We start from the raw sequence: 56,898 nt of genomic DNA on the forward strand, positions 1-56,898 counted from the left end.
GATGCCGTCGAAGACGTCCTGGGGTACGCCGGTGGGGTTGTCGTCGGTCTGCAGCAGGAACGGCTGCAGTGAGGCCAGGAACGCGGCCTTGGCGATGCGGGNGGAGCCGTAGCGGCCGAGGTAGCGGGCGACCTCNCCGCTGCCCATGGAGAAGCCGACCAGGACCACGTCGGTGAGGTCCAGGGTCTCCAGGACCGCGTTCAGGTCGCCGGCGAAGGTGTCGTAGTCGTAGCCGACGGTGGGTTGGCTGGACTGNCCGAAGCCCCGCCGGTCGTAGGTGATCACCCGGTAGCCGGCCTTGAGTAGGGCCGCGGACTGCTTCTCCCACGAGTGCCCGTCCAGGGGGTAGCCGTGGATGAGTACCACCGGCTGTCCCTGACCGTGGTCCTCGTAGTACACGTCGATGTTGGTGCTGTTCTCGGTTCCGACGGTGATGTACGGCATGACGACCTCCCAAGGTTGGAGAACGTTCGTTCTCTCGCGCTGGAAAGAACTTTAGAGAACGAACGTTCTCGGTGCAACTCCTCGGTCGGAATACCCGCCGTGATCAGCGCCACACGAGCTAGGAGGCAGGAGGTGCGCTATCGGCTGGGTCGGATTCCACCGCTGATCGAGCCCGAGACCGCAGCTACGACCCCGCCCGGGTGGCTGCGACCGCCTGCTGGATCTCCTCCGCGATGAGGTCGGCGTTGATCCCCGCCCCCGTGTGGGCGCCACTTGCCGCAGCGCCGACGGGGTGGGCCAGGTCGATGATGTTGCCGGCGGCCCACACCCCCGGGACCTCGGTGCGTCCCGTCGGATCCGCCGGGATCTGCTCGCCGGTGATGATCGGATGGTCGACTGGTCGCAGTCCGAACCCTGCGAGTAGCTCGGCCCGTGGGACCACCCGCGGCGCGATCGCCAAGGCGTCCAGACCGACCACGGTGCCATCGGTCAACCGCACCCCGACGAGTCGGTCGTCGGCGACCTCCAGCGCCGCCACGGTGCCGACCACGAGCCGCACACCCCCGGCGGTGAGCTGCTCAGCCTGCTCCGAATCCGGGCCATCCGACAGGTGAGTGAAGTACGTGACGTCCTTGCTCAGTCGTCGAAACATCAGCGCCAGGTGCGCCGCCATCGGGCCCGTGCCGAGCACGCCGATGGCCTGGTCCCGAACCTCCCAGCCGTGGTGGTACGGACAGTGGAACACGTCGCGTCCCCACCGTTCCCGCAGTCCTGGGATCTCCGGCAGCAGGTCGGTCACCCCGCTGGCCACGAGCAACCGACGGGCCCGCACCGACCGGCCGTCGGCCAGCGTGACGGTGAATCGCTCACCGTCACGTGTCGCAGCTGTGACCTCGCCGTCAACCACGTGGCCCCCGTACCCACGCACCTCGGCCCGACCGCGCGCCAGCAACTCGGCCGGCGACATCCCGTCGCGGGCCAACAGCCCGTGCATCCGCTGGACCGGGGCGCTGCGAGGGGTACCTGAGTCGATCACCGCCACCGAACGGCGGACCCGTGCGAGCGTCAGCGCCCCGCTGAGGCCGGCGACGCCGCCGCCGACGACCACCACGTCGTAGCTGTTCTCCAGCTGATCGATCATTCTGATCCCCCTTCCCGGACAACCCTGCGGATGCAGGGTGAGGGAGTCAAGATCCTTCGCTATTTCAGCAAAGTTACTTATGTCAAATGACGCATGATTAATGAACTTCATCCGCTCCGGGGTAGATGTCGTGGATAGGCAAGGCGGGGAGGCTCGAGGAGCGAGTTGCCGCGGCCCGTATCCGACCCCGCCAGATCGGCGAATCCGGGCCGCCGTTTCGGGAACACGTGCCACGGCGGTCGGTCGGACACGGACCAGGCTTGCTGGTCTGTCGGGTCGCGCGGCGCACGCGGGCCGGCCTACGAAGCGGCGTGAGCGTTGTCGGAACGTCGGTCGGAGCGGGCGGTTCATTTGCCGAAACAGCAACTCAGTTTGCTAGATGGTCGTGGCCCGCGCATGGTTGCCCCTGGGAGGTGGTCAGGATGACCGATCAACTGGAGAACAGCTACGACGTGGTGGTCGTCGGCGGCGGCGCCGCTGGCCTGAACGGGGCATTGATGCTTGCTCGGTCCCGCCGTTCGGTGGCGGTGATCGACTCAGGCGCCCCCCGTAACGCCCCGAACGCTCTGGGCGTGCATGGGTTGCTGGCGCGTGAGGGGGTGTCGCCGACCGAGTTGTTGGAGCGCGGTCGGGCCGAGGTGCGTGGGTACGGGGGCCACGTGGTCAACGGCGAGGTTGCCGACGCGGCACGCGAGGGTGACGGGTTCACGGTCACCCTGGTCGACGGCAAGTCCGTGCGGGCCCGCCGGCTACTAGTGACGACCGGATTGGTCGATCTGCTGCCGGAGATCCCAGGACTGCGGGAACGGTGGGGACGCGACGTACTCCACTGTCCGTACTGCCATGGCTGGGAGGTTCGGGACCAGGCCATCGGCGTACTGGCCACCGGGCCGATGTCGGTACACCAGGCGCTGCTCTTCCGGCAGCTGAGCGGAGACGTCACGTACTTCACTCATCACAGCGCTGGCCCGGACGCGGAGCAGGCCGAGCAACTCGCCGCCCGGGGCATTCGGGTGGTGACCGGCACTGTGGCGGCGGTGGAGGTCGCCGACGATCGGCTAGTCGGGGTGCGTCTGGACGACGGCACGGTGGTGCGCCGGGACGCTCTGTCGGTCGCACCGCGGCTGGTGGCGCGGGCCGGGTTCCTGGCGGGGCTCGGGCTGCAGTCGGTCGACCATCCCAGCGGGGTGGGTGAGTACGTTCCGGCGGACCCGTTCGGGCGCACCGAGGCCGCCGGCGTGTGGGTCGCCGGCAACGTCTCAGACCTGGCCGCCCAGGTGGGTGCTGCCGCGGCTGGCGGTGCCGTCGCAGCAGCGGCGATCAACATGGATCTGATTGCGGAGGAGACCCGACAGGCGGTCGCGGCTTTCCGGTCGGCGGAGTCCAGGTAGCGCGCTGTCGTCCGGGCCAGGCGAGGCTTGGCTCCACCCTTCCGACGAGGACCGAGGCGCCTTCCGGTGACCCGATACCGCATCATCGTCGGTCCGCTGTGTTTGACGCCGAGTGCCCGGACGACAGTTGCCAGCGCTCCAACGGCCCTGCCGGGAGTAGCGCTCGAAGACGAGTTGTTCCTGGCAGGTCACCGGCGTCTCCGACCGCAACGGCAGTCGGAGACGCCGTGCGGTCAGACCGGCGAGGCTGACCGCCAGGTAGGGCGCGGACCGTTCCGGAGCGTGTGCCCCGGTGACTGTTCTCCCGGATCAACTCGTCGCAGGCCGTGCCGAAGACCTCGATGCGGTGAGCCGTGATATCCGTGACCGGGTGATCGCCCGGCTCCCGTCTGGCCTGACACCGATCGTGCCAGCCGCCCTGATGTGGTCGGGAGGTACCGCCACGAAGTTCGACGCCGGCTGAAGATCGACAGCAGGCGGGAGCACAGGGACTGCATCGTCCCGAAGGAACTCCCGGATCGGCTGGACCAGCGCCAGTATGCAGCAGGGGCACATCCATCAATTGGATGTGCCCCTGAACTGGTCGGGGTGGCCGGATTCGAACCGACGACCTCTTCGTCCCGAACGAAGCGCGCTACCAAGCTGCGCCACACCCCGAGGCGTGCCGACAAATACTAGCCCACCCGATCCGAGGGTCAAATTCGGTATCCCCGTGGCTTCGCCGGCTCAGCGGGGGATCAGGGTCAGGATGCTCGCCTCGGGCGGGCAGGCGAAGCGGACCGGCGCGGTCGGATGGGTGCCAAGGCCGGCCGAGACGTGTAGCCAGGCGTCCGAGCCGGGCCAGCGGTGCAGGCCCTTGGCCATCGAGCGGTGCAGCCCGCAGTTCGTCACCAGGGCTCCGACCCCCGGTATGCAGACCTGACCGCCATGGGTGTGGCCGGCGAGTAGCAGGCTGAACCCGTCGGCGGCCATCTGGTCCAGCACGGCCGGCTCCGGGGAGTGGCTGAGGGCGATCGAGAGGTCGGCCGAGGGCGAGACCGGGCCGGCAACGGACGCGTAGTCGTCCTGCTCGATGTGTGGGTCGTCCACCCCGACCAGCTCCACCAGCCGCCCGCCGGCCTTGAGCGTGGTGCGGGCGTTGCTCAGGTCGGCCCAGCCGGCACCGGTGAAGATGTCTCGCAGTTCGTCGTAGGGCAGGGTCACGCCCTCGGTGTAGTCGCGGTCGGGCAGGAAGTAGGTGAACGGGTTCTTCCAGACCGGGCCGGTGTAGTCGTTGGAGCCGAAGACGAAGGCGCCCGGGTGGTCGAGGAGCGGCTGCAGCGCGCACAGGACCCCGGGCACCGCGTCGGGGCTGGCCATGTTGTCGCCGGTCACCAGGACCAGGTCCGGGTCCAGCCCGGCCAGCGACGCCACCCACTCCTGCTTGCGCCGCTGGCCGGGCATCATGTGCAGGTCGGACAGGTGCAGGATGCGCAGCGGCTCCGCGTCGGCCGGCAACACCGGCACCTCGTACCTCCGGAGGGTGAACATGTTGCGCTCGATCAGCGATGCGTACGCCAGGGTGGCCGCACCCACGACGGCGGTGCCGGCGGCGAAGCGGAATAGTGTGCGCTTTCCCATGGCTGACAGAGTAGTTTGACCGTCCATGGGTACCTTGAAGGACCGCCTGACCACGGACATGCGGGCCGCGCTGAAGGCGCGTGACGAGATGACCACCTCCACGCTCAGGATGGCGCTGGCAGCCGTCGGCGCGGCCGAGGTCGCCGGTCAGGCCAAGCGGGAGCTCGGTGATGACGAGGTGCTGGCCCTCCTGGCCAAGGAGGCGAAGAAGCGCCGGGAGGCGGCTGCCGCCTTCGCCGAGGCGGGCCGCGACGAGCAGGCCGCGAAGGAGGCCGCTGAGGGCGTGGTGCTGGAGCGCTACCTGCCGAGTCAGCTCTCCGACGACGAGCTGGCGGAGGTGGTCCGGACCGCCCTGACCACGGGTGGTTTCACCGGCATGGGGCAGATGGGCCCGGCGATGAAGGCCGCCCAGGCCGCGGTGGCCGGCCAGGCCGCCGGTGGCCGGGTCGCCGCTGAGGTACGCCGGCAGCTCGCCAGCTGAAGCTGGCTCCGGGTACGCGAAGGGGCGGCCACCCCGACCGGGGTGGCCGCCCCTTCGACGTCTCAGCGACCCACTAGTCGGCGGGGCGTTCCGTTGGTCTGCCGCCGGTCGGCTCGGGCTGCGCGGTGGGCTTGGTGGGCTTGGGGGCCGGGCCGGAGCTGACCTTGATGGTGACGACGCTGCCCTTGGCGGTACGGCCGGTTGGGCTGGTCCCGGCAGCGGTGCCGGCCGGGCAGCTCGACTCGACCCGGTTCGTCGAGACGACCACCGCGAATCCGGCCCCGGTGATGCGGGACTTCGCCTTCTCCACGCTGACGCACTTGACATTCGGGATCGACCGCTGGTCTCCGTAGCGGAGCTTGTTCTCCGGTGGGGTGAAGTCGACCCTGGGCTTGCCCTTCATCGCGTCGCGCAGCGTCTCGTACACCGGCGGGTTGATGCCCGTGGCCACGTTGTGACCCATTCGCTGGGTGGTCTGTGGCCAGTCCGGGTCGGCCATGATGCCAGCGACCGAGTACTGCTTGGTCATCGCGACCAGGGAGGCGGTCTTGTCCTTGTCGGTGGTGCCGGACTTGCCGGCGACCGGGGCGTTGACGATGCCCCGCACGTTGGGGGCGGTCGCGCCGGCGCACTTCGTCGTGGACGAGCGGTCTCCGACGGGGCAGCGGGCGGCGTCCACGGCGGCGCGGGCCACCTCGGTGCTGATCCGCTGTTCGCAGCGGGGGTTGGCGATGTCGAGCTTGTTGCCGGCCGGGTCGCGGATCTCCTGTACCGGGATCGGCTCGCAGTAAAGACCGTCGGCACCGAGGGTGGCGTACGCGTTGGCCAGCTCCAGCGGCGTGGTCTGGGAGACGCCGAGGGTGAAGGCGCCCCACTGGTGGGCGCCCTTCTCCTGATTGAGGTCCTCCTGGGTGCGGAAGGTGATGCCGAGCTTCTTGGCGGCCTCGACCACCTTCTCCGCGCCCACCTGCTGCTGGAGGGGGACGAAGTAGGTGTTCACCGACCTTCCGAACGCGCTCCACATGTTGTGCACGCCGACCATGCTGGGGTTTGCGTTCTTCGGGCAGTAGAAGTGGGTGCCGTCGCAGGCGGCGGGGCTGTTCCTCTCGATGATGTATTCGGACCGGAACTGGTATTCGGCGTTGATGGTGTGGCTGAGCGGGATGCCCTTCTCCAGCGCGGCCACCAAGGTGAAGATCTTGAAGGTGGAGCCGGCCTGGTAGCCGGTGATGCCGTCACCGCCGGTGAGGAGCGGGTTGACGGTGTTGGGATAGTTGCCGAGCGCCCCGGTTTCGCGTTTCGTCGGGTTGCTGTGGGGCTTGTTCTCCGGGTTGTCCGGATCGTCAAGCTGGTAGTCGCGGTTGGCGGAGAGGGCGCGCACCCGGCCGGTGCCGGGCTCGACCACGGCGAGCATCCGCGCGGCCTTACTGGTGGCGGGGAGGTTCTTCCGTGCCGCCTCATCGGCGGCCTTCTGGACCTGGGGCTCCAGTGTGGTGATGATTTCGAAGCCGCCGCTCTTGAGCAGCCGTTCCCGGTCGTACGAGGTGGAGCCGAACGCCTCCTGCTTCATCCACCAGCGGTAGAAGTAGTCGCAGAAGAATCCCCACTCCTGCGTGTTGGTGTCAACGCAGCCGTTCGGCGCCCGCTTGCCGACGATCTTCGGCTTGCTGGCCTTGGCCTCCTCGGCCTCCTCCGCGCTGATGGCGTTGATCTTCACCATGTTGTCGAGGACGTAGTCGCGCCGAGCCACCGCGCTCGGGTAGCCGCTGGGAGTGGTCGGGTCCAACGTGCTGGGGGCCTTGACCAGGCCGGCGAGGAGCGCCGCCTCGGCGGTGGTGAGCTTGCTCGGCGGCTTGGCGAAGTAGACCTGACTGGCGGCGTGGATGCCGTAGGCGCCGTTGCCGAACGAGGCGATGTTGAGGTAGCGCCGCAGGATCTCGTCCTTGGAGAACTCCTTCTCGATCTGCACGGCGTAGCGCATCTCGCGCAGCTTGCGGGCGGTGGTGTCCTCGGTGGCCGCGACCACGTCGGCGGGGTGGCTCGCCGAGTACGCGATGGCGAGCCGGACGTACTGCATCGTCAGCGTGGAGGCGCCCTGCTGGTGGGCGCCTTCCTGGCTGTTGTTGATGAAGGCTCGGGCGACGCCGTTGAGGTCGACTCCGTTGTGTTCGTAGAAGTCGTGGTCCTCAGCGGCGAGGATCGCCTTCTGCATGGCCGGCGCGATGTCATCGATTTTGGCGATGTCGCGGCGGTTCTCGTCGTACATCGTGGCCACCGGTGTCTTGCCGTCGGCGGCGAGCAGGTGGCTTATCTGGGGCCCGGTGCCGATGGCCAACTCGGTGGGGAGGGCGTCGAAGGTTTCGGCGCCGGCCTTCGCGGCCAGCCCGGACAGTGCCACCGCGGGGAAGGCCGCCGCGGCGACCACCACTCCGGCGAGTAGGCCACAGACGAGCAGCGATGCGGCGTTGGTCAGCACATTATGATCACGTTTCCGCATCCAGGTCACCTCGACAGGGTAGCGAACCGGTGGCGAGCGGCGCGGGGCGGCTTTTCCCCATTTCCTGCGCACGCCCTCCTCGTTGTGCTAAACGCACGACCCCCGGTAGGCGGTTGCGGACCAGGCGTCGCCGAGTCTCCTCAGGGCGCGGGATGGGCGTCCAGCGTTTTCGTGGACCCCGGTGGGGTATGCGGGCGGCAGCAGGCCCGGTAAGCCGGGAGTGTCCGGAATAATGGATTTTGCCGACAACGTTGCGTAATCAGGCAGCTACAGAGCATGATGGGAGCGGCGACAGCGCCACAGGTCGTCCGTGCCGCCTTGGGGGAGGTCGGCGGGCGATCGGGGGAAACAGCCGGCTGGTCCGCGATGGGGTCGGTAGTACTGCAAGGGGGGACGTGTACAGATGGGCATGATCACTGACTGGCCGTCGCTGGCGGCATGTCAGAACGGGGACCCGGACGCGTTGTTCGTACAGGGCGCCGAACAGAACGTGGCGAAGCGGATCTGCCGAAGCTGCCCAGTCCGGTACGAGTGCCTGGCCGACGCGCTGGACAACCGGATCGAGTTCGGCGTGTGGGGCGGCATGACCGAACGGGAACGGCGGGCGTTGCTGCGCCGCCATCCGCAGGTCGCCAGCTGGCGCAAGACGTTCGAGGCCGCGATGAAGAAGAACGCCAAGGAGAAGGCCGACCGGGACAAGGTCCTGGCCGCCACGGTCGGCTGACGAGTCTTTCTTGGCCGCCCGCGGCCGGGCTGACGAGACCCCTGGCGCCCCGGCCGGCTACGGATCACCCCTGGCCGGCCAGCGAACCGATCGTCCGTAGCCCGTCGATGTCGTGGACATCGGCGGGCTGCGCGGTTACCGAGGCCACCGGCACGGTCGGGAACGCCGCGGTGAACCGGGCAGCCACCCGCTGTTCGCGTACCGCCTGGTGGGCAAGGGCGGCATGGGCCCGCAGCACGTGCACCGTGCCGTCGTGGCCGCCCAGCCTGACCAGCCGATCAGCGGCGGCCAAGCTCTCGTCGGGGTCGAGCTCCGGGGCCGCCGGGCGGTGCACCCGGTTGAGCACCAACCCGGCGAGCGGCATCCGGTCGGCCCGCAGCCGGCCCGCGAAGTACGCGGCCTCCCGGACCGCGTCCGGCTCCGGCGCGGCGACCAGGAGGAACGCCGTCTCCTGGGCCTGCAGGATGCGGTAGGTCTGCTCCGCTCGTTGGCGGAAGCCGCCGAACATCGAATCGAGGGCGGCCACAAAGCCGGACAGGTCACTCAACAACTGGGCGCCCAACAACTTCTGGACAACCTTCGAGAACATGCCGAACCCGGCGGTGACGAAGCTGAACATGCTCCGTCCGCCCGAGCGGGCCGGGGCGAGCAGCAGCCGCAGCATCCGGCCGTCCAGGAAGCGGGCGAGGCGAGCCGGTGCGTCGAGGAAGTCCAACGCCGAGCGGGAGGGCGGAGTGTCCACCACGATCAGGTCCCACTCGCCCCGGGCGTGCAACTGCCCGAGCTTCTCCATCGCCATGTACTCCTGGGTGCCGGCGAAGGTGGAGCTCATGGCCGCGTAGAACGGGTTCGCGAAGATCTCCGCGGCCCTCGCCGGATCGGTGTGCTGGAGCACCACGTCGTCGAAGGTGCGTTTCATGTCGAGCATCATGGCGTGCAGCTCACCGCCGCTGGCCTCGACGTCGATCCCCTTGACCTGGCGCGGAGTGTTGTTCAGCTCGGTCAGCCCCAGTGACTGGGCCAGCCGGTGCGCCGGGTCGATGGTGAGCACCACCGTGCGGCGACCGTGCTCCTCCGCGGCCCGGAGCGCGAGCGCGGCGGCGGTGGTCGTCTTGCCCACCCCACCCGCCCCGCAGCAGACCACGATCCGTACGCCGGGATCGGCGAGAATCCGGTCAACGTCCAGCGGCGGCGCCGCGTCGTCGGAAGGCACCAAACGAGCGTATCGGGCCCGGTTCAACAACGCTCCCGAGCCGACCGGAGGAGTGCCTCAAGCCGCTCGGACGAGCGCCGCGGCCAGCCGATCCAGACCCGCCCGGTCCACCCCGTCGGGCAGCAGCGGCAGCTCGACCAGCGGCAGGCCCAACTCGGCCAGGTCGGTCCGGAGCGAATCCTCCAGGTCGCGGCGGACCGACTGGTCACGCGCCTCGGTCGCCAGCCCGGAGACGGTCGCCTCGTCGGCGGGCAACCCGGCGGCGAGTAGCCCGGCGGTGAGCTCCGCCGCGGTGATCGCGGCGTTGACCGGTGCCGGCGGGCGGGTGGCGTTGACGATGATCCGCCCGACCGGGAAGCCCAGCGCGGCGAAGTCGGCGATGGCGTCCGCGGTCTCCTGGACCGGCATCTCCTCAAGGAGCGTCACCACGTGCACGGCGGTCATCGGGGAGCGCAGCAGCGCGGCGACCCCCTCGCTCTGGGTCTTGATCGGCCCTACCCGGGCCAACCGTGCGGTCTCGGCGGTGACATTGAGGAACCGCGCGATCCGTCCGGTCGGCGGGGCGTCCAGTATCACCGCGTCATACACCCGCCGCTGACCCAGCGTGCGGGTGGTGGCCTCCTTCACCTTGCCGGTCAGCAACACGTCGCGCAGCCCCGGGGCGATGGTGGTGGCGAAGTCGATGGCGCCCAGCTTGCGGAGGGCCCGGCCGGCGCCGCCGAGTTTGTAGAACATGTCCAGGTACTCGAGCAGGGCCTCCTCCGCGTCCACGGCGAGAGCCCGCACCTCGCCGCCGCCCGCGGCGTCGGTCAGGTGCCGTTCGACGTAGGGGAACGGGTCGCTGCCGAAGAGCTGGGCGATGCCCTGCCGTCCCTCGACCTCGACCAGCAGGGTGCGCCGGCCCCCGGTGGCGAGGGCGAGGGCGAGGGCGGCGGCGACGCTGGTCTTGCCGGTGCCGCCCTTGCCGGTCACCACGTGGAGGCGGGCCGGCCACTCGATGCCGGCCGGCTCGGCCGGTTGCTGTGCTGCTCCCACCCGTCGAGCCTAACCAGGTGTCACCCTCCGGCGACCTCACAGACCCGCCAACCCGTCGTCTTGATCACGGTGAGGCGCAGGGGTAGTTCGGCGGCCTGCTCGTCGGCGGTACTCATGATGACTGTGGTGGTGAGGACGGCCCGGTCCTCGGTCTCCTCGTCAATATTCGGGGGGTTCCACCGGAAGTGCGGCTTTTCATAGTCGGCCACGTACTTCTCCACCTCGGTGACCTTCGCGGAGATCTTGTCCTGGTCCCGGGCGGCCGAGCAGACCAGGCTCGACGCCTGGGCCGCGTCCCGGTCCTTGTAGACGGCGGTGAGGAACTCCTCCACGGCGACCTTGGGCTCCTCGGCGCCCGGGCCCTCCTCCGTGGGGCGCAGCACCAGGAATGCGGCGACCCCGCCGCCGACGCAGAGCATCAGGGTCACCGCGAGGGCGATCGACGCGATCAGGAATCCGCGTCGGCGGCGGGGCGCCGGACTCTGCTGGTTCGGAGGATAGGGGGTGGCCGGTGCGGGGTATGCCGACGGATTCGGTGCTGGCGCGGCGGGGGTGGCCGGCGCGGTCGGGTGGTCGGGCTGATTCGTCGGGTCGTCGCTGGCTGGCTGGGACATCGCTCCCCCGGGGGGTGGGACTGCGTCGGCTCGGCGAGGCGACGGGTGGCGGTAGGCCGCCGTTTACGACCGGAAGGGTAGCGGTTGGCCCGGCCGTTGACAGGACGCCGGGTTCTGTCCAGGACCCGTCGACTCCGGATGTTGTCCACATTCCGCCGGATCGGGTGTCGCATATGTGACTTGGCGGTCGGAATGCCGCGCGTCCTGTTGGCGGCCGTCGAACAGCAGCCTACGTTCCGATGATGCCGGGATCGGGCCGTGGGCCCGGCCGAGCGGCGTGGGCACGATCAGGTACAAACCGCCGGAGGCAGGGCATGCACGACGTGGAGAACACCCCCCGGACCCAACTCCCGGCCGCGATCCGGCTGGCCGCCCCCGGCGGTGTCCCGGACCAGCCTGCCCTGCCGCCCCGGGACGAGGAGGAGCCGGGCTACGTGGTGCATCTTCCGGTCCGGGTCGCCGACCACGCCGCTGCTGTCGCGCTGGCGGGCACGATCGCCACCTCGTTGAGCTTCCTCGGTGCGGTTGACGCCGGGGAGACCACCGTCTCCACGGCGGACGACCAGAACAACCGGCACCGGGTCTTCTGTGACCTGCCGCTGCTGGACCGGTCCCGCTGCCCACGGCCCTATGACCACGCCGGCCCGTGCGGGGAGGTGGTGGCCGAGCAACGTCCCGCGCCCCAGCCCGCCGTCGGACCGTAGGCTGTGTCCTGGAAAGAACCGCACTCCAGGAAAGAGAGCCTTCCAGCGATGCAGAAGTGGGAATACTCCACGGTCCCGCTGCTGGTCCATGCGACCAAGCAGATCCTCGACAACTGGGGCGAGGACGGCTGGGAACTGGTGTCCGTGGTTCCCGGCCCGAACCCGGAGCAACTCGTCGCCTACCTGAAGCGGCCCAAGGCATGACCGGGCCGTACGCGAAACTCGTCGAGCTGGGGCACGAGTTGCCCGAGATGGTGCCCCCGGTCGCCAGCTACCTGCCGGCGGTGCGGTCCGGGCAGCACGTCTACGTCTCCGGCCAGCTACCGATGGCCGAGGGCAAGCTGCTCGCCACCGGAAAGGTCGGCGCCGACGTCTCTGCCGACCAGGCCAAGGAGCTGGCCCAGCGGTGCGCGCTGAACGCGCTCGCGGCGATCAACTCGTTGGTCGGGCTGGAGCAGATCGTCAAGATCGTCAAGGTGACCGGCTTCGTGGCGAGTGCCCCGGGCTTCACCGGCCAGCCCGGCGTCATCAACGGTGCCTCCGATTTCTTCGGCACTGTCTTCGGCGAGGCCGGTCGGCATGCGAGGAGCGCGGTCGGCGTGGCGGAGCTCCCCCTGGACGCACCCGTCGAGGTTGAGGTCATCGTCGAGGTCACGGCCTAGCCCCCTGCCGCGATCTTGCACGTCCTGCCGGTCAAAGCCCCTGAACGGGTACGAAGCGGAGGTTGGAGGTGCAAGATCGCGGGGGTCGGTGCCGGTGGTCGTACGATCGCAGCCATGAGCGGGCACTTCACGGCGCCGGCGACAGCTCTCGCGGGTGCGCTGCCGGGGTGGGTCACGCTGTTGCGGGCCCCGAACCCCGGGCCGATGACGTTGACGGGAACCAACACCTGGGTGCTCCGCGCCGCCCCCGAGCAACCGGCGGTGGTGATCGATCCCGGGCCGGCAGACGAGACGCACCTGGCCGGGATCGCCGCCCGGGGGCCGATCGGGCAGGTGCTGATCACCCATGGGCACCCCGATCACACCGAAGGCTCGGCACGCCTGCACGCCCTGCTCGGTGGTGCGCCCGTGCGCGCCGCGGATCCGGCACACACCATCGGCGGTACGCCGCTGACTGAGGCCGCCGGCGACCTCGGCGGCGACCCGCTGGAGATCCGCCTGCTAAGCACTCCCGGGCACACCGCGGACTCGGTCTGCTTCCTCGCGACGTACGGCGACGAGCAGGTGCTTCTCACCGGTGACACCATCCTCGGTCAGGGCACCGCCGTGGTCGCCCACCCGGACGGGCACCTCGGGGACTACCTGGACAGTTTGGAGCTGCTCGCGACGTACGCCGGAATCCCGGCCCTGCCCGGTCACGGCCCGGCGCTGGCGGACTGCGGCGCCGCGGCGGAGTTCTACCTGGCCCATCGGCGGGCCCGCCTCGACCAGGTCCGGGCCGCGCTCGAAGCCGGTGCCCGCACCGCCGCCGAGGTGGTGGCGGTCGTCTACGCCGATGTCGACCGGTCACTGTGGTGGGCCGCCCAATGGTCGGTCCAGGCACAGTTGGCGTACCTGGGCCGGGAATCCGGCGCCACCGATGCGGAGTTGGAGTAGACGTGACCTGCCCGGTGTGCGGAACCGTCGCGGTACCCGGTGCCCGGTTCTGCCACAACTGCGGCGCCGCGCTGCCGGCTGCGGCGACGCTGCCCGCCACCGAACGCCGCGTGGTCACCGTGCTCTTCGGTGACCTGTCCGACTTCACCTCCTGGTCGGAGGATCTCGACCCGGAGCGGGTCGGCGCCGTCACCGACCGGGTGCTCGCGGCGCTGGCCGGTGCGGTCAAGACCTTTGGCGGGCACGTCGACAAGCTGACCGGGGACGGCATCATGGCGGTCTTCGGTGCGCCGGTGGCGCACGAGGACGACGCCGAGCGGGCCGTTCGGGCGGCGCTGTCGATGCAGCGGGCGGTGCGCCGGGTCCTCGACGACGAACGTGGTGGCGGCGGGCCACTGGGGCTGCGGGTCGGGCTCAACACGGGGGGTGTGATCGCCGGGATCCAGGCGGCCCTTGAGTACACGGTCATCGGAGACACGGTCAACACCGCCGCCCGGCTCGCCGACGCGGCGGCGGTCGGCGCGGTCTACGCCGGGGACCGGACCGCCGCTGCCACCCGGCACATCGCCTCCTGGCGGGCGCTGCGCCCGCTGCGGCTGAAGGGCAAGCGCGAGCCGGTCGCAGCGTACGAGCTGCTTGGCCTGCTGGACGCCACCGGCACCCGGTCCGGGCTTGGGGACGAGGCGCCCTTCGTCGGCCGGGAGACCGAGATCGGGCGGGTGGCGGGCCGGCTCGCCGAGGTGGTCGACCGCGGTGAGCCCCGGGTACTGCTGATGACCGCCGAGGCCGGCATCGGCAAGTCCCGCTTCGCCGCCGAGGTGGAGCGGCTCGCCGCCGGCTACGACGTGGGCGCCGGCCGGTTCGCGGCGTACACCGGCGCGCGGGTGCTCTCCGTGCGCTGCGTCGCGTTCGGTGAACGGCGCCGGCTCGCTCCCCTGGCGGACCTGGTCCGCGCCGCGGTCGGCCTGCCCACCGACTCGGCCACCGCGCTCACCCGACCGGCGGTCGAGGAGCGACTGCGTCGGCTGGGCCAGCGCCTCGGCCGTACCGGTGGTGATTCCGCGCCGGTCGCCACCGAGCAGTTGCTGGCCCTGCTCGGGTACGCGGAGCTGCCCAGCGGCCCCACCGACCAGGGCGAGTGGCGCTCGGCGAGTCAGTCCGCCGATGGCGACGCGGTGCCGAACGCCGTCGCCGACCTGCTCAGCGCCCTCGCCGCGGAGGCGCCGTTGGTGGTCGTGGTAGACGATCTGCACGACGCGACCACCGAGAGCACCCAGGCGCTCGGCGAGACCCTGTCCCGGCTCGTCGGCCCGGTGCTGGTGCTGCTGCTGGGCCGGCCGGAGCTGGTCCGCACGGCGGGTGCCCTGACCCGGGTGGCCGACGCCGAGGTCCATGCGCTGCCGCCGCTGCGTGGCGCGGATGCCGCACGGCTGCTCACCAGCTACCTCGGTGACGGCCGGTTGCCCCAGGTCGACGCCGATCGCCTGCTCGCCACCGCGCAGGGTAACCCGTTCTACCTGGCTGAGCTGGTCACCCTGTTGATGGAGCGGGGCGCGCTGACCGCCGGGACCGACGAGGACTGGCAGCTCGCGCCGGGCTCGCTCGGCAGCCACCTTCTCTCCCGTGACCTCGCGGCCGTGCTCGCCGCGCGAATCGACGCGTTGCCGCCGGACGCCCGTTCGGTGCTGCGGGACGCGGCGGTGGTCGGCGACACCGTCCCGGCGGGGGCGCTGGAGGCGTTGCGGGAGCAGCGGAGCGGTCGGGACGGCTGGCCGGCGGCGGTGGCCGCCGTGGAGCTGGAACGCGCGGTCGAGGAGTTGTTGCAACGCCGGATGTTGCACCGCGCGCGGTCCGGCCACACGTTCGCCACCCCGCTGATGCGGGAGGCGGCCTACGCCGGGGTCAGCAAGGCCGAGTTGGCCGAACGGCACGCGGCACTCGCCCGCTGGGCGGCGGCCGATCCACCGACCGGCACCCCCGCCTCCGGTGGGTTCACCGAGGCGGCCCGGGACGACTTCGTGGCCGGGCACGTGGAGCGGGCGACCGCGCTCGCCGACGCGGTCGGACTGCGGCCGGACGCACCGGCGCGGGCCGTGGTCCCGGTCGGGGTCGCCGCGTTGGGCCACGCCGCCCGCCGGTCGATGTACGTCGGAGAGCCGCTGCTGGCGGTGGAGTACGCCGAACGCGCCAGCGAGCTGGCTCCGGACGGGGTCCCGGCGGCCGACCGGGTGGTGCACGCGCGCGCGCTGCTCCAGATCGGCCAGGCGGCCGACGCGCTCGCGAACGCGGAGAAGATCGCCGCCAACGCCGGGGACGAGGCGGCCACCCGGGCGAGTGCGCTGCTCCTGGCCGGGCAGGCGCAGCAGACGATGGGCGACCCGGATCGGGCGGTGAGCTCCTGGCAGGAGGCGTTGCAGGTCGCCTCCGCCCACGAGTTGCCGACGCTGCGTGCGGCGGCGATGCGGCAGCTCGGGATGGCCGACTTCATCGCCGGCCGGCTGGGGCAGGCCAGCAGCCGGCTCGCGGCGTCGTACCAGACCAGTCTCGCGGTGCAGGACCGCCGTGGGCAGGCGTGGTCGTTGCAGAACCTGGCCTGGGTGACCACCACCCGGGGCGACTTCGCCGGTACGGACGCGGTGCTCGGTCGAGCCGCGCGGTTGTTCGCCGAGCTGAAGGATCCGTACGGGCGGGCCTGGCTGCGGGGCACCACCGCCTTCGCCCGGCTGCTCGCCGGCCGGCTGCACGAGGCCGGCCGCCTCGCCCGGGCGTTCCTGCCGTTCGGCGAGCGGGTCGGCGAGCAGTGGGCGGTCGGCACGCTGCGGGCGGTGGAGGCGTTCGCCACCGCCGAGCTGGGTGATCTGGCTGAGGCCGACCGGGCCGCCCGGCGGGCGTACCGGGACTTTGACGCCGCCGCCGACGAGTGGGGGCGCGGCTTCGCGTTGGTGGTGCGCGGGGTCATCGCGCGCGGCCTGGGCGAGCCGGAGCACGCCGCGGATCTGCTCACCGATGCGAAGGGGTACGCGCGCCGTACCTCGCATCCACTGTTGACCGGCATGGCTGGCACGCTGCGGGGGTTCGTGGCGTTGGACTCGGGCGACCACGACCTGGCCGAGCGGGAGGCGCGGGCGGTGCTGACCGCCGTCGAGCCGTACAACCCGTGGGCGCCGGCGCAGGTGGCGCCGCGGGTGCTGCTGGCCACCGCCCGGCTGGCGGCCGGCGATCCCGCCGCCGCGGTCGGCCTGCTCGCCCCGGTGGCGACCGCCGCGCAGACCACGCCGGCGTTGCTCTTCTCCCGTCGCCTGACGCTGGCCCAGTACGCCTCCGCCCTGCTCGCCCACGGGCAGGCCGAGCAGGCGCTGGACTGGGCGCGGCGGGCCCGTTCCGTCCCGGCGGAGGATGTGCGCAGCCAGGTGATCGCCGCCGTCGTGTTGGCGAGGGCGTTCGCCGCCACCGGCGAGTCGGTGGCGGCGCGGGCCAGCGCCCAGGAGGCGGTACGCCTGGCGTACGCGACCGAGCAGCGGAGCGAGCGGCGGGCCGCGGACGACCTCCTCAGCCGGTTGGCGGCGGCTGACTGATCTGGCCGTCGGCGGCAGCACCGGTGGCAGATTTTGGCAGTTCCGGTGATGCGGTACAGGGTGGATGGTCGATAGCGTGGGGGCCGCGCACGATCCGGGAGGTGGGCGTGCCGGACGGAAGGGGTCTGATGAAGCTGCCGCGTTCCGCTGCCGGCTGGACAGTTGCGATCTTTGGCTTGCTCGCGTTGCTTGTGGGCGCGGTTGGGCTGATCTGGCCGGAGGCGCTGCTGCGGCTGCTCGGCTTCGAGGTGCTGGAGTCCCGGGCATCGGGTGACTACACCGCTACCTTCCTGACGGCCTCCTCGATGGCGTCGTTCAACATGGGGGTCTACTACCTGCTCGCCGCGGCGACTGAGTGGCGGGCCTTCTACCGGTTCACGGTCGGGTTCCGACTCCTCACGTTCACCGTTTTCAGCGTCCTGGTGCTGGCGGATGCCGCTCCGGGCCGGTTCTTCGGGGTGGCCGCCTGGGAGGCGTTGGGCGCGTTGGCGACCGCTGCGGGCCTGTGGTGGGATCGCCGTGGCCCGGGCGCTGCGGCACCGGGCGGCGCCGTCTCGCCCTCGGCCGACCCGGCTGGTCCGGCGTCCACCGCTGACGCGGTTCGCTGAGCAGCCCACCTGATTCGGTATTTTCAAGTCGTGACCGAGACCTCGCCTGGCGCGCTACCAACGCCCCTTGTGCCCGGGCTGACCGATCTGCGGGTTTTTGCCCGGGGCGGTTACGCGACGATCTACAAAGCCACCCAGATCTCGGTGGCCCGTGAGGTGGCGGTCAAGGTAGAAAACCGCACCCTGGACAGTGAGCGGGATCAGGCCCGGTTCCTCCGGGAGGCACGGGCGGCCGGTCGGATGTCGTCACACCCGCACGTGGTGGACCTCTTCGACGTCGGCGTCACCGTGGACCAGCACCCATACCTGATCATGGAGCTCTGCGACGGGTCGTTCGCCGAACGGATGCGTACCTCGCCGCTCGGCCCGCTGGAGGCCCAGGACCTCGGAGTCAAGATCGCCGACGCGATCGCCCACTCCCACGCGGCCGGGGTGCTGCACCGGGACATCAAGCCGGCCAACATTCTCCACTCCCACTTCAACCCGGCGGTGCTGGCCGACTTCGGGCTGGCCGTCGTCGCCGAGCTGCGGGACGCGACAGTCGCCCTGGAGGTGCTCACCCCGGCGTACGCGCCACCGGAGATGTTCAACCACAGCCCACCGTCGCCGGCAGTGGATGTCTACGCCCTCTGCGCCACCCTCTACGCGGTGATGCACGGTCGGCCGCCGCGTTGGCGGTCCGAGCGTAACCCCAGCCTGGTGACGGTGCTGGAGATGTTCCAGCAGCCGGTACCCGGCCTGCCCGGGGTGCCGGAGGAGCTGGTCGACATCCTTCGGGCTGGCATGTCGAACGACCCGGCGGCGCGACCGTCCGCCGCCGAGCTGCGGGACCTGCTGGCCGCGCTGCCGGTTGGCGGGACCGCCGCCAGCACCCCTGCCGAGCCGGGCGCCGGCGGGCACCCCGGGACGGCCCCGAGCGGGCATTCCGGAGTGGCCGCGGACGGCCGGCCGACCTACCCGGCGCCCCGCGCGCCGGTCGAGGACGTACACCCGACCCTTCCCTCCTCCACCGCCCGGCGTCGGCGGCCCTGGTTCCTCGGCGGCGCGGGAGTGGCCGCCCTCTTCGCGGCCGGCGTCGGGCTGGTCGGTGTTGGGCCGGATCGGATTGGGCTGGATGGCGGCCTGGACGCGTCGCGACCGACCTCGAGCGTGGGCCGGACCCCCGATCCCGCCCTCCGGCCCGCCTGCGCCCGGGCCGCGGAGCTACCCTCCGGCGCCCGGTGCGGAGACGAGCTGGAGTGTTTCGGTCCGATCTGGGGCCGCGGGTCAGGGACCCCCGCGGAGCAGGTGCCCTGCTCGGGTGAGCACACCTGGGAGAGCTACGCCGAGGGCGAGCTGTCCGAGGCGGCACCCGGGGTCCGCTACCCCGACATCAGCGTCGACCCGACGGTTCGTCGAGTGTGCAACGAGACCACCTTCAAGCTCGCCGCCGGCCTCACCCACACCGAGGGGTGGAAACTGGAGGTGCTGCCCCCCGGGGAGGCGGAGCGGACGTACCGCTGTGTGGCCGGGCGCGGGCTGGACGCGCTCGCCGCCCCGACCCTCGTGCGCTGAGTGCCGCGTTGCGACCCTGGCCGCTGGGTCGCCGACGACGAATGAAGGCCAGGTGAACATGGATCGGTCGGTTCTCTTCGACATCGACGGCACCCTCGTGGACTCGACCGAGGCGGTCACCACCAGTTGGCGTACGGTTGCCGCCCGTTACGGCGTCGAGGCGGACGCCATCCTGCGGGTCTGCCACGGCCGGCGCGACGAGGATGTGGTGCCGGAGTTCTTTCCGCCCGAGGCGGTCGCGTCGGTCCTGCGGGAGCTGGCCGACCTTGAGCTCTCGTACGCCCACCTGGTGCGCCCGATCCCCGGCGCCACCACCGCGCTGACCATGATTACCGATGGCAGGTGGGCCGTCGTCACGTCCGGGTCCCGCCGCCTCATGACCGCCCGGATGCGGGGCGCCGGTCTGCGAACGCCATCGATCTTCGTGGCGGCGGAGGATGTCCGCCACGGCAAGCCCGATCCCGAGGGGTATCTGCTGGCCGCCCGGCAACTCGATGTTGCCGCCGCATCCTGCGTTGTCGTGGAGGATTCCCCCGCCGGAGTCGCCGCCGGCAAAGCGGCCGGGGCCGTGGTCGTGGCGCTCGCCACCACCCACGCCCCAGCGGAGCTGGCCCTCGCCGACGCCGTCATCGACGACCTGCATGAGCTGGACCGGGCGATCAGCGCATCCGTTCACCGCGCGCGACGGTGACGAGGCGGCGGGCTGCCTGGACGGGTGTTTCATCCCTTTAGTGGGCATTACTCGCATTATGTACTGTTTGGGGCTTAAGTCCGTTTTGCTCGTGGTGGTTGCTACCGCCTTCTGGTAGCCGAGGAGCGCCAGCCCGGTCTGCCCCGGGCGGCGAAGCTTCTCGCCGTTCACGGGGGAAGGACACCAGGATTGCGATGAACCATCAGGACCACACACCCGGACCCAAACCGGTGCGCCCCGACCAGGGGCGTGCGGGGGTGCGGTGGCGATGGACTGTGGGGCTGGCCGGGGTGACCGGACTGGCTCTCACCACGGTCGGTCTCGCCGCCCCGGCCGCTGACGCGGTCGGACGTCCCCTCGCCTCCGTCAACGAGCAACCCTCCGTCGACGACCGTCACAGCGGGGACGAGCCCGACAAGGGCAAGTCCGGCAAGGGGCGGAAGGGGAAGAAGCCCGAGGGGATCCCGGTGCCCTGTGATGCGGACAAGCTGATCGCCGCGATCACCCTCGCCAACGCTCGCGGCGGAGCCGTGCTCGACCTCGCCGAGAAGTGCACCTACACCCTCACCGCCAACATCGACGGTGCCGGCCTGCCCGCGATTACCACCCCCATCACCCTGAACGGCGGCAAACACACCGTCATCACGCGTGCCGCCGCCGTTGACGACTTTCGGATCATCGCCGTCGATGTCGGCGGTGACCTCACCCTCAATCACCTGAAGATCACCGGTGGGCAGGCGGACGGCGACGGTGGGGGAGTGCTCGTCAACGCCGGTGGAGCGTTGACCGTCAAGGACAGCGCCGTCACCCGCAATATCGCCAGCAGCAGGGGCGGTGGTATCGCCAACGACGGCATCACCACCACCAAGCACTCCACGATCAGTCGTAACATCGCGGAAAGCACGGGTGGCGGAGTCGACAATGACGGTCTGCTCACCGTCGAAAAGTCTTCCGTCACCGCGAACACGGTCAACAACGCTCTCAGCTTCGGCGGAGGTATCGGCGGTTCACCTGGTAGCACGACCCTCGTAACCGGCAGCACCATCAGCGGTAACCGCACCGGTGACGCCGGCGGAGGAGTCGGTAGCTTCAACGCGACGGTCACCCTCACCGACTCCACCATCACCAACAACACCGGCAGCAACGGCGGTGGGGTCTTCGCCGAAGGGGGAATGCTGACCGTGCGGCGGGTCACCGCCACCGACAACACCGCCGCCCTTCAGGGTGGCGGCCTCAGTATCCAGGCCCTCACCGAGGCAGCTGTGGTCACCGTCGAAGACAGCAAGATCGCGGGTAATGTCGCGCCGGGCGCGAACGGTGGCGGGATCGTCAACTCGGCCCTGTCCTTCGACTCCACGGTAGTTGTCCGAGACACCTTCATCACGACCAACCAGAGCGTATCGGGGGGTGGGATATTCAACATCGGAGTAGGCGGGGTGGCCACCGTCACGTTGTTCAACACGAAGATTGTCAAGAATATCGCCACCGGTAACGGCGGGGGCATCCTCAACGCGTTCGGTACGGTGAACCTGAACCCGGCCACCGGTACGGTCGTCGTCAAGAATCGGCCGAACAACTGCGTCAACGTGCCCGGCTGCGCCGGATAGCGGCCTGCTCACGTTGGGCTCGGAGGGGGCCCGTTCCTGCCGTAACCCGGTGGGAGCGGGCCCCTCGTGTGTCCGTAACGTCGGAGGGCACCCGAGCTGCGCCCCAGTCAGCGACAGCTATGAGCTGGAGCAGGCCATCAGCGCATCCGTTCCCCGCGCGCGGCGGTGACGAGGCGGCTCACCTCATCGCCGTCGGTCGCCTCGCGTCCGTCGCGCCGGACGGGCGCGCGTAGGTGCACCTCCCGTACCCCGGTTTCGGCCAGTACCTGCCGGACGTTGTGCGAGCGGATACCGCCGGCGGCGATCACCCGAAGCCGATCGCCGGCCCGCTGCCGCAGTACGGCGATCCGGGCGGCGCCGGTCAGCGCGGTGGTCGCCGCGCCCGAGGTGAGCACGGCGTCCGCCCCGAGGTCGATGACCTCGTCGATCGCCGCGAGCTGGTCGTCGACCTCGTCGAAGGCCTTGTGTACGGTCACCGGCAACGGCCCCGCCGCCTCGATCAGACGACGCAGCACGGCCAGGTCGAGGTTGTTGTCGGGGGTGAGCGCGCCGACCACCACCCCGACCGTGATCCCGTGTGGGTTGGGCAGGGCGCGGAGGGCCGCGATGTCGGCGAGCATCACCTGCTGCTCGATCTCGCCGACCCGGAAGTCGCCACCCCGGGGCCTGATCATGACGCGTAAATCGGCCGTACGCAGCGTACGCAGGGCGACGTCAACCGTCCCCAGGCTGGGCGTGGTGCCGCCCTGGCCGAGGTCGGCGCAGAGCTCCAGCCGGTCGGCCCCGGCAGCCTCGGCCACCAGTGCGGTCGGCACATCACTGACGCAGATCTCCACCGTGGTCATCCGACGGCCTGGACCTGGGTGGGCGTGCCGGTCGGCTCCGGGCGTAGCGGCAGGTGGCAGGCCACTTGGTGCAGGCCGCCAGCCAGCGGGGGCTCCGTCGTGCAGATGTCCGCAGCGCGGGGGCAGCGCGTACGGAACCGGCACCCGGTGGGTGGGTCGAGGGCGCTGGGAAGCTCGCCCCGGATGGTCGTGCCGTCGCGAGTGGCTGCCCGATCCGGCGTGATGGACGGGACCGCGTCGACGAGTGCCTGCGTGTACGGGTGCCGGGCAGCCCGCACCACTTCCCGGGCGGGCCCGATCTCGACGAGCTTGCCGAGGTACATCACCCCGATCCGGTCCGCCATGTAGTCGACCACGGACAGATCATGGCTGATGAAGATGTACGCCAGACCGAGTTCGCGCTGCAGGTCCCGCATCAGGTTGAGCACCTGCGCCTGGATCGACACGTCCAGCGCGCTCACCGGCTCATCGCCGACGATCAGCCGGGGGTGCAACGCCAGCGACCGGGCCAGTCCGATCCGCTGCAGCTGACCGCCGGAGAACTCGTGGGGGTAGCGTTCCAGCGCGCGCCGGGACAACCCCACCTGGTCGAGGAGGGTGGCGATCCGTGCCTGCCGGGCCGAACTGTCACCCACCTTCTGGATCTCGAGTGGTTCGGCGAGGATGGCGTCAACCCGCATCCGGGGGTTCATTGCGGCGTAGCTGTCCTGGAACATGAGTTGGACCTGTCGGTGCATCCGGCGTCGTTCCCGGCCGGTGAGGTCGGTGAGATCCGTACCATCCAACACGATCTGCCCGGCGGAGGGTCGTTCCAGGCCGACGGAGAGTCGTCCCACAGTGGACTTGCCGCAGCCGGATTCACCGACGAGCCCGAAGGTCTCCCCGGGCCTGACCGCGAAGGAGACGTCGGCCACCGCGCTTACCTGCCCGGCTGTCCGGCGCAGCAGCCCACGGCCGTGCACCGGGTAGTTCTTGACCAGGTTCTGCACCGACAGGACAGGCAGTTCCGTGACTTCGGCCGGCGCGGCCGTGACCGGCGCCGCCGCGGGTTCGACCCGTGCCGGCGCCGCCGCGGGTTCGACCCGTGCCGGCTCCGCCGCCGGTTCGACCCGTGCCGGGACCGGCCCGGTGACCGCCCCGGCGGGCGTGGGTACCGGGTGCAGACACGCGTGCTGGTGCGCACCCGGGGTCAGGGACGGGTCAGTGGTCCGACAATCGTCGCTGACATACGAACACCGCGCCGCGAACCGGCATCCGGTCAGGGGGCCGGACAGGTCCGGTGGCAGTCCCGGGATGCTGATCAGCCGGTCGTGTCCGCCGCTGTCCCGGATGGCCGATTCGGGTAGCGCCCGCATCAGGGCCTCGGTGTAGCGGTGTCGGGGCGCGTGAAACAACTGCTCGGTAGCCGCGGTCTCCACGACCCGTCCGGCGTACATGACGGCTACCCGGTCCGCCCGACCGGCGATCACCCCGAGATCGTGGGTGACCAGGATGACGGCCATCCCGAACTCTTCCCGGAGGTCGTCGATGAGTTCGAGGATCTGCCGCTGGGTGGTGACGTCGAGTGCAGTGGTCGGTTCGTCAGCGATCAGCAGGCTTGGTGAGCAGACCAGGGCCATGGCGATGGCGACCCGTTGCCGCATACCGCCGGACAACTCGTGCGGATAGTTGTCGACGATCCGTTCCGGCCGCGGCATCCCGACCCGGCGCAGGATCTCGATGGCCCGGTCCCTGGCCTCCGCCCGGCCGACCCGCTTGTGTACGCGCAGCGGTTCGGCGACCTGGGCACCGATGCGGATGGTGGGGTTGAGCGAGGTGAGCGGGTCCTGGAAGACCATGCCCATCCGGACACCTCGGATCCGGCGTACCTCATCGGTTGGCAACGATCGCAGATCCCGTCCCTCGAACAGAATCTGCCCACCGGTGACGCGACCGCCGGGCGGAAGTAGGCCCATGATCGACAGTGCGGTCATCGTCTTGCCGCTGCCGGACTCGCCCACGACGCCGAGGGTCTGCCCGGGCGCGACGTCGAGACTGATGCCGTCGAGGGCGTGTACCGTGCCACGGCGCAGCGCGATGTCGGTGTCGAGGTCCCGTAGCTCCAGCAGGGGCCGGCCGGCTGCCGCGTGCCCGGCCGGCGCGGAGTGCCGGGCGGTTAGACCGATCGATTCGCTCATTCTCTGCTCCTGCTAGCGTCGCCGGAGGCGAACCTCGAAGGCGTCCCGGAGTCCGTCACCGATGAAGTTGAAGGCGAGGACGATGAGGATGATGGCGATCCCGGGCGGGTACAAGAGCCACCAGTGGCCGCTGTAGGTGTCCGCGAGACCGTCGGAGAGCATGCCACCCCAGTTCGCCGCCGGTGGGGGGATGCCGAGGCCGAGGAAGGACAGGTAGGCGACGTAGAGGATGGCGTCGGCGACCTGGAAGGTGGCGTTGACGATAACCGTGCCGATGGCGTTGGGGATGATGTGTCGGCGGACCGCACGGCCGCCCGTGCCGCCCATCCCGCGCATCGCCTGGACGTACTCACGGGAGCGCAGCGTCAGTGCCTCACCCCGCACGAGCCGGGCCGGGCCCAGCCAGGCGAAGGCGCCGATGATGAGGATGAGCATCGGTGCGCTCGGCGTGACGATGGCGGCGAGCAGCATGAACAGGAACAACGAGGGGATCGACATCATCGCGTCGACAACGCGCATCACCGCGGCGTCCACCCAACCGCCGAAGAAGCCGGCGATGGCACCGAGGAGCGTGCCGACGATGGTGGCGAGGACCCCGGCGGCCAGTCCGACGATGATGGAGGTCTGGCCGCCGAGCATCAGCCGCCCCAACTGGTCGTAGCCGACCCCGTCGGTGCCGAGCAGATGTCCCTGCTCTCCCGGGGCCAGGTGAACGGAGGCGAGGTCCGTGTGCACCTGGTCGGTCTGGTAGACCAGCGGTCCGAGGAAGCTAACCCCGGCCAGCAGGACGAACAGGCCCAGTCCCACCAGGGCAAGTCGGTTCTCGCAGAAGACGGTCAGCCCCTGCCGCCAGAGGCCACGCGGTGGCGTGTCGGTTGGCTCGGCCGGGCCGACCGCTTCGGACAGCGTGCTCATGTGGCGCTCCCACGGAGTCGGACTCGGGGGTCAACGGCGGCGTAGAGCAGGTCGGCGACGAGCGCGCCGACGACGGTGGCGATCGAGATGATGACGGTGACCCCGAGCAGGATCGGGAAGTCACGCTTCAGCGCCGCCTGCCAGAACAACTGGCCCATGCCGGGGAAGTTGAACAGCGACTCGACGACCAGCGCTCCGCTGAACAGCGCGGGCAGGTACATCCCGAGCAGCGTGATGACCGGGAACAGCCCGTTGCGCAGGGTGTGCCGCAGCACGACCCGTCGTTCGGAGAGCCCCTTGCTGCGGGCGGTGCGCACGTAGTTCTCGTTCAGGTTGTCGATCATCGATGACCGGACGTACCGCGCGTAGACCGCGATGGTGACGATGGCGAGGGTGGCCGTGGGCAGGACCAGCCCGGCTGGATCGGCGAGCAACTCGGCCACCGTGAACCCCTGCGGCGCCTCCGGAGGCAGGATCGGCCAGACCTGCGAGAAGACGATGATCATCATGAGGCCGAGAAAGAAGATGGGTGTGGCGTACGCCAGCAGCGACAGCGCGGTGATGGCGTAGTCGGGCCAGCGGTTGCGGCGGATCGCCTGGAGCACGCCGAGTGGGATCGCCAACACGACGGCGAGCAGGGTCGACAGCAGCGACAGCACCATCGTTTTGGGTAGCCGCTGTTCGATTGCCTCGAGGACAGACTGGTTGAGCTGGTAGGAGTAGCCGAGATCGCCCTGCAACAGGCGTTGCACGTACATGCCGTACTGCTGGATCAACGGCCGGTCGTAGCCCATCTCGTGGTTGAACGCCGCCAGCTGCTCCAGCGTCGCCTCCTTGCCGAGGGTGGCTCGTGCGGCGCCCCCGGGCAGCAGGTGCAAGATGAGGAACGCGATCACCGTGACGAGCACGATGACGATGAGAGCCTGTCCCAGCCGTGCGATGAGGTACCGGGCCACTGTGCGGCTTCCTCTCCCTGGTCGGGGCCCCGACGACGCACGGCGCGTCGCCGGAGCCGGGACGATCAGCGGGCTACTTCCAGGACCAGTCCTGGAAGTACATGAGGTTCATCGGGTCCTGCGGTTCGACGCCCTGCAGGCCGGAGCGGTACGCCGAGACCTGGTACACCGGGTTCGGCATCCACAGCACGGGCAGGTCCTTGGCCAGGAAGTCGTTGTACGCCGTGAGTGCGCTCTCGTCGCCGGCGAACTGGGTGGCCTCGATGAGCTTGTCCGCCTCCGGGTTGCTGTAGCTGCCCAGGTTCACCGGGGCGTCGGTGGCGAAGAGCCGCTCGCCGCTGGCGAAGGCCGGGTAGTACCAGCTGCCCTGCGAGCCGAAGAAGGACATGTCCCAGGAGCAGCTCGCCTCGGTCGGCTCACAGGTTGGCGTTACCGCGACCGAGTCGGGCACCTCTTTGATCGTCAGCTGGATACCGAGCTTGGCCATCTGTGACTTGATCTCGGCGAACATCTTGGTCGTGGCGGCGAACCCGGTCTGGCTGGTCACCGTGAACTCGAGCGGGGTGCCGGCGGCGATCCCCTCGCCGCACTGGTTCGGGCCGGTGCCCGGCGACTGGCAGGTGGTCTGCCCGTCCGGGGTTACCTTCCAGCCGTGGCTCTCCAGCAGTTCCTTGGCCTTGGCCGGATCGAAGGAGTACACGCACCCGGCGGTGTCGGTGTTGGTGCCGGGTTTGGCCGGTACCGGGCCGCAGGTCGGCGCGGCCGTGTCCGACCAGATCACCTTGCTGATTGTCGGCTGGTCGATGAGCATCTGCAGCGACTGCCGAAGGTAGGGCTGCTCGAACAGCACGCCGGATTTCGGGTTGTTGTAGTTGAGCTGGAGGTAGGTGATCGACCAGCCGTACCACGGTGAGACCGTGTATCCCTTGGACTCGAGGTAGCTCGTCTGGGACATGTTGGCCGCTGGCACGTACCCGTAGTCGATGTCGCCGGCGCGGAGCACGTTGAATTCGGCGTCATCGCTGGTGAACGGCCGCAACACGACCTTGGACAGCTTCGGCTTGTCCGTGCCGGAGTAGTTCGGCTCGGCGGCGAGGGTGACCTCACCGTTGGGCACGTACTTCTCCAGCTTCCACGCGCCGCTGGTGACCTGCCACAACTCGTTGGAGTCGTACGTCTTCGGGTCCTTCGAGGCGGCGATGAGGAAGTCGAAGACCTTCTTGGCGCCCTCCGGGCTGCTGGCGAGGTCGCTCACGTCGGCGGTCGCGGAGTCCTTGTCCCAGGCGTGCTGGGGCAGGGGCGTGATGCGGTTGAGCTGGTTGTCGACGAACCACGCGGTGTTGTAGACCTCCGTGGTGGTGATCGAGAAGGTCTTCTCATCCTTGATCGACCACTCGTCGACATTGTCGGGGAAGCCGCCGGCCCGGTAGGACGCCCACTTGTCCTTGTTCGCCGTGACCAGGTCGTACCAGAACTGGATGTCCCTGGTGGTGATGGGCGTGCCATCGGACCAGGAGTTGTCCTTCAACGTGATCGTCAGCGTTCGGCCGTCGTCGCTCACCTGCGGTGGCTCGGCCATCGAGCGTTCCGGGTCGATGTTGTACTGCGCCGTGCCGTCCAGCCGGTACTGGTAGAGGGAGCGGTAGAGCGCCTGGCCGAAGATGGCGTTCTCCCCCTGGGTGAAGCCGGGCGCTGAGATCGGCAGGATCCAGTTGGGGGTCCGGAAGGCGACTGTCACGGTGTCCTTGCCCTGACTACCGCCGTCCTTGGACGATCCGCTGTTGTCACCGCAGCCGACCAGACCTGCCCCGAGGGCGATCGTGGCGGCTGCCGCCACCGCGCCACGCAGGGCGCGGCCCGGAAATCTGCTCGTCATGAGTCTCCTCGTGTGATGTGCACGTGCCCCTACGTCACCGGGTGTCGGCGCCTTGGCCGGGTACCCCGCCAGGCGCTGCCTCGGCGATCAACGCGAAGAATGTATCCAGGTGGAAGTGGTACGTCAACGAAAATTACCCACTTCATTCACTAAGTTTTGCCGGTGTACGATCGAAGTCGCCCGAAGCATTGACCGTTTTCCTCGCCTGGGCGGCCGGAGTCCACCCCCGACTTCGAGCTGCGACACGACCGGGGCGGGCGCTTGAGAACCATCCGACCAAGGGAGAGGCAACTTTGGAGCCACCGATCTCCGCCACGCTGCGCGATCAGACCCTCGACCTGCTCTCCAGAGGTGCGGCCACGTCCCGCGCCGACCTCGTCGAGGCCTTGCAGGTCGCTCCGTCAACCGTTACCGCCGTGGTGCGCCGGCTGTTGGAGGAGGGTGTTCTCGCCGAGGAGGGCATGGGCCGCTCCACCGGTGGTCGACCCCCCCGGATCCTGCGCCTGCGAGAGACCAAGGGAGTTCTGGGTGTCGCGGAACTCGGCGGCAGGCATGCCAGGGTGGGCTTGTGTACGCCCGGCGGCGAACTGCGCACCACCGAGGAGGTGGAGATTGACATCGCCGTCGGGCCCGAGGAGGTCTTCGCCGTCGTGGGAGCCACCTTCACCCGCCTCCTGGCGTCGACCACCCCTGGTCAGGCGCTGCTCGGGGTCGGCGTCGCCCTCCCGGGCCCGGTGGGGTTCCCGAAAGGGCGGTTGGTAGGCCCGGCCCGGATGCCCGGCTGGAGCGGCGTCGACGCCGGCGCCCACCTCACCGACCACTTGCAGGTACCGGTGATCGTCGAGAACGACGCCAAGGCGGCGGCGATGGGTGAGTACGTCACCCGGCGTCAGGAAGTCGGCGACATGATCTACGTCAAGGCCGGCACCGGCATCGGTGCCTGCCTGGTCAGCGGCGGACAGATCCACCGTGGCGGGCGCGGACTCAGCGGCGACGTCACCCACGTACGGGTAGCCGACAGCGGCGAGCGGCACTGCTCCTGCGGCAGCCAGGGCTGCCTGGAGACCGTCGCCAGCGGTGCCGCCCTGGCCCGCCAGCTGGCGGAGCAAGGTTCCTCGGCGGCCACCATCCGGGAGATCATCACGGCGGCCGGCGACGCCGACCCGACCGTGGTTACCATGGTGCGCCACGCCGGTGGACTGTTGGGCGTGGCGCTCTCCGGTCTGGTCAACTTCCTCAACCCCGACGCCGTCGTCATCGGCGGTGCGCTGTCCAGCCTCGACGTCTACGTGGCGGCGACCCGCAGCATGCTCTACGAACGCTGCCTACCGTCCATGACCCAGTCCCTGACTATCGAAGCCAGCGACGCGGGCTCAGACGCGGCCCTCATCGGCCTCGGGCACCTGCTGCGCAAGACAGTCGACGTACGACCCACCTGAGGAGCCAACACCTGTGCCTCGTCCCCTCCGTGTCGCCATCGGCGGCATCCACATCGAATCCAGTACATTCTCCCCGCACCTGAGCACCGCCGACGACTTCGAGGTGACCCGGGAGGCGGCGCTGCTGTCGCGGTACGGCTGGCTCTCGCCGCCGCAGCCGTGGGCCGCCGACGTCGAGTGGATCCCACTCGTGCACGCCCGGGCCCTGCCCGGCGGCGTGGTGGACGCCGCAGCGTACGAGGAATGGGCAGCGGAGATCGTGGAGAAGCTCGCCGCGGCCGGGCCCGTGGACGGCATGCTGCTGGACATCCACGGTGCCATGAGCGTGGTTGGCCGTACCGACGCGGAGGGCGACCTGGTCACCGCCATCCGGTCGGTGATCGGGCCCGAGCCGTACCTGTCGGCGGCGATGGATCTGCACGGCAACGTCTCATCGGTGCTCTTCGCCGCCTGTGACCTGCTCACCTGCTACCGCACCGCCCCGCACGTCGACGTGTGGGAGACCCGGGAGCGGGCCGCGCGCAACCTCGTCGCGGCGCTGCGCCGCCAGCAGCGTCCGCACAAGGCGCTGGTCCACGTGCCGATCCTGCTGCCCGGTGAGATGACCAGCACCCGGGAGGACCCGGCCCGGGGGCTGTACGCGCGGATCCCCGAGATCGAGGCCCGGGACGGCGTGATCGACGCGGCGATCTGGGTCGGGTTCGCCTGGGCCGACCAGGCACGCTGTCAGGGCGCGGTCGTCGTCACCGGCACCGACGCCACCGGCACCGCCGAGGCAGCCCGCGAGCTCGGCGAACACTTCTGGGCGGCCCGGGACGAGTTCACCTTCGTCGCTCCCACCGGCTCGTTGGACGAGTGTCTCGACACCGCCCTGGCCGCCGTCGCCGATCCGGCGAAGCGGCCGTTTCTCATCAGCGACTCCGGGGACAACCCGGGTGCCGGCGGCGCCGACGATGTCACCTTCGCTCTCGACCGGATGCTGGCCCGCCCCGAGATCCGGGACGGCTCGTGTCGTGCCGTCTTCGCCTCGCTGGTCGATCCGCAGGCGGTGGCGCTGGTCGCCGACGAACCGGTCGGCTCACCGGTCCGGGTGGTGGTCGGCGGGCGGATCGACTCCCGGCCGCCGGGCCCGCTGGAACTCGACGGGATCCTGGAGGCGGTCGCTGACGACCCCGACGGTGGGCGCTGCGTCAGCGTACGGGTCGGCGGGCTCAGCGTCTTCGTCACGTCCCGCCGGATGCAGTACCGGCTGTTGGCGTCGTACGCCCGGCTGGGGGTCCGCGTCGACGAGGTGGACGTGGTCGTGGTGAAGATCGGCTATCTGGAGCCGGAACTCTTCTCCGCCGCCGGTGACTGGCTGCTCGCCCTGACCCCGGGCGGCGTCGATCAGGACCTCGCGCGACTGCCGTACCAGAACGTGGAGCGGCCCATGTTTCCCCTGGACCGTGACTTCGACACGGACCTCGCCGTGGTGCTCGGGTGAGCGGCGTGACCCAGCCCGAGGGCCACTGTGTCCTCGCCGTCGATGTCGGCGGGACGACCATCAAGGCGGCCGTGGTCGGCGAGGACGGCCGCTTCCTGAGCTCACTGACCGCGCCGTCGCAGGCGGACGACGACCCCGTCCTGGCGATCCGATCCCTGTGCCGCCACCTGCGCGAGCACGCGCTCTCCCTCGGCAGTGAACCCGCCGCGATCGGCGTGGTGACGCCCGGCCTCGTGGACGAGCGGGACGGAGTGGTGCGGTACGCGGCCAACCTCCGCCTCCGTGATGTGCCACTGCGCGACCTCATCAGCGGCGACCTCGGACTGCCCGTGGCGATCGGGCACGACGCCCGGGCAGCCGGCGTCGCGGAGGCCACGGCGGGTGTGGCCGTCGGGTTGGACAACTTCCTGCTGCTGCCCCTGGGTACCGGCATCGCCGCGGCGGTGGTGGTCGACGGCGTCCCGCTGGCCGGCGCGACCCGCGCGTCCGGTGAAGTCGGCCATATGCCGGTCTACCCGGGCGGGGAGCCGTGCAGTTGCGGGCAGCGGGGATGCCTGGAGGTGTACGCCTCGGCCGGCGGGATGGCCCGCCGCTATGCCCGGCGTGTCGGTGGGTCGGGGTGGGACAGCCAAGCCATTGCCGACGCGGTGGGTACCGATCCGGACGCCCGCGTCGTCTGGGACGACGCGACCCGGGCGTTGGGGATCGCCCTGGCCACCCTCACCCTGGCTCTCGACCCGGCCCGGGTCGTGTTGGGAGGTGGGCTGGCCGAGGCGGGCGCGTCCTTCCTCGACCCGGTGCGCGAGGCGATGCGTGACGCCCTCGCCTGGCGGACCCCGCCCCCGGTGCTGCGCTCCGCCTTCGGTGCCCAGGCGGCACAGGTCGGCGCCGCCGTCCTGGCGCGGCGGAAGGCCGGGCTGTCCGTCCCCGACGGCTGGGGCGCACCCGATCTCGTACCGCCTGCCGTGAGAGAACTGCCTCACTAGCCGCGAGGCACGCTGTCCCGGACACCCACGAGCTCCGGCAGGTCGGATAGCCAGGTATGTAAATTGAGGGGTTATGTCACGTTTTGGAGGGGATAAGTCATGTTAGCGCCTTTGTGAGGCTAACTTTGGGTTTAGCTCGGGATGGTTGCTACCGCCTTCCGGTAGCCGAGGAACACCACCCGGTCTGCCCTCGGGGCGGCGAAGTTCCTCGCCGTTCACGGGGAAGGACACCGAGATCGCGATGAACCATCAGGACCGTACCCGGGGGTACGAACCGGCCTGCCCCGACGAGGGCTGGCCGGGGTCACGGTGGCGGTGGTGGGCTGCGGGGCTGGCCGCGGTGACCGGCCTGGCTCTCACCACCATGGGTGTCGCCGTCCCGGCCGCGGACGCGGTCGGACGCCCGCTCACCTCCGCCGACGAACGCCGTCGCGGGGGAGAGTCCGGCAAGGGTGAGCCCGGCACGGGCAGGGGGAAGAAGGAGTCGAAGCCGAAGGGCATTCCGATCCCCTGTGACGCGGACAAACTCATCGCCGCGATCACCCTGGCCAACGCCCGCGGCGGCGCCGTGCTCGAACTCGCCAAGAAGTGCACCTATCTCCTCGCCGCCAACATCGACGATGGTGCCGGCCTACCCGCCATCACCGCCCCCATCACCTTCAACGGCGGTAGACACACCACCATTGAGCGCGCCGCCGACGTCGAGCAGTTCCGCATCATCACCGTCGACACCGGCGGCCACCTCACCCTCAACCACCTGAAAATCACCGGTGGACAGACCGACGGCGACGGCGGAGGAATCCTGGTCAACACCGGAGGGGCGTTGACCACCAACCACAGCACCGTCACCCGCAACATCGCTGGCAGCGACGGCAGCGGAAGTAGCGGCGGTATCGCCAACAACGGCACCACCACCGTCAAACACTCCACCGTCAGCCGTAACACTGCGGCAACCGCCGCCGGAGGCATCGGAAACACCGGTCAACTCGCCATCAAGAATTCCTCTGTCACCACAAACATGGCCAACGCCCTCGTGGGCGGGCTCGGTGGTGGTGTCGGTAGTTTCCCCGGCGGCACCACGGTCGTGACGGGCAGCACTATCAGCGGTAACCGAGCCGGCGAGGCTGGTGGAGGTGCCGGCGGCTTCAACGCGAACGTCACCATCACCAACACCGCCATCACCGGTAACAGAGCCAGCAACGGCGGCGCGGTCTTCGCGGAGGGGGGCATGCTGGCCCTACGCCACGTCACGGCCATCAACAACACCGGCACCTTTCAGGGGGGCGGCCTCACCCTCCGAGGCTTCAACGCTGCGACCGTGGCCACCGTCGAGGACAGCACAATCGCGCACAACGTCGGTACTCTGAACGGTGGAGGAATCGTCAATTCCGCGAGCGTATTCGCCTCCACACTCAACGTGCGGAACACCCACATCACGGCTAATCAGGCACCACTTGGTGGCGGAATCTTCAACGTCGGCGTCGACGCCACGGTCACGCTCACCAACACGAAGGTCATCAAGAACATCGCCACCAGCAACGGCGGAGGCATCGTCAACTCGGGAACGGTTAACCTGAACACGGCCACGGGTACCGTCGTAGTCAAGAATCAGCCAAACAACTGCATCAACGTGCCCGGTTGCGTCGGATAGCGGCTTGATTGCGTTGGGCTTGGAGGGCCCGTTTCTGCCGGCATGTGGTGGGAACGGGCCCGCCGGCATCGCGTGCTGCGAGCCACGTGCGGATCATCATGGGAGATCGTGCGACGTCTGTTGGACGCCGCCGGCGGTGAGGCTGGCCGTGGTGCTGTCGGCTTCGCGGTTATTGTCATGATCGGCATCCAGAGCAGATGCAGTCGGCTGGATCGGCGTGTGGACTACTGGGGAAGTGGGTTCGCCACGTGTGCGCCCTTGCTCTGCCGGCCGTCGATCAACCCTTCTGTCTTGAGGAGGAGCACGGTGGCGCGGATGACGGTGTTGCCGACCTCGTAGTGCTCGCAGAGGGCGGCGAAGAAGGGTAGTTTGTCGCCCGGCTGCAACTGGCCGAAACAGATCTGTTCCCGGAAACGCTGGCGACCTTCAGGCTTCAGCGTGGGCGCGGATGACATCAAACTGAACACACACTACATGGACGGATACAACGAATCGCAGAAGCATGCGGTCATGACCCACGAGTTCGGGCACTCCCTGAAGCTCGGCCACGGGCCGGAGATTGCGGTGATGGACTCATGCCCGGCGTGCTACAACCCGAACATGAGCAACAACCTGCAGTCGTGGGACATCAACTCGTATCACAGCGTATGGGGGTCCTGAGCATGAACCACCGCCTTGTTCGACCGCTGGTCGCAGGTGCCGCCGCCGTTGCGGTGGCCTCCGGCGGGTGGTTGGCCTACGACTCGCTGCGCGCCGGTGAGACACATTCGGTGCACTCGTCCTACGCGTTTGACGTGAAGGATGAGACGAAGGTAGCGGGTTTCGCCGACTACGTCGTCGTCGCGACAGTGGACCGTATCGCCGAGGTGCAGGAACGCGACGGCACGCCCTACACCGTCTACGACGTCACCGTGGACCAGACCCTCAAGGGCGAGCCAGTCAAGACGCTGCGGGTGGTCCAGCTGGGTGGAACCCTCGGCAAGGACACCTGGCGGGTCGACGGCGAGCCCCTGCTGCGGCCCGGCACGACCTACGTGCTGGCCGCGAAGACGGAGCAGGGGCGCGGAACGCATCAGCTGGTGGGCGGGGCGGACGTCCCGATCGTCGACCGGGCCGCGGCCCGTGCTGGGGGGTCGGGCCCGGTGGCCGAGTGGGAGACCAACGTCGACCGCCAGCGGTGGCCCGAGGAACTCCCCAAGAGTTCCTGACCGCCGCCCTTCGACCGGACACCTTGTGGCCTGTCGCCCTGGCCTGGGGCGACAGGCCACAAGCCGTCCTGGCGAGGGCCTCGAACCCGGCCTCCTCGAAGGGCTGCCGATGGGGCGGTTGGTGACTTCCCTCGGGTCAGGGGCGCGGCTCCTGCTGACTCTTGACCGCTCCAACCGAGCAGCCGAGTGCCTCTGCTGCCCGGCACCTCCGCAACGCGTCGGCGGACCCAGGTGACCGCCATCGGCTGATGACCCGGTTGGCGATCGCGCGGCGTACGTAGCGCTCGGGATCGCCGTCGCGCAACCGGTTCCACCGCGGATAGGTCTGCTCCAGGACTGTCTGTAGGACAGCTTCGGCGTGCGATGGGTCGCCACACATCAAGATGGCGAACCGGAGGAGGCGCCGGCCACTGCCGCGTACGAAGTCCTCGAAGTCCGGAAAGCTCGACGGCCGCTCCATGTCCTGATAACGCCGCAGCTATACCAAAGGTTGAGTCGCGCCTCGGTACTGGTAGCACAGAATGCCCGCCCTGATCCCGAAAAGGCGCATCCCGCCGGGCTCAACCCGGACTGGAATCACCGGACTGCCGCATGACGGGGGTGTCGACGAGGGAGGGCTCCCCCCGGCCCTGCGTCCCTCGTCGACATCCCCGCGCCCCCCGTTGCGACTCATTTGAGTCAGCCGCCCTACGATCGGGCTGTCACGCCAGTTGAAGGGCGGCTGTCCCCCACCCTAGACTGTCACCAGCACCGCTTGTCAACCACTGTGAGAGCTTCTTTCTCGAAACTCTCACGACAGTCATAATTCCTGGGGGTTCTGATGACCGCGAACGAGCCGCCTCAGGGGCAGGACGACACCGGACTGGCTACCGACGCGGAGTGGAACCTGGCCTCCAAGATCAATAGGCTGTTCGACGTTGTCAGGCGTCCCGATGGCAAGCCCTACACCAACGACGAGGTCGCTGCGGAGATCTGCCGCAGGGGCGGCGAGGGTCTGAAAATTTCCGGCTCCTACCTGTGGTACCTGCGCAACAACGAGCGTGACAACCCCACGAAGAAGCATCTTGAGGCGCTCGCCAGCTTCTTCGACGTCCCGCCGGCCTACTTCTTTGACGACGAGAAATCTCGGGCCATCGCCAGCGAGTTGGAGCTACTGCTCAAGATCAAGAACAGTGGTCTCGAACGCATCGCCACCCGGCTCAGCGGACTGTCCCCCCGTGGCGTCGAAGCCATCACCCAGGTCATTGAGTCGGTCCGGATGGCAGAGGGATTAGAGCCGAACCCGCCCCAGAGCCGCGACGTCTAGCTAGGACCACTACCGCCACAGTAGGGTTCGTGACCGTGCTCGACCCATGACTGTTGTCCAGCCACCCCGCGCCGACCAGGACGCGGCCCACAGCGACAAAGATCTTGTGGATACGCGAAGGCCTGGACGTTAGTTCAGGGCCTTAGGGCCGGCTGTAGGGCATGCAAGAAGCTGGATTCCACGTGTAGGAATCGGTGAGACACGCTCTGCTGTTGCGGGTCGGTCATGAAGCCACGTCCTCGTCTGAATCCGTGGCGTACGGGACCATCGGTGGCAGTCGCCAGATTCCCGGGGTGGGGAGGGGTTGGCTGGGTCCGTAGGGCCCCGCCTCCATGGCCGTCGCGGCCTGCCGTGTCAGCTGAGACGCCGGCGCCTCGAAGGATGGCCTTCTACTCCGCCCAGTCCACCCGTGGCGGACTCGTCGACTGTGCCGATCGCGGGGTGGAGGTGGCCGTGGCCGCCACCAGGCGTTGGTGTGGGGGTGGGCGGAGGTGCGGTGGTTGTGGCTGGGTGTGCTGTTGGGCAAGCCGGCCGTGCTCAGGCATGAGGTGGGTCGCCGGTCATCCCAAGCTTAAGTTTTGCTCAAGAAATCCCTCCCGAGTGTCGGCCGTAGAGTGTCGCCGGCATTCACTCTGACCTGTAGTTACAAGCGTGAATGTCACGAGATAGTTTTCTTTACCAAATAAATCCGAAGCTGCGAGCGGAGGTCATCTCGCGTATGGTCACCTGCATGCAAGAGGTGCCCAATGGTCGAGCGAACCTCAACCTCCTGTGACGCCATGTCACCCTCGCCGAATAGCTCCCAGTGTCCGGTTGCCGACCGCACGCTAGAGCCCGTATTCGCTAGCCGCAGACTGTGCTACAGATACTTGACGCTTCTTGGCAATCCGTTCAATTTGCAGGCGAACCGTAACCACGTCAACTGGTGGTCATGTTGGCGTTTCGCAGGCCAGTCTGCACCAACAAGCGCGCCACCAGCACATGCGACGCAGATCCGGCTGCGGCTCGAGTGCTAGTTCCAAGAAACCGGATGCGGATGTATCACGGCCACCGCCACCTACTTTACTCGCGTCGACCCCGCACGATAACAACCCTTGACCCGACAGGGGTTGTTGCATATTGATCCCGAAGGAGGGCCAACGGGTCAGCAAGGTTGCACCCCACCCTGATGCCCAGCGTCTATCCCTCAATCGAGGGGTAAGGGCCCATACCGAAGAAGGTGTGTGACATGAGACTGAAGAGAATGCTCATCACGGTGTCGGTCGGCACCGCCGCCGCGGTGCTGATGGCGGCCTCTCCCGCACAGGCGGCAACGGTCACCGATCTCAACTCACTAATCGAAAGTCACTCGAGCACCTACGTGCCGCTCGGCTTCCTTCCCGTCCACACCTTGAGCATCCGTGCGCAAGAAAGCGCGGCAGTTCCTGTGGGAACACCTAAGGTGGTCACGGGCACGCCGTACTACCTGGGATGCGCAACGCTAGCCAACCACACCTCAATAACCCAGACTATGAAGAGTAACTCGTTCAGAAGAGACTACACAAACACCGTGTCGACCACCGTCACCACTGGCGTATCGACGACGAACAAGGTGTCGGGCAGCTTTAAACTATCTGAGGTGGCAAACATCGGTATTGAGCAATCAGTAACAATTTCCTACCAAAACGCGAATACGCAAACCAGCGCGGTACGGGAAACCCATACGGCGCCGTCACAGGCTGTCACCGTGCCCGCCGGACAAACTCGCTACGTCGTTGCATCGCTAACGCCCACCACCTACTCCGGCACCCTGGCACTCAACACCAGCCTTAGTGGGCCGTTCGTGGGTGAGCCCCGGATCAGCCGGGACCAGGTACAGTTCTTGGATCTCTACAACTACTTTGTCACGACCACAGGAAAGGGAGCGACCCTCCCCTCCGGGTTTTCGCTGAACTCCTCGACCAGGACCCTGGACTTCAAGGGAACCGGGACCTACACCATGGTGGCCGGGGTGAACTTCACTGCGCGGGTGATGGAGAAGCTGCCAAGTGGGATGTCACCAGGGGCGTGCGTCGCATGACCCTGTGCTTACCCAATCGCACCACGTGACGGGTAAGAAGTTGGAGACGGTAACCAGCTCATTCTGAGTCGACCACAACCGGCAGAATCGAGCGGATGGTCCGGCGCTAGCCGGGCCATCCCTGCCGGTAGGCCGCCTAGTAGCTCCTCGGCCACCGCATCGAGGGCACCCCGGAGGGCCGCCGACACCCTCGTGCGGCGACTTTCAGCCCGCGCCGAGGCTGCGATGCGGCCCGGCGGGACTGCGAGTGCGCGCCGGTGCCGAGCGTGCCAGGGGAAGAAATGCCCTGGCAACCAGCTCGAGGTATCGAACATCCCTGGTCAGACTGGCATCGCCCGTAGCTTTCTCGGGCAGATTCGTCGGTGGGCTGCCAGCTTTGTCGCTCTGCCAATGGGCCAGGGCGGTGACCAGTGTGACCGCATCGACGTATGCCTGCGCGTGGTCCCCGGTCAGGCCCCGGTGGCGCGCGTCGGCCGCCGCCTTGGCGACCGCCTCCTGGTCGGCGAGTGGCTCCAGGAGTAGCTGGGCGTCGCGAATCTCGATGACTCGGCGGTAGAGGCGAATCTCGACGTTCCAGGGCCGGGAAACACCGACCGGGGAGAGCACGACTTCGGGAATCGCCGTGGACAACTGGCGCCACAACGGCTCAAGTCGACGGTACGCCCGGTATTGGCGTTGCCACCGCCACGGCAGCATCACGCGGGGCCCCCAGACCGGCAGGGTGGTGCCACCAGCAACCAGCACTCCGCCGCTGGCCGCCAGGGTCGTTGCGATGGCTGACTCGTCACCCGGCACGGTCCAGCCAGCCCACGGCGCGACGATCAGGCTCAGCTTGTAGCTGGTGTGGAAGGCGAAGATCACGCCGCCGGCGGCGACCATCCGCAGCCCGGTCTTCAACGTCGAGGTGACGTGCCGGGAGTACCGGATCGACAGATGGATGAGGTCCACGACCGCCACGGCCAGGAAACTGGGGTACAGCAGTTGGTAAATCACGATCGGGGTGTAGGTCGCGTACCGCTTGACGAAATTGATTTCGTTCTCGGTGTCCGCTGTCAACAACAGCGTCGTCATGATCACCGCGATGCCGACCAGCACAATCAGCCGGGCTCGGACGCGTGGTCGGGCACGCTCTGCCGGATGCACCAGGTGCAGCATCATGATCTGCATCGCCCCAGCGGCAGCCAACGTCAGGAGGTTGCCGAGCAGGCGCCCGATGTTGGGTACGGTCAGCAACTCGCTGATGATGATCCTGTGTGGCGGCGCCATAACCAGGGACGCCAAGCCGAAGGCAAGCAGCCCCAGGCACAACGCCCTGACGCTGGGTGAATCCGGCTGCCGCCGTACGGCTCGGATCTTCCACAGCCCTGCCGTGATCGAGGCGACTCCAGCAATGATCATGATGGCTCGTTGTACCGCCATGATCACTCCTCGAACGTGGACCGCAGGCGGTCAAGCTCCGGGGCTAACCCAGGGGTCGATGATGAGGGTCTGTGGGGTCGGCCGCCCGCTGCCCTTTTGGCGATGAGCGTGGCGATCAGTTCGGCCTCCTGTTCTTCGATGTCGGAGTAGGAGGTCCTGCCCAGAACCTTGCTGATCAGCGCCGGGTTCAGGTTGGGAAGGAGGCGGACCAGGTCATCGCCGACACTCGCGGTTCCCTTGTGGTCGCATAGCATATGCCCCACTTCGTGCAAAATGATGTGTTCGCTATGTAATGGCGTAGCTCTTGAGTAGGCGATGACATCGTGGTCGGGGAAGCCAAGCCACAATCCGCACATTCCTCTCGGAATATGGTCGAAAGGCCAAAGTTCGATGCGACGCCCACGCCACTCGGCGAACTGGTCGAGGAAGACGCTGAGGGCGAACGGACGAGGGATCCCCACCTCGCGCACGAGGCGCTGCACCTGCTCCTCGCAGTATTGTTCAAGGTCTCGGTTCGGCACGGGACGAAGCCCCCAGATTCTGTCGCACATCAATCTCGACTGGGTAGCGAGCAAACAATGAGCATGATGGCCGACGCAGCGGATCGCCAACCCACACAACGGTTCCGGGACAGCGGTCCAGTGTAAACGCGCCCGGTGCTGGCAGCGATACTGGCCTTGACCAGCGGGCGCCCTCGGGATCCTCGGCGCTGGCCTGCTCGGCCCGCCCGGTCATGGGACCGGCGTCGCCGCCTGGGCTGAGGCCCAAACGCGCCGGTCGGCAACGCGCTGTGGAGGCGATGGGATGGAGGGATATTTAGACTCCGTCCCGTGGTGACCCAGGCGCGTTCGCGGGAGGTTCGTTCGGTTCTCGGCGTGGTCGTCGGGTGGGCGACCGGGCGTGCGGAGGTGCGCGGGGTGGTGGTGGTCGGCTCGTGGGCGCGCGGGGCCGCCCGGATGGACTCCGACGTCGACATCGTGGTTCTGACGGACCAGGCCCGTTATTCCGCGGTGGAAGTGTGGACCGGTCTGCTCGGCGGCGAGGTGGTCCGACTGGCCGAGTGGGGCCCGCTCCGGGAGGTCCGCGTACGACGTCCGTCGGGGTTGGTGGTGGAGGTCGGCGTCGCGCCGGTGAGCTGGGCAGACACCGACCCGGTCGACGCGGGCACCCGCCGGATCGTCGGGGACGGGCACCGCATTGTGCACGATCCGGCCGGTGTGTTGGCCCGGCTGTCGGTCGCGTGCGGGAGCTGATCGGCGGCGACGACAGCGGCGGTCCGCTCTTCGCCGGTACCACCGCGCTCGGCGTGACCTCGGGTGCCGTCCTGCGGTGCCTGTTCCCGACCGACGGTTGCTCCTGCTACCAGCCGATCGGAGAGGTGTTGGCCGAGTACGGCGTGGAGTTCCACTGATCGGTGGAGCGGGCCGCCAGGACACCTGGCGGCCCGCTCGCCGCGTCGGCTACGGCCGCCAGATGGACCCGGTCGTCGTAGCGTGACCCCAGGTCAGTACGACTTCTCCTGGCCGAGGACGTGCTGGGCCACGAAATTCAGGATCATCTCCCGGGTGACCGGGGCGATCCGTCCGGCCCGGGAAGCTCCGAGCAGCGTCGCCACCCCGTACTCGGTGGTCATGCCGGCCCCGCCGTGGGCCTGGATCGCCGTGTCCACGGCCAGCGCCGCCGCATCCCCGGAGGCGTACTTCGCCATGTTGCCGGCGACCCCCGCCTCCAGATCCCGCCCGGCGTCGTAGAGCACCGCCGCCTTCTGGACCATCAGCCGGGCCAGCTCCACCTGCACCGCCGCGTGGGCCATGGGATGCGATACCCCCTGGTGGGAGCCGATCGACCGCCCACCCCACACCTTCCGGGTCGCCGTGTACTCCGAGGCGCGTTCGAGCGCGTACCGGCCGGAGCCGACGCTCATCGCGCCGATCGTGATCCGCTCCGGGTTCAGTCCGGAGAAGAGCGCCGGCAGGCCGGCGTCCAGTGACTCGCCGACCAACGCCGCCGCCGGCACCCGTACGTCGTCGAGGTAGAGCAGGAACTGGTCCTCCGGCGAGAGGATCTCCATGTCCAGCTTGGAGAAGGTCAACCCCGCCGCGTCCGTCGGTACGAGGAACAGTGCCGGCTTCAGTTTGCCGGTCGTGGCGTCCTCGGTCCGCGCCACCACCAGCACGTGCCCCGCCTGGTCGACGCCGGAGATGTAGCACTTGCGGCCGGAGACCAACCAGTCGTCGCCGTCCCGGCGGGCTACCGTGCCAAGTCGGTGGAAGTTCGACCCGGCCTCCGGCTCGGTGATCGCGAAGGCGATCCGCTGGGAGCCGTCGGCGATGCCGGGCAGGTGGCGTTTGCGCTGCTCCTCGGTGCCGTGGCGGTTGATGATCGTCGCGACGATGGCGGGGGAGACCACCAGTAGCAGCAGCGGGCAACCGGAGGCGGCCAACTCCTCGCAGACGATCGCGAGTTCGGTGATGCCGCCGCCCCCGCCGCCGTACTCGGTGGGGATGTTCACGCCGAGGTAGCCCAACCCGCCGGCTTCGTTCCACAGTTCGGTGGTGCGTTCGCCGGCCTTGGCCTTCTCGACGAAGTACCGGTGGCCGTACTGCTTGCCCAGCGCCCGCACGGCGTCGCGGAGCTGCTCCTGCTCGGGGGTGGGGTCGAAGTTCATGACTGTGTCTCCTCGTCGGGGTTGACCACGGCCAGTACGGCGCCGGTCTCGACCTGGCCACCGGCGGACACCGGTAGCTCGGCGACGACGCCGTCGGTGGGGGCGAGCACGGGGTGTTCCAGCTTCATCGCTTCCAGGGTCAGCAGCAGGTCACCGGCGGCGACCCGCTGGCCGAGCTCGACCTGCACCCGGGTCACCGTGCCGGGCAGCGGCGCGAGCAGCGACCCGGCCGCCAACTCCGCGCCGGGTAGCGGGAAGCGGGGCAGCTCGGTCAGGCTCACCGCCCCGTCCGGGCCGTCCACGAAGACCTCCGCGCCCACCCGGTGTACGCGGTAGGTCCGGCGTACCCCGGCGACCTCCAGCAGCACCCGGTCCGGGTGCGCCTCGACCAGGGTGAGGGCCGGCGCTGCGGCTGGCTCGGGCGGGGACGCGTTCGGTCCGGGCGGCGATGCGTCCGGCCCGGGCGGGGCGGCGGTACCGGCGGCGGGCGGACCGCCGTGCACCGTCCACTCGACGAGCGCGCCGCGGCGGTCCAGGCGGTAGCGCACCTCGATCTCGTCGCCGTCCGCGCTCGCGTAGCGGGTGACCTGTGCGAAGGCGGGCACGTTGCGCCAACCCGAGGGGAGCCCGGCCAGCACCGGGGCGGCGGCCCGGCGGTCGGCGGCCGAGGCGAGCGCCGCCGCTACCGCGACCACGGGCAACTCCCCGGCGGAGACCAGCGGCGCGAGCACCTCGGGGTGCCGATCCAGGAAGCCGGTGTCGATGTCGACGGCGGCGAAGTCCGGGCTGCGCAGGATGCGGACCAGCTGATCGCGGTTGGTGGCGACCCCGTGCAGCTCGGCCCGGGCCAGCGCGCCGGCCAGCGCGCGGGCCGCCTCGCCCCGGGTTGGTGCCCAGGCCATCACCTTCGCGAGCATCGAGTCGTAGTGGACGCCCACCACCGAGCCGTCCGTGACGCCGGAGTCCAGTCGCAGGCCGGCCCCGGTCAGCGGCCCGAACTCGGCCGACACGCCGGGGACCGCGAACCGGTGCAGGGTGCCCGTCGCTGGCCGGTACCCGTGCGCGGGCTCCTCGGCGCAGAGGCGTACCTCGATCGCGTGCCCGGTTGCCGGTGGGGTCGTGTCGATCGGCACCGGGTTGCCCTCGGCGACGAGTAGCTGCAGCCGGACCAGATCGAGGCCGGTGGTCAGCTCGGTCACCGGATGCTCCACCTGCAGGCGGGTGTTCATCTCCAGGAAGTAGATCTCCCCGTCCGAGGCGAGCAGGAATTCGACGGTGCCCGCACCGAGGTAGTCGACCGCCCGGCCGGCAGCCACCGCCGCCGCGTGGAGCCGCTGGCGTATCTCGGGCGCGAGTACGCCCGGCGCCTCCTCGACGATCTTCTGATGTCGGCGTTGGATCGAGCAGTCCCGCGCCCCCAGGGCCACCACCGTCCCGAACTGGTCGCCCAGGATCTGCACCTCGACGTGCCGGCCGCGTTCGACGTACCGCTCGGAGAAGACGGTGCCGTCGCCGAACGCGGAGGCCGCCTCGCGGCGGGCGCTGGCGATGGCGTCGGCGAGACCGTCGGCGGCGTGGACCACCCGCATGCCCCGCCCACCGCCTCCGGCGGCGGCCTTCACCAGCACCGGGAAGCCGTTGACCTGGTCGGCGTCGGTCCAGCTGGGCAGCATGGGGACACCGGCCTCGGCGAGCAGCGTCTTGGCCGCCAACTTGTCCCCCATCGCGGCGATCGCCTTGGCCGGTGGCCCGATCCAGGCCAGCCCCGCGTCGGTGACCGCCGTGGCGAACTCGGCGTTCTCGGCGAGGAAGCCGTAGCCCGGATGGACGGCGTCGGCGCCGGCGCGCCGGGCCGCGGCCAAAACGAGATCGATCCGCAGGTACGTCTCGGCGGGTGTGTTCCCGGGCAGCCGGACGGCGTGGTCGGCCTCGGCGACGAAGGGCGCCTCGGCGTCCGCGTCGGAGTGCACGGCGACCGTCTCGATCCCGAGTGCCCGGCAGGTGGTGAAGATCCGGCGGGCGATCTCGCCCCGGTTGGCGACCAGAAGTCTGCTGATCATCCGCGCTGCGTCTCCTTCGTTCGCGTCTACGGATCCGGCCTGACTGTGCTGTGTGGCTGTCACATTCGGAAGACACCGAAGCCGTCGGCGCCCCGCACCGGTGCGGTGTGGATCGCCGACAGGCAGAGCCCGAGGACGGTACGGGTGTCCCGTGGGTCGATCACGCCGTCGTCGTAGAGCCGGCCGGAGAGGAAGAGCGCCCCGGACTGGGACTCGATCTGCTGCTCGACCATCGTCCGCATGGCGGCGTCGGAATCCTCGTCGTACTCCCGGCCCCTCGCGGCGGCGGCCTGCCGGGCGACGATGGAGAGCACTCCGGCGAGCTGGGTCGGGCCCATCACCGCCGACTTCGCGTTCGGCCAGGTGAACAGGAACCTCGGCTCGTACGCCCGGCCGCACATGCCGTAGTTGCCGGCGCCGTAGGAGGCGCCGAGGTTCACCGTCAGGTGCGGCACCGTCGAGTTCGACACTGCGTTGATCATGAGGGCGCCGTGTTTGATGATGCCGCGCTGCTCGTACTCGGTGCCGACCATGTAGCCGGTGGTGTTCTGGAGGAAGATCAACGGGGTGTCGGCGGCGTTGGCGAGCTGGATGAACTGGGCCGCCTTCTGCGCCTCCGCGTTGAACAGCACCCCCCGGGCGTTGGCGAGCACCCCCACCGGGTAGCCGTGTAGCTCGCCCCAGCCGGTGACCAGCGCGGTGCCGTAGGTCGGCTTGAACTCGTCGAACTCGCTGCCGTCCAGCACCCGGGCGATGATCTCGCGTGGGTCGAACGGCACCTTCAGGTCGGCGCTGGCGATGCCGAGCAGCTCCTCCGGGTCGTATCGGGGCGGCCGGGGTGCGGCCGTACGGGGTGCGGGTCCCGCCTTGCGCCAGTTGAGCCGACGTACGCACTGCCGGGCCAGCCGGATGGCGTCGCGTTCGTCCTCGGCCAGGTAGTCGGCCAGCCCGGAGGTGGTGGCGTGCATGGCCGCGCCGCCCAGCGACTCGTCGTCGGCGTCCTCGCCGGTTGCCATCTTCACCAGCGGCGGACCGGCCAGGTAGACCTGCGACCGGTCCCGAATCATGATTACGTGATCGGACATTCCCGGCACGTACGCGCCGCCGGCCGTGGCGTTACCGAAGACCACAGCGACCGTGGGGATCCGCTCCGCCGAAAGCCGGGTCAGGTCGCGGAACACCCGCCCACCCGGGATGAAGATCTCCGCCTGGGTGGGGAGGTCCGCCCCGGCCGACTCGACCAGGTTGATCATCGGCAGCCGGTTGGCCAGGGCGATCTCCCCGGCCCGCCGGCTCTTCGCCAGCGACCACGGGTTGACCGCGCCGCCGCGTACCGTTGGATCGCTGGCAATGATCATGCACTCGACGCCCTCGACCGGGCCGATACCGGTGACCACGCTGGCACCGACCGGGAAGTCCGTGCCGTACGCGGCGACCGGTGACAGCTCCAGGAACGGGGCGTCCGGGTCGAGCAGCAGCTCGACACGCTCGCGGGCGAGCAACTTGCCGCGCTTGTGCTGTCGGGCGCGGTACTTCTCGCCGCCACCGTCGCGCGCCTGGTCCAGCGCGGAGTCCAGTTCGGTCAACCGAGCCAGCAGCGCCTCCCGGTTCTCCCGGAACGTCGCCGCAGCGGGATCGATCACGCTGTCGAGTGTGGTCACAGCCCCATGCCCTTCGCGATGATCTCGTTCATGATCTCGGTGGCACCGCCGCCGATGCCGAGGATGCGCTGGTCGCGGTAGTGCCGCTCCACCTCGGAGTCGCGCAGGTAGCCGAAGCCGCCATGCAGCTGCAACGCCGCGTCGACCACCTCGGCGCAGGCGGCGACGGCGGTGTTCTTGGCCATCGCCACCTCGGTCATCACCATCTCCCCGGCGGCGACCCGGGCCGCCACGTCGAGCACGTGGGCGCGGGCCGACTCGGCGCGGGTGTGCATCTCGGCGAGCCGGTGCCGGACGAGCTGCCGGCTCGCCAGCGGGCGGCCGAAGGTCTCCCGGTCCCGGCACCAGCCCAGGGCCAGCTCCACGCAGCGCTGCGCCGTCGCGTACGCCTGGGTGGCCAGGGAGACCCGCTCGGCGGCGAAGTTCTGCATGATGGCGAGGAAGCCGGTGTTCTCCGCGCCGACCAGATTCGTCACCGGCACCCGGACATCGGCGAAGGAGAGCTCGGCGGTGTCCGAGCAGTGCCAGCCGAGCTTCTCCATCCGTCGGCCGACGGTGAAGCCCGGGGCACCCTTCTCGATCACCAGCAGGGAGACGCCCTCCGCGCCCGGCCCGCCGGTACGCACCGCGGTGGTCACGAAGTCGGCCCGGTGCCCGCTGGTGATGTACGCCTTGGCCCCGTTCACCAGGTAGTGGTCACCGTCCCGGCGGGCCGTCGTGCGCAGCCCGGCCACGTCCGATCCGCCCCCGGGCTCGGTGACCGCCAGTGCGCCGATCATCGCCCCGGCGAGGGTCGGTCGAACGTAGCGCGCGATCAGGTCGGTGCCGCCGTCCGACGCGGTCCCCGCGCCGCCGTGGTCGCTGGCGGCCACCAGATGCGGCAGAGCGATCCCGTGCGTGAAGAGCGCCGCCACCAGCCCGGAGGAGCCGCCCGACCGGATGATCTCCTCGGTGACGACGACCGAGTCCAGCAGGTCGCCGCCGCTGCCGCCGACCTCCTCGGGGAAGCCGATGCCGAGCAGACCGACCTTGGCGGCGGTGGCGTGTAGCTCTCGGGGGACCTCGCCGGCCCGCTCCCAGTCATCGAAGTGTGGTAGCACCTCTTTGTCCATGAACGCCCGGGTCAGCTCACGGAGCTGCCGACGTTCCGGGGTGTCGAGGATCGTCATGATGCCCCCTCCGGGACCAACTCGGCCGGAATCTGAACCAGGCGGGAGCGGAGTAGCTCCCCCAGCGCCTTCGCCTGCGGATCGAAGCGGGTCGTGGCCGCTACCCCCGGCCCGAGCAGCCCCCGGATCATGAAGTTGACCGCCCGCAGGTTCGGTAGCTCGTACCGCTCGACGGTCAGCGGGGCGGTCTCCGGCAGCAATTCGGCGAGGCGCTCCACGGTCAGCCATCCCCGCAGCCACTCCCAGCTGGCGTCGGTTCGAGCCCAGACCCCCAGGTTGGCATCGCCCCCTTTGTCCCCCGACCGCGCTCCGACCAACACCCCAAGGGGTCGGCGTCGGTCCGGGTGCGTCGTGCCGACCGGGCTGGACACCGGCGACCCGGTCGGGTACGCCGTGCGGCCCACGCCGGAAGCCGGTGCCCCGGTCGAGGACGGGGCTGGCTGCGTTCGCGGTGGCGGGGAGATCGGTACGCGGGTGCCGTCGGGCAGGACCGCCACGTGCTCGACGCCGTCCTGCGCAACCGTGTCGGCGGTGAAGACCCCGTACGGAGTCGCGTCGCCGGGCAGCGTGGTCAGGGTGCATCCCGGGTACGAGGCCAGCGCCAGCTCCACCGCCGCGGCGGAGAAGGCCCGACCGGCCCGCGCCTTGTCCCCGTCCCGTAGGTGGACGTGGAGCAGGGCGCTCGCCGCCTCGGTGTCCGCGGTGTCGGGGTGGTCGGTGCGGGCGAGGACGAACTCCAGCCCGTCCTTGCCGACTGTCTCCTCCAGCTGCCCGCGGACCAGGGCCGCCTTCGCCGGGATGTCCAGCCCGCAGAGCACGAAGGTCATCGAGTTGCGGAAGCCGCCGAGGTTGTTGACACCGACCTTGAGCGTCTCCGGTGGGGGTGTCCCCCGGACCCCGGACACCCGGACCCGGTCCGGCCCGTCCGGGGCGAGGCGTACCGAGTCCAGGTGGGTGACCACATCCGGCCCGAGGTAGGCCGGCGCGCCCACCTCGTACAGGAGTTGGGCGGTGACCGTCTCGACGGTGACCGCGCCCCCGGTGCCCGGGTGCTTCGTGAGCACCGACGAGCCATCGGCGTGCAGCTCGGCGAGGGGAAAGCCGGGCCGGTGCCCACCGTCTGGCAGCTCGGTGAAGAAGCTGAAGTTGCCGCCGGTCACCTGGGCGCCGCATTCGAGTAGATGTCCGGCGACCGTCGCGCCGGCGAGGGCGTCCAGGTCGTCGCGGTCCCAGCCGAACCGGGCGATCGCCGGCCCGACCACCAGGGAGGCGTCGGTGACCCGCCCGGTGACCACCACGTCGGCGCCGGCGTCGAGTACGGCGGCGATACCGAACGCCCCGAGGTACGCGTTCGCGGTCAGCGCGTCCGGTCGGGGAAGGGAGTCGCCGTCGACGTACCCGACCCTGAGGTCGAGCCCGAGCCGGTGGGCGAGGGAGCGGACGGCGGTGGCCAGCCCGGCGGGGTTCAGCCCACCCGCGTTGGTGACGATCCGGACGCCGCGTTCCCGCGCGGTGCCGAGGGTTCCTTCGAGTTGGCGCAGGAACGTCCGCGCGTAGCCGAGGTCGGCGTCGCGCATCCGGTCCCGACCCAGGATGAGCAGGGTCAACTCGGCGAGGTAGTCCCCGGTGAGCACGTCCAGCTCGCCACCGTCGAGCATCTCCTGCCAGGCGGAGAAGCGGTCGCCGTAGAAGCCGGAGGCGTTGCCGACCCGCAGCTGGGTGTTCGTGCTGTCGGCGGCGCCGGGGCTGGTGCCGTCGCCGGTGCTCACGTCGTCGCCTGCGCTTTTGGTGCCCGACCAGCGCCGGGCGGGCCGGCGAAGGCCTGGGCCACGTCCAGCCAGGCCTCGGCGACCGGCCCGGTGGCGGTGAGGGCGAGATCGGCGCGGTGTCGGCGTTGGGTCACCAGTAGGCAGAAGTCCAGTGCCGGTCCGGTCACCCGGTCGGGGGCGTCCGCGGGACCGTGGGCCCAGGTCGCGCCGGCGGTGTCGGCGCTGGTCGGCGGTGCGGTCAGTTCGATTCGGACCGGTGTGGTCGGCAGCGGGCGACCGTGTGCGGCGAAGGAGTGCGGCAGCGTCCGGAAGCCGAGATGCGCGATGTGCCGCAGCCGCGCTGTGGGCGGCCGGGTGGCCCCGAGCGCATCGGCCACATCCGTGCCGTGTGCCCAGGTTTCCATGATCCGCGCGGTGGCCATCGACGCGGGGGACATCCTGGTGCCGTACCAGGGGAGCTTCTCGCCGGCCGGGGTGGCCGCGAGGGCGGCGGCGAGCGCCGCCCGGCCCGAGCGCCAGCGGGGCAGCAGCTCGGCCGGTGGGGCGAGGAACTCCTCCGCTCCCGCGTCCACCAGCCGGGCCGGGTCGGCTGCGGTGGTGACGGAGGCGTAGAACGCGTCGGCGTCCGTCGCGGCGAGCTGCGCGGCGTGATCGGTCCAGGCCAGGTGCGCGATCTGGTGGCCGATCGTCCAGCCGGGCGCGGGCGTGGCGCGGGCCCACTCGGCGGTCGAGAGCGGTGCCACGAGCGCGTCCAGTTCGGCTGACTCGGCGGCGAGATCGGTCAGCAGGTCCGTCAGGTTGACCATGGTGCCTCCGGGGGAGTCGGCGGTGGTGCGGGACGGGTCAGGGGGTGAGGAGCTCGGTGAGTTGGCGTTTCCAGGCGGTGAGCAGTGCGGTGCGCCGGGCGGAGTCGTCGTTGAGCAGGTTCGCCACGCCGAGGCCGCGGAGCAGGTCGAGGGTGGCCTGCACCGCCTCCCGTACGCCGGGTTGGCGCTCGTCAACCTCGAGCAGGGCGACGGTCAGTCGGTGCATCTCCCGGCCGAGTCGGGCCTCCAGCGGCACCAGCGCAGTCCGTAGCTCGTGGTCGGTGCGGGCGGCGACCCACAGCTCCAGGGCGGCGATGAAGAGCGGCCCGGTGAAGGCCGCGGCGAGTAGGTCCACCACCCGGTCCAACCGCTGTGGGCCGGCGGGCAGGGCCTTCGCCTCGACACGCAACTCCTCCGCGCGCCGCTCGGCGAGGTGTGCGACCGCGGCGGTGACCAGGGCTGCCTTGGTGGGGTAGTGGTGTAGCTGGGCGCCCCGGGACACCCCGGCCCGGTTCGCTATGACGGTCGTCGTGGTGCCGGACCAGCCATGCTCGACCAGGCACGCCACGGTGGCCTCAAGCAGTCGGGCCTGAGTGGCGCGGCTGCGTTCCTGTTGGGGGACGCGGGTCGATGTGCCGGACACGGCCTCAGCGTGCCGCCCCCAAAACAAACAGTCAAGCCTGACTTTTTTGGGCGAGCAAAACGGCGGCCGGCGAACCGGCCGCCGTTGCAGCGGTGAACACCATCCCCCGTGGATTCCGGATCGACGGGTGGGTGGGAGCGATCAGACGCGGGCGCGGCGAGCCAGGCGCTCCGGGTCGAGGATGATGATGCTCTTGCCGTCCAGGCGCAGCCAGCCCCGTGAGGCGAAGTCGGCGAGAGCCTTGTTGACCGTCTCCCGGGAGGCGCCGACGAGCTGGGCGATCTCCTCCTGGGTCAGGTCGTGGGTCACCCGCAGCACCCCACCGTCCCGGGTGCCGAAGCGCCCCGCCAGCTGGAGCAGGTTCTTCGCGACCCGACCGGGCACGTCGGTGAAGATCAGGTCGGCCAGCGAGTCGTTGGTCCGGCGCAGCCGACGGGCGAGCACCCGCAGCAACTGCTCAGCGATCTCCGGCCGGTTGTTCAGCCAGGGGCGCAGCGCCTGCTTACGGAGCCGCACCAGGCGGGTGTCGGTCACCGCCGTCGCCGTCGCCGTCCGGGGCCCCGGGTCAAAGAGCGACAGCTCGCCGACCATGTCCGAAGGGCCCATGACCGCGATCAGGTTCTGGCGCCCGTCGGCCGCCCGGCGCCCGACCTTGATCTTGCCGGAGAGGAGGATGTACAGACTGTCACCGGGCTCGCCCTCGTTGAAGACGACATCGCCCTTGCGGACCTCGATCGTCTCCATCTCCTTGGCCAACGCCTCGGCAGCCTCCGGGTCGACCCCCTGGAAGATCCCACTCCGGGCCAGTACCTCGTCCATCGCGCACCTCCGCCTGCGCGTGCCGTCCGTCGGCGGGTCCGCCGTCCGCTCTCCCTCGCGCTCGGTCAGTCTAGGCGCACGTGCGCGGATATTCCGAGGTGCACCCCGGGAAACGTGAGCGTTGAGCGTAACCTGCCGGCCGTCGTTGACGTTACGTTACCGCGCTGCAGCAGGTGAGATGTGCCGGGTGCAGGATCGCGCCGTAGGGTCGCCCCGTGCTGAACGAACCGTCACTGTGTACCCGTCGCGAGGACGGGCGGAACCTTCCGGTGCTGGTCTGGCGAGCTGAGCGGCCGTTACTCAGCGCGAGTTCAGCGGCGCTCGGCGGCGGGCTGGGCGTACGGAGTTGGGTGATCAACGCGACCGTCCCGATGTCGTACGACCGGGACGACCCCATCGAACACCTGGCCGAACTGGCCGCGGGGTTCGGCCTCGACAGTTCTGGAGTGGGGCTGCTGACCGGGGTGGACGTCGCGGAGGTGGTGGCCCGAACCGACACCGGGGTACGGGTCTGGGCGACCGTCGGGCTCGGTGTTCCGATCTGGGCCGCCGCCCCACCCGAGTGCGCCCCGGCCGTGCCTGCCCCGGCCGTGCCTGCCCCGGCCGTGCCTGCCCCGGCCGTGCCCGGCGCGGACGGTCATCCGGTCGGCACCGTCAACATCGTGGTGTACGTGCCGGCCCGGCTCGGTCCCGCCGCCCTGATCAACGCCGTGGCGACCGCTACGGAGGCGAAGGCACAGGCCATCGCCGAACTGGGCGTGCCCGGTACCGGCACCCCGACCGACGCGGTCGCCGTCTGCTGCCCGACCGAGGGGCCCGAGGCGCCGTACGGTGGCCCCCGCTCCACCTGGGGCGCACCGCTGGCCCGGGCGGTGCACCGGGCGGTCCTGGCCGGTGGCGCCCGCCCGGTGCGGCCGTGGTCGCAGCGGTCAGCCGGTTGAGTGACCCCACCAGGAACCCGATCAGGTGTTGACGCTGAGCAGTGGCCGAATCGGCCTCGTCGGCAGGGCGCGGGCCCGGTAGTGTCTCGGGCGATGCGCGCCCACCCCAAAACATTCACATTCGCGACCCGACGTCGGCTTTGGTCGGCCGGCGCGTTGCTCGCCGTGCTGGTTGTCGCCGGTTGCGGCGCGGTCGACTCCGATGCGGTCAGGTCCGGCGGGGTCTGGCAGTCCGGCCCCGACGACGGTGCCCCCTCCGCCTCCCCGACCGAGGCAGCGGTGGTCTCCCTCAGCGCCACCGGCGACATTCTCCTGGGTAACGCCCCGGACCGGCTGCCCCCCAACGATGGCGAGGGTTTCTTCGACGAGGTGCGCCCGGAGCTCGATGCCGACCTGGTGATGGGCAACCTGGAGGAGCCGCTCACCGTCGACACCGGGACCGGCAAGTGCGGCGACTCCACCAACTGCTACCAGTTCCGGGCCCCACCGGAGTACGCGGCGCACCTGCGCGATGGCGGGTTCGACCTGCTCAACCTGGCCAACAACCACGGGAACGACTTCGGCCCGAAGGGCCTGGAGAACACCCGGCAGGCACTTGAACAGTACGAACTCGCGCACACCGGAGCACCCGATCAGATCACCCTCATCGACGTACGCGGCGTCCAGGTGGCGGTGGCGGGCTTCTCGTCGTACGCGTGGTCGAACCCGCTGACCGACATCCCGGCGGCGGAACAGGTCGTCACCAAGGCCGCCGCGCAGGCGGATCTGGTGGTGGTGCAGGTACACATGGGCGCGGAGGGGGCCGACAAGACCCAGGTCAAACCGGGCACCGAGCAGTACCTGGGGGAGAACCGGGGCGACCCGGTCCGGTTCGCCAGGGCCATGATTGACGCCGGCGCGGATCTGATCGTCGGGCACGGCCCGCACGTCCTGCGCGGCATGGAGTTCTACCAGGGTCGGCTGATCGCGTACAGCCTGGGCAACTTCGCCGGCGGCGGCAACACGTTCAACCGCAGCGGCAAGCTCGGCTGGGGCGGCGTGCTCAAGGTTTCGCTGCAGCCCGACGGCACCTGGGCCGGTGGGTCGTTCGCCTCGACTTACCTGAGCGAGTCGGGGCTGCCGGCAACGGACCCAGATAACCGGGGGTTGGGGCTGGTGCGCGAGCTCAGTGCCGCGGACTTCCCGGAGACCGGTGCGGTCTTCGATCACCTGGGACAGGTCAGCCCGCCGTAGCCGGGTTGGGGGTCGGCGGTCGGCTCCATCGCGCGGGTACGAATGGGGACCGCCGGCCGGCGACGTAGGCTGGCCGGCGTGACCATCAGCCTCAGGGAGACCGACCTCGGTCGGACCCGCCGCGCCCGGCGGATCGGGCGGGTGCTGGCCGACACCCACCCGGACGCGCACTGCGAACTCGACCACTCCAACCCGCTGGAGTTGGCGGTCGCGACGATCCTCTCCGCCCAGTGCACGGACAAGCGGGTCAACGAGGTCACCCCGAAGTTGTTCGCCCGCTACCCGCAGGCGGCCGACTACGCCGGCGCCGACCGGGCCGAGTTGGAGGAGCTGATCCGCTCCACCGGCTTCTACCGCAACAAGGCCGATTCCCTGATCCGGTTGGGCCAGGGGCTGGTCGAACGACACGACGGTCAGGTTCCCGGGAAGCTGACCGACCTGGTGTCCCTGGCCGGTATCGGCCGTAAGACGGCGAACGTCATTCTCGGCAACGCCTTCAACGTGCCGGGAATCACCGTCGACACGCACTTCAACCGACTCGTACGGGGGTGGGGGCTGACCACCGAGACCGACCCGGTCAAGATCGAGCACGCGATCGGGGCGCTCTATCCGAAGCGCGACTGGACGATGCTGTCGCACCGGATCATTTTCCACGGGCGCCGGGTCTGCCTGGCCCGAAAGCCGGCGTGCGGCGCCTGCACCCTGACGAAGCTCTGCCCGTCGTACGGGATCGGGCCGACCGATCCGGCGGTGGCCGCGCGGCTGCTCAAGGGCCCCCGGGCCCGAGAACTCGCGGTGGCCGCCGGCGTTGATCCGGAGCTGGTGCCGGCCCAGGACGGGGCGGTGGAGGCGCCGTGAGGAAGCGGCTCGTCGCCCTGCTCGTCCCGGCGTTGCTGGCGGTGGCCGGCTGCACCGACGCCGGGCCGGAGAACGCCCCCCGCACCCGGGACGAGGCGGCGCAGAGCCGGCCGTCCCCGTTCGCGGACTGCTCCGGTCTGACCACCGACCGGCCCAGCGCCCCGCCGGCCACCCCGACCGTCGCCGGCACGGCCTCCGCCACCCCGGCCGCCGCCGGCACGCCCCTGCCGGAGCTGACGCTGGCCTGCTTCACCGGTGGCGCCCCGGTCGATCTGCACCAGATCAGGGGCCCAGCCGTGATCAACCTCTGGGCCTCGTGGTGTGCCCCCTGCCGAGCCGAGCTGCCGGCGTTCCAGCGGCTCAGTGAGCGGGCCGAAGGGCAGCTTACGGTCGTTGGGGTGAACATGCGGGACACCCGCAGCGGCGCCCAGTCGATCGGCGAGGACTTCGGGGTCCGCTTCCCCAGCCTGATCGACCAGGGCGAGGCGCTGCAGCGGTCGTTGGGGCGCAAGGCCATTCCGATGACCGTCCTCGTTGATGCGAACAGCCGGATCCGGCACGTCGATGTCTCCGGGGCGCTCGACGACGCCCGCCTCGCCGAGCTGGTCCGGGTACACCTGGGCGTGGCGGTGCCGGAATGAGACGCCTGCCGCTCGCCCGCTGCCGGAGTACGGCGGTGGTGGGATGAGTCAGCCGCCATCCTGGCTCGACCCGCTGCTGACCCGGTTGGGCAGCGCCCGGACGGAGGACTTCACCCGGCTGGCCACCCCGAGCAGCGGCGGGCGGGAGAGCGCCGTGCTGGTGCTGCTCGGCGAGGACCCCGGCGCCGGGCCGGACGTGCTGGTCCTTCAGCGAGCCGCCACCCTGCGCAACCACGCGGGGCAGCCCGCCTTTCCCGGTGGTGCCGCCGACCCGGAGGACGCGGACGCCTCCGCGACCGCGCTCCGCGAGGCGAACGAGGAGGTTGATCTCGATCCGAGAACCGTCACCGTCCTCGCCGAACTGCCGAAGTTGTGGATTCCGGTCAGCGACTTCGTGGTGACCCCGGTGCTGGGCTGGTGGCACGCCCCCCACCCGGTGCACCCCCGGGAGCCGGCCGAGGTGGCGCACGTGGCCCGGATGCCGATCACCGAACTGGTTGACCCGGAGAATCGGCTGCGCGTACGCCACCCGAGCGGCTGGATCGGCCCGGCCTTCTCCGCCCGCGGCATGCTGGTGTGGGGCTTCACCGCAGCGGTGCTCTCCACCCTGCTCGACATGGGGGGCTGGGCCCGCCCATGGCGCCGGGAGCGGGTGCTGGACCTTCCCCCGGTGGCCGCCGACCCGGCGCCCTCCGCCGGGACTGATGAGGCGGACGAGAGCGCTCTGCGCTGACTCCCGTGACCTTGCGTAGCGGCAGCAGCGGCCCCGTGGGCCCGCGCCCCGTAGGCTGGACCCGTGTCCGTCGTGGATCTCGTACTGCTCCTGCTCATGCTCGTGTTTGCGATCAGTGGTTACCGCCAGGGCTTCGTCACCGGCGTGCTGTCGTTCTCCGGGTTCTTTCTCGGAGCGCTGGCCGGCCTACAGCTCGGCCCCCGGCTCGCACAGCAGTTCCTGGACAGCGGCACCCGGGTGCTGGTCTCCCTGGTGGCGATCTTTGGGCTGGCGGTGGTGGGGCAGGCGCTCGCCGGCTGGATCGGTACGCATCTGCGCCGCACCATCAGCAGTGACCTCGGGCGGCAGGCGGACGATATCGGCGGCGCCTTCGTCTCGCTCTTCGCCGTGCTCCTCGTCGCCTGGCTGGTCGCGGTCCCACTGGGCTCGTCGTCGCTGCCCTGGCTGGCCTCCGCGGTTCGCAACAGCGCGTTACTCACCGTGGTCGACCGGGTCCTGCCCGACCAGGCGCAGGAGCTCTCCACCGCGCTGCGGGAGACCGTCGACACCAACGGCTTCCCGGATGTCTTCGGTGGTCTGGCGCCCACCCGCGCCCGGCAGGTCGCCCCGCCCGACCCTGCCCTCGCCGGTTCACAGGTGGTCGCCAACAGTGAAAAGTCCGTGGTCAAGGTGCTCGGCTCCGCCCCGAGCTGCTCCCGCCGCCTGGAGGGCTCCGGCTTCGTCTACGCCGACGACCGAGTGATGACCAACGCGCACGTGGTTGCCGGAACCCGCTCCACCGTCGTCGAGCTCGGCGGCGAACGGTACAACGCTCAGGTGGTGGTGTACGACCCGGACCGGGATCTGGCAGTCCTGCACGTCCCGGGCCTGCCCGGCCCGTCGATGCGCTTCGCCGCCGGCAACGAGGTCAGCGGCGCGGACGCGATCGTGCTCGGCTTCCCGCTCGACGGCCCGTACAACGCACAGTCCGCCCGGGTCCGGGAGGTGGACGAGATCACCGGCCCGGACATCTACTCAAGCGGGAACGTGACCCGGGAGGTCTACACGATCCGGGCCCTGGTGCAGAGCGGGAACTCCGGC

Annotated in this window: 52 protein-coding genes, 1 tRNA gene and 2 pseudogenes (1 of these 55 only partly in view); 29 read left to right on the forward strand and 26 right to left on the reverse strand. The window is 69.8% G+C overall.

Going from position 1 to position 56,898, the window contains the following annotated elements; genetic code table 11:
• Both B118_RS0105585 and B118_RS0105590 read right to left on the reverse strand, forming a co-directional pair.
• Positions 1-444 (reverse strand): alpha/beta fold hydrolase (locus B118_RS0105585; protein WP_028192481.1); only part of this gene is annotated, 444 nt, incomplete at its 3' end.
• Positions 445-628: 184 nt separating this feature from the next.
• On the reverse strand, positions 629-1,585 hold the full coding sequence (locus B118_RS0105590; RefSeq protein ID WP_027645607.1) for an NAD(P)/FAD-dependent oxidoreductase: 957 nt from the start codon (positions 1,583-1,585) through the stop codon (positions 629-631).
• A 422-nt stretch (positions 1,586-2,007) separates the two neighbouring features.
• Here B118_RS0105590 and B118_RS0105595 point away from each other — a divergent pair, with 422 nt between their 5' ends.
• Complete coding sequence (locus tag B118_RS0105595) at positions 2,008-2,976, forward strand: NAD(P)/FAD-dependent oxidoreductase (RefSeq protein ID WP_018222156.1); 969 nt, start codon at positions 2,008-2,010, stop codon at positions 2,974-2,976.
• 150 nt (positions 2,977-3,126) lie between these two features.
• Here the strand turns inward: B118_RS0105595 and B118_RS29910 are convergent.
• Positions 3,127-3,267 (reverse strand): annotated as a pseudogene (locus B118_RS29910) (30S ribosomal protein S4); the annotation flags it as partial.
• A gap of 1 nt (position 3,268) precedes the next feature.
• On the opposite strand from B118_RS29910, the gene B118_RS32680 reads away from it, so the two are divergent.
• Complete coding sequence (locus tag B118_RS32680; RefSeq protein WP_238323863.1) at positions 3,269-3,439, forward strand: hypothetical protein; 171 nt, start codon at positions 3,269-3,271, stop codon at positions 3,437-3,439.
• Positions 3,440-3,556: 117 nt separating this feature from the next.
• Here B118_RS32680 and B118_RS0105605 read toward each other — a convergent pair.
• Both B118_RS0105605 and B118_RS0105610 read right to left on the reverse strand, forming a co-directional pair.
• A tRNA-Pro gene (locus tag B118_RS0105605) sits at positions 3,557-3,633 on the reverse strand.
• Between the two features lie 69 nt (positions 3,634-3,702).
• Positions 3,703-4,596, reverse strand: a complete 894-nt coding sequence (locus B118_RS0105610; RefSeq protein ID WP_027645606.1) for a metallophosphoesterase — start codon at positions 4,594-4,596, stop codon at positions 3,703-3,705.
• A gap of 25 nt (positions 4,597-4,621) precedes the next feature.
• Here B118_RS0105610 and B118_RS0105615 point away from each other — a divergent pair, with 25 nt between their 5' ends.
• A complete protein-coding gene (locus B118_RS0105615) occupies positions 4,622-5,077 on the forward strand; it encodes a GatB/YqeY domain-containing protein (protein WP_028192482.1) in 456 nt (151 codons plus the stop codon).
• A gap of 73 nt (positions 5,078-5,150) precedes the next feature.
• Here the strand turns inward: B118_RS0105615 and B118_RS0105620 are convergent, their stop codons facing one another.
• A complete protein-coding gene (locus tag B118_RS0105620) occupies positions 5,151-7,574 on the reverse strand; it encodes a penicillin-binding protein (protein WP_027647637.1) in 2,424 nt (807 codons plus the stop codon).
• Between the two features lie 403 nt (positions 7,575-7,977).
• On the opposite strand from B118_RS0105620, the gene B118_RS0105625 reads away from it, so the two are divergent.
• Positions 7,978-8,298 carry a WhiB family transcriptional regulator gene (locus B118_RS0105625; RefSeq protein ID WP_018217540.1) on the forward strand — a complete coding sequence of 107 codons (321 nt, stop codon included), beginning with the start codon at positions 7,978-7,980 and terminating at the stop codon, positions 8,296-8,298.
• Positions 8,299-8,362: 64 nt separating this feature from the next.
• Here B118_RS0105625 and bagB read toward each other — a convergent pair whose 3' ends face one another.
• Genes bagB through B118_RS0105640 form a run of 3 tightly spaced genes read right to left on the reverse strand, consistent with a single transcriptional unit; the run spans position 8,363 to position 11,160 of the window.
• On the reverse strand, positions 8,363-9,514 hold the full coding sequence (gene bagB, locus B118_RS0105630) for an ArsA family ATPase (protein ID WP_026185621.1): 1,152 nt from the start codon (positions 9,512-9,514) through the stop codon (positions 8,363-8,365).
• Between the two features lie 54 nt (positions 9,515-9,568).
• Complete coding sequence (gene bagA, locus B118_RS0105635) at positions 9,569-10,546, reverse strand: ATPase BagA (RefSeq protein WP_018222168.1); 978 nt, start codon at positions 10,544-10,546, stop codon at positions 9,569-9,571.
• 20 nt (positions 10,547-10,566) lie between these two features.
• Complete coding sequence (locus B118_RS0105640) at positions 10,567-11,160, reverse strand: Rv0361 family membrane protein (protein ID WP_028192483.1); 594 nt, start codon at positions 11,158-11,160, stop codon at positions 10,567-10,569.
• 314 nt (positions 11,161-11,474) lie between these two features.
• On the opposite strand from B118_RS0105640, the gene B118_RS0105645 reads away from it, so the two are divergent.
• From B118_RS0105645 to B118_RS0105685, 9 genes are all read left to right on the forward strand, one after another.
• Entirely contained in the window at positions 11,475-11,864 is a 390-nt protein-coding gene (locus B118_RS0105645) for a hypothetical protein (protein WP_018222170.1), read from the forward strand.
• 48 nt (positions 11,865-11,912) lie between these two features.
• Positions 11,913-12,068 (forward strand): Sp36 family protein, encoded by a 156-nt coding sequence (locus B118_RS31570; protein WP_018222171.1) that lies wholly within the window; start codon positions 11,913-11,915, stop codon positions 12,066-12,068.
• Positions 12,065-12,526: a RidA family protein gene (locus B118_RS0105655; protein ID WP_018222172.1), complete on the forward strand. Its 462-nt coding sequence runs from the start codon at positions 12,065-12,067 to the stop codon at positions 12,524-12,526. The genes B118_RS31570 and B118_RS0105655 overlap by 4 nt, the downstream gene beginning before the upstream one ends.
• 114 nt (positions 12,527-12,640) lie before the next feature.
• A complete protein-coding gene (locus B118_RS0105660; RefSeq protein WP_028192484.1) occupies positions 12,641-13,462 on the forward strand; it encodes an MBL fold metallo-hydrolase in 822 nt (273 codons plus the stop codon).
• Between the two features lie 2 nt (positions 13,463-13,464).
• On the forward strand, positions 13,465-17,037 hold the full coding sequence (locus B118_RS0105665; protein WP_026270715.1) for an adenylate/guanylate cyclase domain-containing protein: 3,573 nt from the start codon (positions 13,465-13,467) through the stop codon (positions 17,035-17,037).
• 128 nt (positions 17,038-17,165) lie between these two features.
• Complete coding sequence (locus B118_RS0105670) at positions 17,166-17,645, forward strand: hypothetical protein (protein ID WP_018811476.1); 480 nt, start codon at positions 17,166-17,168, stop codon at positions 17,643-17,645.
• A 69-nt stretch (positions 17,646-17,714) separates the two neighbouring features.
• Positions 17,715-19,199 carry a serine/threonine-protein kinase gene (locus B118_RS0105675; protein ID WP_018811477.1) on the forward strand — a complete coding sequence of 495 codons (1,485 nt, stop codon included), beginning with the start codon at positions 17,715-17,717 and terminating at the stop codon, positions 19,197-19,199.
• A 52-nt stretch (positions 19,200-19,251) separates the two neighbouring features.
• Positions 19,252-19,890, forward strand: a complete 639-nt coding sequence (locus B118_RS0105680) for an HAD-IA family hydrolase (RefSeq protein WP_033660415.1) — start codon at positions 19,252-19,254, stop codon at positions 19,888-19,890.
• Positions 19,891-20,084: 194 nt separating this feature from the next.
• Positions 20,085-21,497, forward strand: a complete 1,413-nt coding sequence (locus tag B118_RS0105685) for a hypothetical protein (protein ID WP_028192485.1) — start codon at positions 20,085-20,087, stop codon at positions 21,495-21,497.
• A gap of 137 nt (positions 21,498-21,634) precedes the next feature.
• On the opposite strand, the gene B118_RS0105690 is transcribed toward B118_RS0105685, so the two are convergent.
• From B118_RS0105690 to B118_RS0105710, 5 genes are all read right to left on the reverse strand, one after another.
• Positions 21,635-22,342 carry a copper homeostasis protein CutC gene (locus B118_RS0105690; RefSeq protein WP_027647642.1) on the reverse strand — a complete coding sequence of 236 codons (708 nt, stop codon included), beginning with the start codon at positions 22,340-22,342 and terminating at the stop codon, positions 21,635-21,637.
• Entirely contained in the window at positions 22,339-24,519 is a 2,181-nt protein-coding gene (locus B118_RS0105695; protein ID WP_028192486.1) for an ABC transporter ATP-binding protein, read from the reverse strand. Before B118_RS0105695 ends, B118_RS0105690 begins: the two co-directional genes overlap by 4 nt.
• 12 nt (positions 24,520-24,531) lie before the next feature.
• Positions 24,532-25,434, reverse strand: a complete 903-nt coding sequence (locus B118_RS0105700; protein ID WP_028192487.1) for an ABC transporter permease — start codon at positions 25,432-25,434, stop codon at positions 24,532-24,534.
• Positions 25,431-26,390 carry an ABC transporter permease gene (locus B118_RS0105705; RefSeq protein WP_018222182.1) on the reverse strand — a complete coding sequence of 320 codons (960 nt, stop codon included), beginning with the start codon at positions 26,388-26,390 and terminating at the stop codon, positions 25,431-25,433. Before B118_RS0105705 ends, B118_RS0105700 begins: the two co-directional genes overlap by 4 nt.
• Before the next feature lie 73 nt (positions 26,391-26,463).
• Positions 26,464-28,266 (reverse strand): peptide ABC transporter substrate-binding protein, encoded by a 1,803-nt coding sequence (locus B118_RS0105710; RefSeq protein ID WP_018222183.1) that lies wholly within the window; start codon positions 28,264-28,266, stop codon positions 26,464-26,466.
• 293 nt (positions 28,267-28,559) lie between these two features.
• Between B118_RS0105710 and B118_RS0105715 the strand changes: the two genes are divergently transcribed.
• From B118_RS0105715 to B118_RS0105730, 4 genes are all read left to right on the forward strand, one after another.
• On the forward strand, positions 28,560-29,705 hold the full coding sequence (locus tag B118_RS0105715) for an ROK family protein (protein WP_018222184.1): 1,146 nt from the start codon (positions 28,560-28,562) through the stop codon (positions 29,703-29,705).
• Between the two features lie 13 nt (positions 29,706-29,718).
• On the forward strand, positions 29,719-31,188 hold the full coding sequence (locus B118_RS0105720) for a M81 family metallopeptidase (protein WP_018811484.1): 1,470 nt from the start codon (positions 29,719-29,721) through the stop codon (positions 31,186-31,188).
• Positions 31,185-32,174, forward strand: a complete 990-nt coding sequence (locus tag B118_RS0105725; RefSeq protein ID WP_027647645.1) for an ROK family protein — start codon at positions 31,185-31,187, stop codon at positions 32,172-32,174. Before B118_RS0105720 ends, B118_RS0105725 begins: the two co-directional genes overlap by 4 nt.
• 241 nt (positions 32,175-32,415) lie before the next feature.
• Complete coding sequence (locus B118_RS0105730) at positions 32,416-33,825, forward strand: hypothetical protein (protein WP_028192488.1); 1,410 nt, start codon at positions 32,416-32,418, stop codon at positions 33,823-33,825.
• A 224-nt stretch (positions 33,826-34,049) separates the two neighbouring features.
• Here B118_RS0105730 and B118_RS0105735 read toward each other — a convergent pair whose 3' ends face one another.
• Positions 34,050-34,280 (reverse strand): GntR family transcriptional regulator, encoded by a 231-nt coding sequence (locus B118_RS0105735; protein ID WP_028192489.1) that lies wholly within the window; start codon positions 34,278-34,280, stop codon positions 34,050-34,052.
• 55 nt (positions 34,281-34,335) lie between these two features.
• Between B118_RS0105735 and B118_RS27940 the strand changes: the two genes are divergently transcribed.
• Positions 34,336-34,485, forward strand: a complete 150-nt coding sequence (locus B118_RS27940; protein WP_238323870.1) for a hypothetical protein — start codon at positions 34,336-34,338, stop codon at positions 34,483-34,485.
• A gap of 2 nt (positions 34,486-34,487) precedes the next feature.
• Positions 34,488-35,033 carry a hypothetical protein gene (locus B118_RS0105745; RefSeq protein WP_238323864.1) on the forward strand — a complete coding sequence of 182 codons (546 nt, stop codon included), beginning with the start codon at positions 34,488-34,490 and terminating at the stop codon, positions 35,031-35,033.
• Between the two features lie 200 nt (positions 35,034-35,233).
• Here B118_RS0105745 and B118_RS27945 read toward each other — a convergent pair.
• A pseudogene (locus tag B118_RS27945) lies at positions 35,234-35,493 on the reverse strand (sigma factor); the annotation flags it as partial.
• A 360-nt stretch (positions 35,494-35,853) separates the two neighbouring features.
• On the opposite strand from B118_RS27945, the gene B118_RS0105755 reads away from it, so the two are divergent.
• Positions 35,854-36,339 carry a helix-turn-helix domain-containing protein gene (locus B118_RS0105755; protein ID WP_018222191.1) on the forward strand — a complete coding sequence of 162 codons (486 nt, stop codon included), beginning with the start codon at positions 35,854-35,856 and terminating at the stop codon, positions 36,337-36,339.
• Positions 36,340-37,567: 1,228 nt separating this feature from the next.
• Positions 37,568-38,398 carry an epsilon-toxin family protein gene (locus B118_RS29915; protein WP_027657613.1) on the forward strand — a complete coding sequence of 277 codons (831 nt, stop codon included), beginning with the start codon at positions 37,568-37,570 and terminating at the stop codon, positions 38,396-38,398.
• 204 nt (positions 38,399-38,602) lie between these two features.
• Here B118_RS29915 and B118_RS0105775 read toward each other — a convergent pair whose 3' ends face one another.
• Together B118_RS0105775 and B118_RS0105780 are read right to left on the reverse strand one after the other, a co-directional pair.
• Positions 38,603-39,823 carry an MAB_1171c family putative transporter gene (locus B118_RS0105775; RefSeq protein WP_018811491.1) on the reverse strand — a complete coding sequence of 407 codons (1,221 nt, stop codon included), beginning with the start codon at positions 39,821-39,823 and terminating at the stop codon, positions 38,603-38,605.
• Complete coding sequence (locus tag B118_RS0105780; RefSeq protein WP_018222195.1) at positions 39,820-40,299, reverse strand: hypothetical protein; 480 nt, start codon at positions 40,297-40,299, stop codon at positions 39,820-39,822. Before B118_RS0105780 ends, B118_RS0105775 begins: the two co-directional genes overlap by 4 nt.
• 348 nt (positions 40,300-40,647) lie before the next feature.
• Here B118_RS0105780 and B118_RS0105785 point away from each other — a divergent pair, with 348 nt between their 5' ends.
• Both B118_RS0105785 and B118_RS32335 read left to right on the forward strand, forming a co-directional pair.
• The gene (locus B118_RS0105785) at positions 40,648-41,070 is read left to right on the forward strand and encodes a nucleotidyltransferase domain-containing protein (protein ID WP_028192491.1); all 423 of its coding nucleotides are present in this window, start codon (positions 40,648-40,650) and stop codon (positions 41,068-41,070) included.
• Positions 41,058-41,228, forward strand: coding sequence for a chymotrypsin family serine protease (locus B118_RS32335; RefSeq protein WP_202902323.1), 171 nt, complete (start codon positions 41,058-41,060; stop codon positions 41,226-41,228). Before B118_RS0105785 ends, B118_RS32335 begins: the two co-directional genes overlap by 13 nt.
• Positions 41,229-41,321: 93 nt before the next feature.
• Here B118_RS32335 and B118_RS0105795 read toward each other — a convergent pair whose 3' ends face one another.
• The 8 genes from B118_RS0105795 to B118_RS0105830 form a co-directional block, all read right to left on the reverse strand.
• Positions 41,322-42,485, reverse strand: a complete 1,164-nt coding sequence (locus tag B118_RS0105795) for an acyl-CoA dehydrogenase family protein (protein ID WP_018222198.1) — start codon at positions 42,483-42,485, stop codon at positions 41,322-41,324.
• A complete protein-coding gene (locus B118_RS0105800; RefSeq protein WP_018811495.1) occupies positions 42,482-44,545 on the reverse strand; it encodes an acetyl/propionyl/methylcrotonyl-CoA carboxylase subunit alpha in 2,064 nt (687 codons plus the stop codon). The genes B118_RS0105795 and B118_RS0105800 overlap by 4 nt, the downstream gene beginning before the upstream one ends.
• A gap of 59 nt (positions 44,546-44,604) precedes the next feature.
• The gene (locus B118_RS0105805; protein WP_018821745.1) at positions 44,605-46,206 is read right to left on the reverse strand and encodes an acyl-CoA carboxylase subunit beta; all 1,602 of its coding nucleotides are present in this window, start codon (positions 46,204-46,206) and stop codon (positions 44,605-44,607) included.
• Positions 46,203-47,375 carry an acyl-CoA dehydrogenase family protein gene (locus tag B118_RS0105810; protein ID WP_028192492.1) on the reverse strand — a complete coding sequence of 391 codons (1,173 nt, stop codon included), beginning with the start codon at positions 47,373-47,375 and terminating at the stop codon, positions 46,203-46,205. The genes B118_RS0105805 and B118_RS0105810 overlap by 4 nt, the downstream gene beginning before the upstream one ends.
• A complete protein-coding gene (locus B118_RS0105815) occupies positions 47,372-49,144 on the reverse strand; it encodes an acyclic terpene utilization AtuA family protein (protein WP_043541034.1) in 1,773 nt (590 codons plus the stop codon). Before B118_RS0105815 ends, B118_RS0105810 begins: the two co-directional genes overlap by 4 nt.
• A complete protein-coding gene (locus tag B118_RS0105820) occupies positions 49,141-49,950 on the reverse strand; it encodes a TIGR03084 family metal-binding protein (protein ID WP_018811498.1) in 810 nt (269 codons plus the stop codon). The genes B118_RS0105815 and B118_RS0105820 overlap by 4 nt, the downstream gene beginning before the upstream one ends.
• Before the next feature lie 37 nt (positions 49,951-49,987).
• Positions 49,988-50,593, reverse strand: coding sequence for a TetR/AcrR family transcriptional regulator (locus tag B118_RS0105825; RefSeq protein WP_018222204.1), 606 nt, complete (start codon positions 50,591-50,593; stop codon positions 49,988-49,990).
• Between the two features lie 141 nt (positions 50,594-50,734).
• Positions 50,735-51,412 (reverse strand): Crp/Fnr family transcriptional regulator, encoded by a 678-nt coding sequence (locus tag B118_RS0105830; protein ID WP_018222205.1) that lies wholly within the window; start codon positions 51,410-51,412, stop codon positions 50,735-50,737.
• Between the two features lie 215 nt (positions 51,413-51,627).
• On the opposite strand from B118_RS0105830, the gene B118_RS0105835 reads away from it, so the two are divergent.
• The 6 genes from B118_RS0105835 to B118_RS0105860 all read left to right on the forward strand — a co-directional run.
• Entirely contained in the window at positions 51,628-52,353 is a 726-nt protein-coding gene (locus B118_RS0105835; RefSeq protein WP_028192494.1) for an adenosylcobinamide amidohydrolase, read from the forward strand.
• A gap of 93 nt (positions 52,354-52,446) precedes the next feature.
• The gene (locus tag B118_RS0105840) at positions 52,447-53,586 is read left to right on the forward strand and encodes a CapA family protein (protein ID WP_026185628.1); all 1,140 of its coding nucleotides are present in this window, start codon (positions 52,447-52,449) and stop codon (positions 53,584-53,586) included.
• A gap of 42 nt (positions 53,587-53,628) precedes the next feature.
• Entirely contained in the window at positions 53,629-54,444 is an 816-nt protein-coding gene (nth, locus tag B118_RS0105845) for an endonuclease III (protein ID WP_043541036.1), read from the forward strand.
• A complete protein-coding gene (locus B118_RS0105850) occupies positions 54,441-55,085 on the forward strand; it encodes a TlpA family protein disulfide reductase (RefSeq protein WP_027645590.1) in 645 nt (214 codons plus the stop codon). The genes nth and B118_RS0105850 overlap by 4 nt, the downstream gene beginning before the upstream one ends.
• Positions 55,086-55,128: 43 nt before the next feature.
• Positions 55,129-55,818: an NUDIX hydrolase gene (locus tag B118_RS0105855; RefSeq protein ID WP_018222210.1), complete on the forward strand. Its 690-nt coding sequence runs from the start codon at positions 55,129-55,131 to the stop codon at positions 55,816-55,818.
• A 63-nt stretch (positions 55,819-55,881) separates the two neighbouring features.
• On the forward strand, positions 55,882-56,898 hold the 5' portion of the coding sequence (locus B118_RS0105860) for a MarP family serine protease (RefSeq protein WP_018811504.1). Its footprint extends 162 nt past the window's final position; 1,017 of the gene's 1,179 nt are visible here — the first part of the coding sequence; its start codon is at positions 55,882-55,884; the stop codon falls past the right edge of the window.

It is taken from the genome of Salinispora pacifica CNR114, assembly GCF_000514775.1.
Taxonomy (GTDB): domain Bacteria; phylum Actinomycetota; class Actinomycetes; order Mycobacteriales; family Micromonosporaceae; genus Micromonospora; species Micromonospora pacifica.

Excerpts from the sequence above, each read along its gene's own strand:
- B118_RS0105590 (WP_027645607.1), bottom strand. The coding sequence starts at position 1,585 with ATGATCGATCAGCTGGAGAACAGCTACGACGTGGTGGTCGTCGGCGGC.
- B118_RS0105595 (WP_018222156.1), top strand. The coding sequence starts at position 2,008 with ATGACCGATCAACTGGAGAACAGCTACGACGTGGTGGTCGTCGGCGGC.
- B118_RS0105610 (WP_027645606.1), bottom strand. The coding sequence starts at position 4,596 with ATGGGAAAGCGCACACTATTCCGCTTCGCCGCCGGCACCGCCGTCGTG.
- B118_RS0105615 (WP_028192482.1), top strand. The coding sequence starts at position 4,622 with ATGGGTACCTTGAAGGACCGCCTGACCACGGACATGCGGGCCGCGCTG.
- B118_RS0105620 (WP_027647637.1), bottom strand. The coding sequence starts at position 7,574 with ATGCGGAAACGTGATCATAATGTGCTGACCAACGCCGCATCGCTGCTC.
- B118_RS0105625 (WP_018217540.1), top strand. The coding sequence starts at position 7,978 with ATGGGCATGATCACTGACTGGCCGTCGCTGGCGGCATGTCAGAACGGG.
- B118_RS0105640 (WP_028192483.1), bottom strand. The coding sequence starts at position 11,160 with ATGTCCCAGCCAGCCAGCGACGACCCGACGAATCAGCCCGACCACCCG.
- B118_RS0105645 (WP_018222170.1), top strand. The coding sequence starts at position 11,475 with ATGCACGACGTGGAGAACACCCCCCGGACCCAACTCCCGGCCGCGATC.
- B118_RS31570 (WP_018222171.1), top strand. The coding sequence starts at position 11,913 with ATGCAGAAGTGGGAATACTCCACGGTCCCGCTGCTGGTCCATGCGACC.
- B118_RS0105655 (WP_018222172.1), top strand. The coding sequence starts at position 12,065 with ATGACCGGGCCGTACGCGAAACTCGTCGAGCTGGGGCACGAGTTGCCC.
- B118_RS0105660 (WP_028192484.1), top strand. The coding sequence starts at position 12,641 with ATGAGCGGGCACTTCACGGCGCCGGCGACAGCTCTCGCGGGTGCGCTG.
- B118_RS0105670 (WP_018811476.1), top strand. The coding sequence starts at position 17,166 with ATGAAGCTGCCGCGTTCCGCTGCCGGCTGGACAGTTGCGATCTTTGGC.
- B118_RS0105685 (WP_028192485.1), top strand. The coding sequence starts at position 20,085 with ATGAACCATCAGGACCACACACCCGGACCCAAACCGGTGCGCCCCGAC.
- B118_RS0105690 (WP_027647642.1), bottom strand. The coding sequence starts at position 22,342 with ATGACCACGGTGGAGATCTGCGTCAGTGATGTGCCGACCGCACTGGTG.
- B118_RS0105695 (WP_028192486.1), bottom strand. The coding sequence starts at position 24,519 with ATGAGCGAATCGATCGGTCTAACCGCCCGGCACTCCGCGCCGGCCGGG.
- B118_RS0105700 (WP_028192487.1), bottom strand. The coding sequence starts at position 25,434 with ATGAGCACGCTGTCCGAAGCGGTCGGCCCGGCCGAGCCAACCGACACG.
- B118_RS0105710 (WP_018222183.1), bottom strand. The coding sequence starts at position 28,266 with ATGACGAGCAGATTTCCGGGCCGCGCCCTGCGTGGCGCGGTGGCGGCA.
- B118_RS0105730 (WP_028192488.1), top strand. The coding sequence starts at position 32,416 with ATGAACCATCAGGACCGTACCCGGGGGTACGAACCGGCCTGCCCCGAC.
- B118_RS0105735 (WP_028192489.1), bottom strand. The coding sequence starts at position 34,280 with ATGTCATCCGCGCCCACGCTGAAGCCTGAAGGTCGCCAGCGTTTCCGG.
- B118_RS27940 (WP_238323870.1), top strand. The coding sequence starts at position 34,336 with ATGACCCACGAGTTCGGGCACTCCCTGAAGCTCGGCCACGGGCCGGAG.
- B118_RS0105745 (WP_238323864.1), top strand. The coding sequence starts at position 34,488 with ATGAACCACCGCCTTGTTCGACCGCTGGTCGCAGGTGCCGCCGCCGTT.
- B118_RS0105755 (WP_018222191.1), top strand. The coding sequence starts at position 35,854 with ATGACCGCGAACGAGCCGCCTCAGGGGCAGGACGACACCGGACTGGCT.
- B118_RS29915 (WP_027657613.1), top strand. The coding sequence starts at position 37,568 with ATGAGACTGAAGAGAATGCTCATCACGGTGTCGGTCGGCACCGCCGCC.
- B118_RS0105795 (WP_018222198.1), bottom strand. The coding sequence starts at position 42,485 with ATGAACTTCGACCCCACCCCCGAGCAGGAGCAGCTCCGCGACGCCGTG.
- B118_RS0105800 (WP_018811495.1), bottom strand. The coding sequence starts at position 44,545 with ATGATCAGCAGACTTCTGGTCGCCAACCGGGGCGAGATCGCCCGCCGG.
- B118_RS0105810 (WP_028192492.1), bottom strand. The coding sequence starts at position 47,375 with ATGACGATCCTCGACACCCCGGAACGTCGGCAGCTCCGTGAGCTGACC.
- B118_RS0105820 (WP_018811498.1), bottom strand. The coding sequence starts at position 49,950 with ATGGTCAACCTGACGGACCTGCTGACCGATCTCGCCGCCGAGTCAGCC.
- B118_RS0105830 (WP_018222205.1), bottom strand. The coding sequence starts at position 51,412 with ATGGACGAGGTACTGGCCCGGAGTGGGATCTTCCAGGGGGTCGACCCG.
- B118_RS0105840 (WP_026185628.1), top strand. The coding sequence starts at position 52,447 with ATGCGCGCCCACCCCAAAACATTCACATTCGCGACCCGACGTCGGCTT.
- nth (WP_043541036.1), top strand. The coding sequence starts at position 53,629 with ATGGGGACCGCCGGCCGGCGACGTAGGCTGGCCGGCGTGACCATCAGC.
- B118_RS0105855 (WP_018222210.1), top strand. The coding sequence starts at position 55,129 with ATGAGTCAGCCGCCATCCTGGCTCGACCCGCTGCTGACCCGGTTGGGC.